44 protein-coding genes and 4 pseudogenes (1 of these 48 running past the window's edge) are annotated in these 44,250 nt (G+C 69.4%); 17 read left to right on the top strand and 31 right to left on the bottom strand.

Annotated elements, in window-relative coordinates:
• From J2Z30_RS23720 to J2Z30_RS51755, 5 genes and pseudogenes are all read right to left on the bottom strand, one after another.
• Positions 1-212 (bottom strand): biotin carboxylase N-terminal domain-containing protein (locus J2Z30_RS23720; protein ID WP_281062737.1); only part of this gene is annotated, 212 nt, incomplete at its 3' end.
• Positions 213-238: 26 nt separating this feature from the next.
• Positions 239-514 (bottom strand): annotated as a pseudogene (locus J2Z30_RS23715) (cobalamin-dependent protein); the annotation flags it as partial.
• A 111-nt stretch (positions 515-625) separates the two neighbouring features.
• A complete protein-coding gene (locus tag J2Z30_RS23710) occupies positions 626-835 on the bottom strand; it encodes an acyl-CoA carboxylase subunit epsilon (protein WP_078957186.1) in 210 nt (69 codons plus the stop codon).
• Positions 836-871: 36 nt separating this feature from the next.
• Positions 872-2,467 (bottom strand): acyl-CoA carboxylase subunit beta, encoded by a 1,596-nt coding sequence (locus J2Z30_RS23705; RefSeq protein ID WP_209468808.1) that lies wholly within the window; start codon positions 2,465-2,467, stop codon positions 872-874.
• Between the two features lie 393 nt (positions 2,468-2,860).
• On the bottom strand, positions 2,861-3,205 hold the full coding sequence (locus J2Z30_RS51755) for a Zn-ribbon domain-containing OB-fold protein (RefSeq protein WP_209468807.1): 345 nt from the start codon (positions 3,203-3,205) through the stop codon (positions 2,861-2,863).
• 383 nt (positions 3,206-3,588) lie between these two features.
• On the opposite strand from J2Z30_RS51755, the gene J2Z30_RS23695 reads away from it, so the two are divergent.
• The 4 genes and pseudogenes from J2Z30_RS23695 to J2Z30_RS23685 form a co-directional block, all read left to right on the top strand.
• Positions 3,589-4,272, top strand: a complete 684-nt coding sequence (locus J2Z30_RS23695; RefSeq protein ID WP_044580312.1) for a TetR/AcrR family transcriptional regulator — start codon at positions 3,589-3,591, stop codon at positions 4,270-4,272.
• Positions 4,273-4,580: 308 nt separating this feature from the next.
• A complete protein-coding gene (locus J2Z30_RS23690) occupies positions 4,581-5,507 on the top strand; it encodes a cytochrome P450 (protein WP_308280029.1) in 927 nt (308 codons plus the stop codon).
• Between the two features lie 22 nt (positions 5,508-5,529).
• Positions 5,530-5,664: pseudogene (locus J2Z30_RS51750) on the top strand (electron transfer flavoprotein subunit beta); the annotation flags it as partial.
• A gap of 53 nt (positions 5,665-5,717) precedes the next feature.
• Positions 5,718-5,855 (top strand): annotated as a pseudogene (locus J2Z30_RS23685) (transposase); the annotation flags it as partial.
• A gap of 177 nt (positions 5,856-6,032) precedes the next feature.
• Here the strand turns inward: J2Z30_RS23685 and J2Z30_RS23680 are convergent.
• Positions 6,033-6,648: pseudogene (locus J2Z30_RS23680) on the bottom strand (phosphotransferase family protein).
• Between the two features lie 161 nt (positions 6,649-6,809).
• Here J2Z30_RS23680 and J2Z30_RS23675 point away from each other — a divergent pair.
• Positions 6,810-7,301 carry a hypothetical protein gene (locus J2Z30_RS23675; RefSeq protein WP_044580314.1) on the top strand — a complete coding sequence of 164 codons (492 nt, stop codon included), beginning with the start codon at positions 6,810-6,812 and terminating at the stop codon, positions 7,299-7,301.
• A 193-nt stretch (positions 7,302-7,494) separates the two neighbouring features.
• On the opposite strand, the gene J2Z30_RS23670 is transcribed toward J2Z30_RS23675, so the two are convergent.
• Positions 7,495-9,480, bottom strand: a complete 1,986-nt coding sequence (locus J2Z30_RS23670) for a helix-turn-helix domain-containing protein (protein ID WP_044580317.1) — start codon at positions 9,478-9,480, stop codon at positions 7,495-7,497.
• Between the two features lie 126 nt (positions 9,481-9,606).
• Between J2Z30_RS23670 and J2Z30_RS23665 the strand changes: the two genes are divergently transcribed.
• A complete protein-coding gene (locus J2Z30_RS23665; RefSeq protein WP_044582519.1) occupies positions 9,607-9,810 on the top strand; it encodes a hypothetical protein in 204 nt (67 codons plus the stop codon).
• Here J2Z30_RS23665 and J2Z30_RS49815 read toward each other — a convergent pair.
• Positions 9,796-10,221, bottom strand: a complete 426-nt coding sequence (locus J2Z30_RS49815; RefSeq protein ID WP_044580319.1) for a hypothetical protein — start codon at positions 10,219-10,221, stop codon at positions 9,796-9,798. The genes J2Z30_RS23665 and J2Z30_RS49815 overlap by 15 nt on opposite strands.
• Before the next feature lie 310 nt (positions 10,222-10,531).
• Between J2Z30_RS49815 and J2Z30_RS23655 the strand changes: the two genes are divergently transcribed.
• Together J2Z30_RS23655 and J2Z30_RS23650 are read left to right on the top strand one after the other, a co-directional pair.
• Positions 10,532-10,987, top strand: coding sequence for a hypothetical protein (locus tag J2Z30_RS23655; RefSeq protein WP_209468806.1), 456 nt, complete (start codon positions 10,532-10,534; stop codon positions 10,985-10,987).
• Complete coding sequence (locus J2Z30_RS23650) at positions 10,984-12,738, top strand: M48 family metalloprotease (protein WP_209468805.1); 1,755 nt, start codon at positions 10,984-10,986, stop codon at positions 12,736-12,738. Before J2Z30_RS23655 ends, J2Z30_RS23650 begins: the two co-directional genes overlap by 4 nt.
• Position 12,739: 1 nt before the next feature.
• On the opposite strand, the gene J2Z30_RS23645 is transcribed toward J2Z30_RS23650, so the two are convergent.
• Complete coding sequence (locus tag J2Z30_RS23645; RefSeq protein WP_209468804.1) at positions 12,740-12,901, bottom strand: hypothetical protein; 162 nt, start codon at positions 12,899-12,901, stop codon at positions 12,740-12,742.
• A 796-nt stretch (positions 12,902-13,697) separates the two neighbouring features.
• Between J2Z30_RS23645 and J2Z30_RS23640 the strand changes: the two genes are divergently transcribed.
• Positions 13,698-14,594 carry an alpha/beta hydrolase gene (locus tag J2Z30_RS23640; protein WP_245388365.1) on the top strand — a complete coding sequence of 299 codons (897 nt, stop codon included), beginning with the start codon at positions 13,698-13,700 and terminating at the stop codon, positions 14,592-14,594.
• Between the two features lie 226 nt (positions 14,595-14,820).
• On the opposite strand, the gene J2Z30_RS49810 is transcribed toward J2Z30_RS23640, so the two are convergent.
• The 4 genes from J2Z30_RS49810 to J2Z30_RS51390 form a co-directional block, all read right to left on the bottom strand.
• Positions 14,821-15,054 (bottom strand): DUF6233 domain-containing protein, encoded by a 234-nt coding sequence (locus J2Z30_RS49810; protein ID WP_245388323.1) that lies wholly within the window; start codon positions 15,052-15,054, stop codon positions 14,821-14,823.
• Between the two features lie 138 nt (positions 15,055-15,192).
• On the bottom strand, positions 15,193-15,879 hold the full coding sequence (locus J2Z30_RS23635; protein ID WP_308280028.1) for a PDZ domain-containing protein: 687 nt from the start codon (positions 15,877-15,879) through the stop codon (positions 15,193-15,195).
• A 477-nt stretch (positions 15,880-16,356) separates the two neighbouring features.
• Entirely contained in the window at positions 16,357-16,530 is a 174-nt protein-coding gene (locus tag J2Z30_RS51395) for an ATP-binding protein (RefSeq protein WP_308280027.1), read from the bottom strand.
• Positions 16,527-16,775, bottom strand: a complete 249-nt coding sequence (locus J2Z30_RS51390) for a hypothetical protein (protein WP_308280026.1) — start codon at positions 16,773-16,775, stop codon at positions 16,527-16,529. Before J2Z30_RS51390 ends, J2Z30_RS51395 begins: the two co-directional genes overlap by 4 nt.
• A gap of 617 nt (positions 16,776-17,392) precedes the next feature.
• Here J2Z30_RS51390 and J2Z30_RS23625 point away from each other — a divergent pair.
• Positions 17,393-17,719: a MerR family transcriptional regulator gene (locus tag J2Z30_RS23625; RefSeq protein WP_044580325.1), complete on the top strand. Its 327-nt coding sequence runs from the start codon at positions 17,393-17,395 to the stop codon at positions 17,717-17,719.
• Positions 17,720-18,270: 551 nt separating this feature from the next.
• On the opposite strand, the gene J2Z30_RS23620 is transcribed toward J2Z30_RS23625, so the two are convergent.
• The 7 genes from J2Z30_RS23620 to J2Z30_RS23590 form a co-directional block, all read right to left on the bottom strand.
• On the bottom strand, positions 18,271-19,269 hold the full coding sequence (locus J2Z30_RS23620) for a nuclear transport factor 2 family protein (RefSeq protein ID WP_044580327.1): 999 nt from the start codon (positions 19,267-19,269) through the stop codon (positions 18,271-18,273).
• Positions 19,270-19,372: 103 nt separating this feature from the next.
• Positions 19,373-20,719 (bottom strand): MFS transporter, encoded by a 1,347-nt coding sequence (locus J2Z30_RS23615; RefSeq protein WP_052701895.1) that lies wholly within the window; start codon positions 20,717-20,719, stop codon positions 19,373-19,375.
• 326 nt (positions 20,720-21,045) lie between these two features.
• A complete protein-coding gene (locus tag J2Z30_RS23610) occupies positions 21,046-21,831 on the bottom strand; it encodes an HpcH/HpaI aldolase family protein (protein ID WP_044580329.1) in 786 nt (261 codons plus the stop codon).
• Positions 21,828-22,601: an SDR family NAD(P)-dependent oxidoreductase gene (locus tag J2Z30_RS23605; RefSeq protein WP_044580330.1), complete on the bottom strand. Its 774-nt coding sequence runs from the start codon at positions 22,599-22,601 to the stop codon at positions 21,828-21,830. Before J2Z30_RS23605 ends, J2Z30_RS23610 begins: the two co-directional genes overlap by 4 nt.
• Positions 22,598-22,870 (bottom strand): hypothetical protein, encoded by a 273-nt coding sequence (locus J2Z30_RS23600; RefSeq protein ID WP_044580331.1) that lies wholly within the window; start codon positions 22,868-22,870, stop codon positions 22,598-22,600. Before J2Z30_RS23600 ends, J2Z30_RS23605 begins: the two co-directional genes overlap by 4 nt.
• A gap of 58 nt (positions 22,871-22,928) precedes the next feature.
• Positions 22,929-23,666, bottom strand: coding sequence for an alpha/beta fold hydrolase (locus tag J2Z30_RS23595; RefSeq protein ID WP_308280025.1), 738 nt, complete (start codon positions 23,664-23,666; stop codon positions 22,929-22,931).
• A gap of 5 nt (positions 23,667-23,671) precedes the next feature.
• On the bottom strand, positions 23,672-24,811 hold the full coding sequence (locus J2Z30_RS23590) for a cupin domain-containing protein (protein ID WP_044580332.1): 1,140 nt from the start codon (positions 24,809-24,811) through the stop codon (positions 23,672-23,674).
• Positions 24,812-24,867: 56 nt separating this feature from the next.
• On the opposite strand from J2Z30_RS23590, the gene J2Z30_RS23585 reads away from it, so the two are divergent.
• Entirely contained in the window at positions 24,868-25,956 is a 1,089-nt protein-coding gene (locus tag J2Z30_RS23585) for a LacI family DNA-binding transcriptional regulator (RefSeq protein ID WP_078957190.1), read from the top strand.
• A gap of 115 nt (positions 25,957-26,071) precedes the next feature.
• Here J2Z30_RS23585 and hisD read toward each other — a convergent pair whose 3' ends face one another.
• Positions 26,072-27,433: a histidinol dehydrogenase gene (gene hisD / locus J2Z30_RS23580; RefSeq protein ID WP_044580334.1), complete on the bottom strand. Its 1,362-nt coding sequence runs from the start codon at positions 27,431-27,433 to the stop codon at positions 26,072-26,074.
• Positions 27,434-27,548: 115 nt separating this feature from the next.
• Positions 27,549-28,460: a LysR family transcriptional regulator gene (locus J2Z30_RS23575; RefSeq protein WP_044580335.1), complete on the bottom strand. Its 912-nt coding sequence runs from the start codon at positions 28,458-28,460 to the stop codon at positions 27,549-27,551.
• Positions 28,461-28,680: 220 nt separating this feature from the next.
• Between J2Z30_RS23575 and J2Z30_RS23570 the strand changes: the two genes are divergently transcribed.
• Positions 28,681-29,556 (top strand): carbon-nitrogen hydrolase family protein, encoded by an 876-nt coding sequence (locus tag J2Z30_RS23570; protein WP_044580336.1) that lies wholly within the window; start codon positions 28,681-28,683, stop codon positions 29,554-29,556.
• 117 nt (positions 29,557-29,673) lie between these two features.
• Here the strand turns inward: J2Z30_RS23570 and J2Z30_RS23565 are convergent, their stop codons facing one another.
• From J2Z30_RS23565 to J2Z30_RS23550, 4 genes are all read right to left on the bottom strand, one after another.
• Entirely contained in the window at positions 29,674-31,365 is a 1,692-nt protein-coding gene (locus J2Z30_RS23565) for a glycoside hydrolase family 13 protein (RefSeq protein WP_044580337.1), read from the bottom strand.
• Positions 31,366-31,473: 108 nt separating this feature from the next.
• Positions 31,474-32,322, bottom strand: a complete 849-nt coding sequence (locus J2Z30_RS23560) for a carbohydrate ABC transporter permease (protein WP_052701897.1) — start codon at positions 32,320-32,322, stop codon at positions 31,474-31,476.
• On the bottom strand, positions 32,319-33,317 hold the full coding sequence (locus J2Z30_RS23555) for a carbohydrate ABC transporter permease (protein WP_308280024.1): 999 nt from the start codon (positions 33,315-33,317) through the stop codon (positions 32,319-32,321). Before J2Z30_RS23555 ends, J2Z30_RS23560 begins: the two co-directional genes overlap by 4 nt.
• Positions 33,314-34,642, bottom strand: a complete 1,329-nt coding sequence (locus J2Z30_RS23550; protein WP_044580338.1) for an extracellular solute-binding protein — start codon at positions 34,640-34,642, stop codon at positions 33,314-33,316. Before J2Z30_RS23550 ends, J2Z30_RS23555 begins: the two co-directional genes overlap by 4 nt.
• Before the next feature lie 165 nt (positions 34,643-34,807).
• Between J2Z30_RS23550 and J2Z30_RS23545 the strand changes: the two genes are divergently transcribed.
• Complete coding sequence (locus tag J2Z30_RS23545; protein ID WP_308280023.1) at positions 34,808-35,887, top strand: LacI family DNA-binding transcriptional regulator; 1,080 nt, start codon at positions 34,808-34,810, stop codon at positions 35,885-35,887.
• Positions 35,888-36,209: 322 nt separating this feature from the next.
• Here the strand turns inward: J2Z30_RS23545 and J2Z30_RS23540 are convergent, their stop codons facing one another.
• Entirely contained in the window at positions 36,210-36,695 is a 486-nt protein-coding gene (locus J2Z30_RS23540) for an MSMEG_6728 family protein (protein ID WP_044582527.1), read from the bottom strand.
• 16 nt (positions 36,696-36,711) lie between these two features.
• A complete protein-coding gene (locus J2Z30_RS23535; RefSeq protein ID WP_052701899.1) occupies positions 36,712-36,993 on the bottom strand; it encodes a hypothetical protein in 282 nt (93 codons plus the stop codon).
• 445 nt (positions 36,994-37,438) lie between these two features.
• Between J2Z30_RS23535 and J2Z30_RS23530 the strand changes: the two genes are divergently transcribed.
• From J2Z30_RS23530 to J2Z30_RS23520, 3 genes are all read left to right on the top strand, one after another.
• Entirely contained in the window at positions 37,439-38,167 is a 729-nt protein-coding gene (locus J2Z30_RS23530; RefSeq protein ID WP_044580339.1) for an SDR family oxidoreductase, read from the top strand.
• Between the two features lie 395 nt (positions 38,168-38,562).
• Entirely contained in the window at positions 38,563-39,207 is a 645-nt protein-coding gene (locus J2Z30_RS23525) for a DUF1707 SHOCT-like domain-containing protein (RefSeq protein ID WP_044580340.1), read from the top strand.
• Positions 39,208-39,544: 337 nt separating this feature from the next.
• Complete coding sequence (locus J2Z30_RS23520) at positions 39,545-40,681, top strand: hypothetical protein (RefSeq protein WP_209468803.1); 1,137 nt, start codon at positions 39,545-39,547, stop codon at positions 40,679-40,681.
• 209 nt (positions 40,682-40,890) lie between these two features.
• Here J2Z30_RS23520 and J2Z30_RS23515 read toward each other — a convergent pair whose 3' ends face one another.
• Positions 40,891-41,847, bottom strand: a complete 957-nt coding sequence (locus tag J2Z30_RS23515; protein WP_209468802.1) for a cyclase family protein — start codon at positions 41,845-41,847, stop codon at positions 40,891-40,893.
• Between the two features lie 193 nt (positions 41,848-42,040).
• Entirely contained in the window at positions 42,041-43,063 is a 1,023-nt protein-coding gene (locus tag J2Z30_RS51385; protein WP_078957191.1) for an AraC family transcriptional regulator, read from the bottom strand.
• Positions 43,064-43,462: 399 nt separating this feature from the next.
• Here J2Z30_RS51385 and J2Z30_RS23505 point away from each other — a divergent pair, with 399 nt between their 5' ends.
• Entirely contained in the window at positions 43,463-44,095 is a 633-nt protein-coding gene (locus J2Z30_RS23505; protein WP_245388322.1) for an NADPH-dependent F420 reductase, read from the top strand.
• A 47-nt stretch (positions 44,096-44,142) separates the two neighbouring features.
• Here J2Z30_RS23505 and J2Z30_RS23500 read toward each other — a convergent pair whose 3' ends face one another.
• A protein-coding gene (locus tag J2Z30_RS23500; RefSeq protein ID WP_044582530.1) for a TetR/AcrR family transcriptional regulator C-terminal domain-containing protein crosses the window boundary here: on the bottom strand, positions 44,143-44,250 show its 3' end. Its footprint extends 450 nt past the window's final position; 108 of the gene's 558 nt are visible here — the last part of the coding sequence; the start codon falls outside the window, past its right edge; its stop codon occupies positions 44,143-44,145.

Genomic DNA, 44,250 nt, shown 5'->3' with positions numbered 1-44,250 from the left:
TCGGCGGCCGCGGCCAGGACCTTGGCCTGGTCGAGATAGCTGGCCGCCGGGGTGTCACCGCCCAGTGCATAGGCTTCATCGGCCGCGCGCACATGACATGCGTCCCGGTCCGGGTCGGCGTAGACGGCTACGCTCGCGATCCCGGCATCCCGGCAGGCACGGGCAACACGGACAGCGATCTCGCCACGGTTGGCGATGAGCACCTTCGTCAGCATGTCGGCTCCAGGGTCCGGTTCGGGGCGGCGTCGAGTTGGTCGATGGTTTCGAGCGTCAGATTGCCGCCGGAAAGTACGGAGAGACCCGGGAGTGCCGCATCCTCGGCGACGACAGTGGCGACGATCTGTTCCGGGGCCTGGTGCGGGCCGGTGTCGATGACCTCGTAGCCGGTGTCGCGCAGGCCCCGGGCGATGACGTTGGCGCCGCGGTCGTGGCCGTCAAGCCTGGGCTCGGCGATACGGGTGCCCGGCACCGGCGCGGCACCGGCGCGAGCTGTCCGCTGTTGCGGAGTCTTCATGGTCTCTCCGTTCGAATGGTCAGCCGGGCGGGAGGACCCCACCGGCCGCCGGGGCCAGGGAGTACGCCGTGCTTGTGCGATGACGTCGCGGATGCGGGCCCCGTGGGTTCCTCAGCGTGGCCAGTAGGAGCTGCGCCACGCCGCCGGGCCCGGCTGGGGAGGGGCGCTGCACGAGATGTTGCGGGTTTTGACAGTCCACTCGTCCAGTCGCTGCGGCGTCGCAGGGACGGCTGAGGCCGCTGCGGTGCGGGCTTGGATCACCGCGAGCGCGGCGGCCAGCTCTTCGTGAGTGGGGTTGCCCCGTACGACCGTGAACACCATTGGCCGCCCTTTCCGAAGTCCATGAGGTCAGTGGGGTCAAAGGGGGATGTTGCCGTGCTTCTTCGGGGGCAGCGCTTCGCGCTTGTTCCGCAGGGTCCGCAGGCCGCGGACGATGTGGCGACGGGTCTCGGAGGGCATGATCACCGCGTCGACGTAGCCTCGCTCGGCCGCGATATACGGATTCAGCAGGGTGTCCTCGTAGTCCGCGATCAGCTCGGTGCGGGTGCTCTCCGGGTCGTCGGAGGAGGCGATGGTGCGCCGGTGGAGGATGTTGACCGCGCCCTGGGCGCCCATGACCGCGATCTGCGCGGTCGGCCACGCCAGGTTGAGGTCCGCGCCCAGGTGCTTGGAGCCCATCACGTCGTACGCGCCGCCGAACGCCTTGCGGGTGATGACCGTGATCAGCGGGACGGTGGCCTCCGCGTAGGCGAAGATCAGCTTGGCGCCGCGCCGGATGATGCCGTTGTACTCCTGGTCGGTGCCGGGCAGGAAGCCGGGCACGTCCACGAAGGTCAGGACGGGCACGTTGAACGCGTCGCAGGTGCGCACGAAGCGTGCGGCCTTCTCGGAGGCGTCGATGTCCAGGCAGCCGGCGAACTGCATCGGCTGGTTGGCCACGATGCCCACCGGGTGGCCCTCGACCCGGCCGAAGCCGGTGATGATGTTGGGCGCGAAGAGCGCCTGCGTCTCCATGAACTCGTTGTCGTCCAGCACGTGCTCGACGGCCTTGCGTACGTCGTACGGCTGGTTCGCCGAGTCCGGGATGAGGGTGTCCATCTCCCGGTCCTCGTCCGAGACCTCCAGATCGGCCTCGTCGGGGAAGGCCGGGGGCTCGGAGAGGTTGTTGGAGGGGAGGTAGGACAGCAGGGCCTTGACGTACTCGATGCCGTCCTTCTCGTCCCCGGCCATGTAGTGCGCGACACCGGAGGTGGTGTTGTGGGTCCGGGCGCCGCCCAGCGCCTCGAAACCGACGTCCTCACCCGTGACCGTCTTGATCACATCCGGACCGGTGATGAACATATGTGAGGTCTGGTCGATCATCACCGTGAAGTCGGTGATCGCCGGGGAGTAGACCGCCCCGCCCGCACACGGGCCCACGACCAGGCTGATCTGCGGGATCACCCCGGAGGCATGGGTGTTGCGGCGGAAGATCTCGCCGTACATGCCGAGGGAGACCACACCCTCCTGGATGCGGGCGCCACCGGAGTCGTTGATGCCGACGACCGGACAGCCGGTCTTCAGCGCGAAGTCCATGACCTTGACGATCTTCTCGCCGAACACCTCCCCGAGCGCCCCGCCGAAGACCGTGAAGTCCTGGGAGAACACGGCCACCGGGCGGCCGTCGACCGTGCCGTAACCGGTCACGACCCCGTCCCCGTAGGGCCGGTTCTGGTCGATGCCGAAGTTGGTCGAGCGGTGCCGGGCGAACTCGTCGAGCTCGGTGAAGGACCCCTCGTCCAGAAGGAGGTCGATGCGTTCGCGCGCGGTCAGCTTGCCCTTGGCGTGCTGCTTCTCCACCGCGCGCGCGGACCCGGCGTGGGTCGCTTCTTCGATGCGGCGCTGCAGGTCCGCGAGCTTCCCCGCGGTCGTGTGAATATCGACGTCGGCCGGCTGCGCGGGCTCGGTGCTCACTGCTCGGCTCCCTTCCGAGCGTTGGCGCCGCTGACTTGCCAGGTGGTGAGCAAGAGCCCGGTTGCCGAGGCAGCTGTGAATGAGTTTCCGAGCGGGAACGGCACTGCCATCCGCACCGGGGAACCCGGAATGAGGGTGTCCGGTTGGTCAAGCGGGGCCGTCAGACCGGCGCCTGGGGGCACCGTTACGTCCTTGCGTCTCAGCGTTCTTGGCAGGAACGAATCGGTCGGCATTGGGGGGCAGCGTGGCAGGTGGCAGCCAGGAGGGATCATTGGAGGCACTCCAGAGGTGATGGGCAATGGCCTGCGGGGCCGAACTCAAGGTCAGAAGGTGTCGTGGGGGACGTACACACCCCAGACGTCGCTGGAGCAAGTGGGCGTGCTGCCTCGACGTTCATCGCCACGGAGCCTGTGGAGGCTCGCAGAGGCGGAAGAGGAGTGCCTGAGGGCCGGACTCGATGCCTTCTGTCAGACACACCGGGGCCCCGACCCGCACAGTGAGCGGCGGCACGCCGATGACCCTGGAGCACAGCCAGAATCCCTCGTTCATGTTGATGGTGGCGAGTGCGCACTGTCTCCCGGGGCTCCGGCCCATGGCCAGGACATGACGGATGACCCCGGTGCCGCAACTGAGCTCCCAGGCGAGATCGGTGGAGGCGCAGACGGGACACAACAGACGGCGGAAGACTGCGGTCCGACACCAGCGGCAGCGCTGGAAGCGCAGCTCTCCACCCCCCACTCCACCGAGCGGCACCTGCGTGGGGCAGTCCGCCTCCGGGAGTGGGCTCGCGCTTGGATCGACCTCCCGTTCGACGGGAGCGCTATCCGTGGTTGCGATCGCTGTATGGAGCACGGTGTTCCTCTCCGTCCCCGTCCCGAAATGACCCGCGACGGGAGGCGAGGGCTCACCGATCACGGCTGTAGGACATCGGCACCGCTGTGGCGGCGTGTTTCACAAGCTATGGTACCCAGTCCCGAAAGTAAAGGACTTAGTCCCAAGGGTGGTCTGTGATGGAAGGCTCGCCGCGTCACTCGGCGCCCGATGCCCGCAATGCGGTGTTCGATCCCATCGAAGCGAGGCAAGTGGCGTCTGCGCGGTGAGACGGGGAAGGATGAGCGGTCATGAGCAAGCCACCTGCACGGATCCGACTGGCAGACGCCGCATTCGCGCTCTTCGACGAGCGCGGATACGAGCAGACGACCGTCGACGACATCGCCGAGCGAGCGGGACTCGGGCGCACGACGTTCTTCCGGAACTACCGATCCAAGGAAGACGTCATCTTCCCGGACCACGACCGGCTCCTGGAGTTGATCAGAGATCGGCTGGCGCCCTCGAGCCACAGCACCGCTCTGGTCGCCGTGTCAGACGCGGTTCGACTCGTACTGCTGCACTACGTGGAGGAGGGCGACCTGGCGAGGCGGCGCTATGCCCTCACCAGCAAGGTGGCTGCCCTGCGTGACCGGGAGATCGCCAGTGTGGGCCGCTATCAGCGACTGTTCCGGGAGTTCATCGCCGACTGGATGGGAGGCCCGACGGAACCGGCGTCGCTGAGGGCCGAACTCATGGCCGCCGCGGTGGTCGCCGCCCACAACCATGTGCTGCGTCGCTGGCTTCGGAGCGAGTCGTCCGACCCGGTCACCGAGGTGGACGAGGCGATGCGTGAGGTGCTCGCACTCTTTCCGGCGCCCGGCTCCTCACCGCAGCCCGGCGGTGGCACCACCGTCGTCGCGTTCAGGACCGGGCAGGACATCGACACCCTGCTCCCCTCGCTGCGACGTCTCGTCGAGGACGGCGCCGAGCGCTGAAGCCGGCTCCGTTTGATCGAGTGATGCCGCGCACAGCGGAGACAGGGGCACGCTTGGGTGTGTTGGCTTCCGGCCGTGGCTTCCCCGGTCCCGCACACCTTCCCATCCCATAGCGGAACCGCCGGGACCAGCGTAGGAGGCTGCCGCCCGGCGGTGCTCGGCGTCCGTGCCCCTTCCGTCCCGACAACGCTCTGCACGCAGTCACCCCCTACCGGTGGCGGCTCTGCGGATTCTCGCCCTGGGCCGGCTTCACCCTCCCACCCGCGCTCGCCAACAACGGCACTCCCAGCCACCCCGGACTGCGCCGCGTGGTGACCCGATTCTTCAACGCCGAGCGCGTCGCCGCGGCCATCCCGGTCATCGAGCGCGTCGCCGAGGACTTGCTCGACGCCGCGCGGTCGGAGATCGAGGCCACCGGTCGCTGCGAGCTGTTCAGCTCGTTCGCGCAGGTGCTGCCCTGCCGGGTACTGATGGAGCTCCTCGGCATCCGGGGAGTCGCTCCGGCCACCTTGATCGGCTGGAGCGATGCCTCACTGGAGCTGTTCTGGGGCAGGCCCACTCCCGAAAGACAACGAGAACTGGCGGAGCTAGTCGGCGAGTTCCACCAGTGGCTGACCGACACAGTGCGCGGCGATGCCGCCCCGCCCACCTCGTTCATCGGTGCGTTGGCTTCCCACCGTTTGCCCGACGGCGAGCCGCTGGACATCGGGACAGCGGTGGCCGCGTGCTTCTTCGTGTTCATCGCGGGACAGTCCACCACCGGGCAGCTCATCGCCACGGTGCTGCGGCGAGCGCTCACCGAGCCGGGTCTGTGGCAGCACGTGCCGCGGCGGACGGGTCTGGCCGAGGCATGGGTGGAGGAGGTGCTATGCCGTGAACCGCCGGTCACTACGTGGCGCCGGGTCACCGTCCGCTCCGCCGAACTGGGCGGGGTGAGCATCCCTGACGGCGCGCAGTTGCTGCTGATGCTGTTGGGCAGCGGATCCGACCCGGAGGTATTCCCCCACCCGGAGCGGATGCGCCCGTATCGGACGAACGTCCGTCACCACCTCGCGTTCGGCGTCGGCCGTCATCGCTGTCCGGGCGCGTCCCTGGCGCGCACGGAAGCGGCCGTGGCCTTGCGCGTAGCGGCCAGTCGCCTGTCCGGAGTGCGGCTGGAGGAAGATGGGACCGAGCCCCCGATGCTGGATCTGCTGTCCTTCCGGGCTCCCCTCGGCGTCACCGTCAGTCCATGAAGCGGCGGCCTGCCCTGAGACCATCGACCGGAATGACGCGGACGGCTTGCTCTCCGAGTTCGACGAGTACGCGGTCGAGTAGGCGCGGCAGATCGCCGAAGGCCAGCGGCAGGAAGTGGACGACGATGTCGAGGTCGCGGTCTTGACCGCCAGCCCCGGGCCCCAGCCGGCCGGGTGTGGAGTATGTCCGTACGGCGGCCGTCCAGCAACGTGCTGGTCAGCGGCTGTGCCTGGCGAGCGTTGCCGCCGTGCTTCGGCGTGTCGAAGACGACCGCGCACCGGCGGTTTCTGATCTGGTCCAGAGCCGGTGTGTGGGGCCGCCTGCACGAAGCGGTCCTGCACCGGCTGGGCACCAGGAGACCTGACACCCCAACGCCACCTCGCAGCTGCCGGCCCCCGACACGGTTACCCCCGCACGCCCCGGCGACATGGGCAGCAGAGTGAGTAAGGGCAAGCGATGCGCCCCAAGGAGCTGGCTTGTTCGATGCGTCGGAACGCACTCGTAGCAGTCGGGCCCGCGCAGCCTCACAGCCGGGAGCTCAACACGTCGACCACAGCCCGGCGCGTACGGGGCGAAGCCCTGTGCTCGACCAGCCAGCGCACTGCCAGCAGGCTTCGCAACGACCACCACACGTGGATCATGTCGAGGTCGACGTCGGTGCCATAGCCGGCGACGACGTCGCCGAGGCCTCCCGAGCGTCAAGGTGGCGAGGTCGAACAGAGCATCACCCCGGCCCGCCTCGGACCAGTCGATGATGCCAGTGATCTCGTCGCCGTCGATGAACACGTGTGTGATCTTCAGGTCGCCGTGCGTGGACGCCGGAGTCCACGGCCGGGGCGCGTCCTCGGCGACTTGGCGGTTGCGGGTGACCAGGTCGGCGGGCAGGACACCGTTCGTCACGAGCCACTCGCACTCGGCCTTGAGATCCGTCGCCAACTCGTCAAGGCCCCGGCCGGGCCACGGTGGCAACGGAGCGTCGTGCAACTTCCGGATGGCGGCACCTGCCGTGGCCCACGCCGCCGGCGACGCGGTCGACGGCTTGCCGAGGCGGCCGAGCGCCGTCCCCGGGACCGCGGCGATCGCGAGTAAGGGCGGCTTGCGCCACAGGACCTTCGGGGTCGGGACCGGCGCCAGGGCCATCGCCACGACCTCGGGGGAACCGACGAAATGCGGAGGGCGGGGTGACGAAACGAGCGACGGGCTCAGCACCGAGAGCTCGGCGGTGCTTCTCGGTCGACGTGAAAGCATCGGTCGGCGATTCGGGTGGGAACCTGCGGCATTCGGGCCGCGTTTTCCTGGGCGTGACCGAATCGCCCAGCCTCTCCAGCCCTGACAACTGCGCGAGCTCTGACAGCGACGAAGAGTCCCTGCGGCCTGGTCCACTATGGCGCCATGCCTTGTGGGCGGCGGGCGTCACCATCCTCGGGGTCGGCCTGGGCTGGGCCGACGCGTCGTTCCGTCTCGGCTCCGATGAGTACGGGATGCCGCTCGCCGCTCCGGGGCAGGTGCGGCCGTACCTGGTGGCCTGGACCGCGACCGGTCTGACGGCGGCAGCCGCGCTGCGGGCTGTCGCCGCCAGGGTTCCGCTCCACGGGCCGGATGTGCTCGCAGTCATACTCACGTTCATGGGCACCCGGCTCTCACTGGGCTTTCGGCCGGAGCCACCGGTGCTGGGTGCCTCGGCCGCAGCCGCACTGACGGCAGCGTTCATATGGTGCGCCCTTGCGCTGCGCCGCGGCTTTCGTGGGTACCGCGGGCGGCGAGCTACTTCGGGCGGGCGAGGGGCCGGGTAAGCATGGGATCCGCCACCCGACCGTCGGCGAAGCTCCAGGTCAGCTGATTTCGTCGGTTGGCCCCTCGACGTCGATTGTTCTGTCGCACTCAAAGTTGAGCGTTCTCACCGAACATTGAGCAGCTGAGCGCGTCGAGCTGGGCAAGGGAAAGATTCGCTCATAGCTTGTCTGTGATATTTGCCGTGATCCGCTGCTACATATCCGCAGGTGGCTGTGTGAAGAGGTCCCAGGGCGCGGATGGCGTGCCATCGGGGTCCAGTCCGTACGGCCACGGGTCTCCGTTCTCCCGCCTCGCGTCGAGATCGATCATGGAGGCGGCGTAGCCGGCGTCGGCGTTTCGGCGGGCGAACTGCTCGGTCTCGGGCCAGGCCCTGGTCTCCTCGCGTATCAGGTCGAGTTGGTTCTGGGCGTCGATGTAGATGGCGAGATCGTTCAGGGCGTCGGCGTAGTCGGCGAGATCGTTCGGGGCGTCGGTGTCGGCGGCTCGCCGGGCAAGCCGTTCGACCTCGTCCTGTCGCCGGACGAACCGTTCGAGCCTGTCTTGGTCCTCGACCAACTGTCGCCAGCGGGCGAGAGAGTTCGGGGCCGAGGCGTCGCCGGCGTCGGCGGCTTGTCGGACGAGCTGTTCGGCCCCGTCCTGGTCCCCAGCCTTCTCCCGTACCAGGGCGAGACTGATCAGGGCGCTGGTGCTGCCGGCATCTGCGGCCTTCTGCCAGAGGTGGTAAGCCCAGCGGTCACGGCGCCGGTTGGCGGCGGCCTCGGCGAGTTCGGCGAGGCTGTCGGGGTGGGTGAGGCGGTCGTGTGCGGCCTGCCAGAAGGAGGCCGGGGGGCACAGCATCTTGCGCTGATTGAGGCCATGCTGTTCGAGGTAGTCGGCCAGCCGGTAGGCCGGTTGGTCCGGCGCGGCTCCTGCTGGAGTGCTGTGGGTGCGGGGGCGGATGCGGCGCAGGGGGGCGAGGTTACCGTGGACGGCATCGGTGCTGCTGGCGAGGGCTTGTTCAAGCCAGTTGTCGGCGAGGGTGTCGTACTCGTCGTCGGTGAAGTAGTCCGCTGCTGCGTGTTCGAGGAAGGCCTGGGGCAGGTGGAGGCCGGCTCCGAGGCGGCGGGCGTCCATGGCCGCGTGCAGCAGGGCCCTGGTCGGCGGCGCGGCGCTCTTGTAGCGGTGCAGCAGTTCCGGAGCCCCTGCCAGGTACTGCGTCAGCCGCCCGTCACGCGCGCGCTTCAGAGCGTGCGCGAGCTGCCGGTCACCTGCCTCCGCCTGGGCTCTGGTGGCGTCCGTGGCGGCGGCATCGAAGCTGTCGGGCAGGGTGATCCGCCGCACGGTCAAAAGCTCCCGCACCTGGGAGTACGGATCTTCCTGGCTGGGTTTGGGGAGTTTGGTGTAGGCGTTGGCGTACTCGGGCCACAGCGTGCCCAGGACCAGGACTGGCGCACGTTTCAGGTCGGTGAGCAGGGAGTGCACAGCGGCGGTGATGCGTTCGCCGAGCCCTTGGCCCGCGCCGAGATAGTGCTGAGCCTCGTTGAGCCAGACCACGGTGCGAGGAGCGACGCGCGCGAGGTCGGCGAGCGCCGCTTCAGCGCGGGTGGGGTCGAAGGGGTGCCACAGCCTCCATCCCAAAGGGGCGAGCGGCTGGACGGCCTCCCAGCAGGCGCGGGTCTTGCCCGTCGAGGACGAGCCCACCAACACCGCCATCCGACTGTGCCCGTTCGCGGCGGCAGCAACGAGGTCAGCCAGTTCTCCATCGTGTGGGCGGGATACATAGCTCGGCAGCACAGAGGCCACATGGCCTCGCCCCTGCGGGCCGCCCGCCCGGCTGCGTTCCTCGTCGGCGGGGGCGTACACGGCCGGGTGGACTTCCAGATCGTGGGGGTCCCAGTCACCGATCGGCCGGCCCACCACGCCGTCAGGACTTTCGACTGGCCCGGAGGCGGTGGCCAGCAGATCCAGTAGAGACCGGACCTCCTTGCCGAGACCGAGGGCACGCGCCAGCCCGGCCACGGTCTGCGCCGACGGCGCGGGCGCGGAGTCACTGAGCGCCTGATTTACGACTGTGCGGCCCAGACCGGCGCGACGAGCCAGCTGCACCTGGGTCCCGCCCCACGCGGCATGACCAGCTTTCAGCCGGGCGCGCAGCTCCGCGAGCGCATCCGCCGGCTCCCGGAAACGGTCCGTATCCACACAGCCCCCTGCCCGTGCCGCTGTTCGTCGTTGTTCATCTTCGACCGCCCGCACCACGGCGAACACCCGCTTCGCGAGATTCGGTATCAGACCGACGCCCGTCTCACCGGAGAGGGAACCGACGCCATGACCGCACGTAACGCCGTGATCCTGCTCGCCTGCGCCCTGACTCTCGTGATTGCCGCCCTCGTCGGGGGCGGGGCCGGCTATCTCGCCCGTCGCGACCATGCCACCTACCCCACCGCCCTTACCCGTGCGGCCACCGCCTTCTCCACGACCCTCACTCTGGCCGCCGCCATCGCCACCGCTCTGGCCTCACTGGTCAACTAGCAACACCTCTGGTTGGCCGTCGACGGGGTGGCCGTTCGGCCCGATCCTCACCTCGCGGCCCCCGCTACCGGTGACGTGAGCGTGCGCTGGCTTGTCGACGTCGTACTCGTGCACGACGATGTGCACGGGCTTGCGTCTGCGCTTGCTGTAGTCCCACTTCCGGGCGGTCAGCCTGCGGTGCCACGCCAGCAGCGTCGCGGGCGTCACCGGGAACACCCGCGCCCACCGGTGCCGGGGGATCAGCGAGGACAGCACTGCGAACCACAGCCGATCCGCACGCTCGTAGCGCACCGGCCTCGTGAGCTGCCTGCGCAGCACCACGTTCTCGTGCCGCAGCACGAGCAATTCCGCCTCCTTGGCCGTGTCCGGGCGCAGCGGCACCACCGGGACCGCGAGCAGCTTCCGAGTCACCCGGTATCCGAGTCACCCGGTATACGAGCGAAACGATCACCCGGACAGGGTTCGAGCAGATTGTGATGGCGCGCCGGACCACCCACGAGCAGGAGCGATGAGTTACCGAACGGCACAGGATCGCCAATCACCCGCAGCACCGTCCCGATTTTCCACGGACCAGATCAGCTGAGACATGGACCAGATCCCTTGAGACGGGACAATCGATCGCCTCGGTCAACGGGACGTGATCCATGCCACCACCCCCGTTCCTGCTGCCGTCACGAAGCCGAGCACGGCTACGCCAAGGCCATCTGTTACAATGCGCGCCATGGCCGCGTCCGTACGGGGGATCGTCACGCCGCTCATTGCCGAACATGTGCCGCATGAACGGGAGTTGCTCGAATATGTGCAGCCACTCGACGACGACGGCATCACTCGGCTGTTCACCCGGCCCGATAGCGACGAGCTGCTCGGCTTCGGCGTGGCGGAGGTCGCCGGCCTGATCACCCCCGTCGTATGGCTGGTGGTGAACGAGTTCGTCACCCGGGGAGCAGGCGTCGCGGCGGACGGCTTCTTCGCCCGCATCCGGGCACGCTTCTCCCGGACTCCCGCCCGCGGCACAGGTGTTGCCGCCGACCCGGTGCCGCTGACCCCCGAGCAGCAGAAGGCGGTCTACCAGCGGGTCTACGGCGAGGCGTGCCTGCGGGGCCTCGAGGAGGCGGCCGCGAAGCAGCTCGGGGAAGCCGTCGTCGCCCGGCTGGCCATGGGGCCGTCCGGGCAATGACTACGGCGCAGTCACGAGCGCTCACCGCGCGTGCGACCACCCGGCGGATGCTGATGCTGGTCACAGTGCTGCTCGCGTCCGGAACCGCGCTCATCGGCGAAGCGGTGCTCACGTATCACTCCGCGACCTCGCTCCCGCACTGTGCCTCCGCAACCGGCATGGATCTCCAAGGGCCGAAGTGGCGCACCGAGTTGGGGTTGCGCTTCCACCAGGAGCTGGTCGCCTGCCGGGCGGACGGCGCTCGGACCGCGCTGTACGCGACCGTACTGTGCACCGCCGGCGTCGTGGTGGCGACCGTGCTGCTGTCCCGGTGGCTGCCGCGGTGGCGGCGGCGCAAGGACCGGCTCCCAGAGCTGTATTCCGCGCAGCGGATCGTGGCAGCCGTCGAGGGCGGCAGCGAGAACGACGAGCGGTTGGCGCATCTGGCCCGGCTGGTGCAGCGCGCCGAGCTGCCCCGGGACCGGTTGCCCGGCTTCGTGTGCAATCCCCGGGCACTGTCCGCCGGCGCGGTGACTTTCGGCAGCGTCGGCCGCTACACCGTCTGCCTGAACGTGGGGCTGCTGCCCATACGGACGACCAAGGACAGGTCGCATTTCGACGCGGTCGTGCTGCATGAGCTCGCCCATGTGCGTAACCGGGACGTCGACCTGGCCTATCTCGCCATCGCGCTGTGGCGGGTCTTTTTGATCGCCGTGCTGCTGCCCTGCCTGGCCCTGAACGCGGCCCTGGTGCTCCATGACCGCTTACAGGGCGCCGAGCGGGCGTACTGGGACGGATACGAGCCCGGAGCGAAGACGGCGCTGCTCGCGATGGTGCTCACCGCGCTGGTCTACGTGGCCAGGGCCGACATCCTGCGCCATCGTGAGCTGGTCGCCGACCGAGATGCCGTATTCGAGTTCGGAAGCGACCGGGAGGTGTGGAGAAAGCAGGCGGAATCGCGGTCAGCCGCGCTCCCCCGGCTTCGGCTCCCCCGCTTTCTGCGCAACCACCCGACCTGGAGTGAGCGCCTGGCCGAAGTCGACAACCCCCGCTCCGAGGACAAGGGCGGCACGAAGCTGCAGCTCGCGGTCTTCCTCGTCGCGTACGTGACCATCATTTACTCGGTGATCTCCTGGCTCAAGCTTGACGCGGTCCCGGCGCAGACGGTGATCTATCTCGCGTATCTTGTGGGGCCGCTCATCATCGCCACCGGCTTCGCGGTATTCCCGCGCCGTAAGGCGCGGAGTGCGGACCAGGCGAGTGCGGCCCGCGCCTGGATGTACGGTGTCATCTGGCTGATCAGCGCCTTCGCGATGAACCCGTTCGCGAATTGGGCGCAGGCGGAGGACGACTGGGTGACACAGGCAAGTGCCCATCTGCGCGAGATCTCCGACGAGATGAACGAATGGCGCGACGGACCCGCGGTGAGCGCCACAGTCAAGGACCGCGCCGTCGGCTGGTACGAGCGGGGAGGCTCTGCGGTGCTCGGCCGGTTCGACAAGTACCTTCCGGATGGGGCCGCGGGATCCGATGCTGCCGGCGCCCGCTGTGCCGCCTTGGGCGCGACGGTGAGCGACGCGCTGGAACTGCCGGTCTTTCCGGACTCTGGCGCGGGCGGAAAGGCATGGAAGCGGCTGCTCACGTCGACGGCCCAGGCCCAGGCCCTACAGTGCCGCGCCGGCTACGACCTGGATGCGCCCAACGAAGACGCCATGGTCAACCTGCGCTACTCGCGGGCCAGATCAGCGCTGAGACAGCTCTTGCCGCACTGATTCACGCGGATGCCGCCGAGGCGATCGTGTCGGCGTATGTCGAGGCCTCCAGGATTGTGTCGAAGGCGGCCGGATAGCCGGTGTCCCGGTCCTGGAGCAGATACTGTGCCGCCGGGTTTGTCTCTTGGAGGTCTATGACCATGTTCCGAGCGAGTTGGGTCACCCATGCCGCGGTCGGGTGGGCGGTTGCGCCGAGGATGCGGGAGCGTCGGCTGGCATGTTCGATAACAGCGAGGACGCGCAGGAGGTTGAGCCTTCCCGCTCTGCGGTGGAACGCGATCAGCTCGGCCGGTATCGCGGCACTGATCGCCCATGACGGTGTGCAGGGGCCCGTCGAGGTGTGCGCATTGACCTCGCTGGCAGGTATCGGGATGTGTTGCGAGGCGGCGGTCAGGATTGCCCAAGCGCATGCGCAGGACACCCGAGCATCGTGACAGGTGCCCGCTTGTGTGCCCACGCGCCAATCGGCGCAGCTCACTGCTGGTGGCCTCGATGGCATCTGGGGTCTGGATGGCACCGATCACTTTGGCGATGGCAGGGTCCCTCTCGATGGCCCAGGCTGCTGCTGTCCGCCAGCGCCGTGGATGTGGAGATGGGTGGCACCGGCGGACGCAAAATTCACGCGGCGCAAGGTGTCTGCCCTTCGAGTGCCCGGGGGGGTGCCTGTGATGTGTGTTGGCTGTGACAGCCGGGGCCGGAGACGTGCGCGGCGCGCCCGGCGCCCCCGGGGTCGCCGCGCGCCAGCTGGTGGACCCCAAAGAAGGACGTCACGGCCAATCAACGACCGAGCCCCCGCGTTCGAAGGTGGTGTCAGGCCCACCCCCCGCGAGGGTGCTGGGCCGCTGGTGCGCTCAGCGGGCCGCTCATAGCGTCGGAACATGATGGATGCCACGAACGAACAACGAACGGGTACTACCAGGCGGACGGCGCTGCGCGATCTGGGGATTGCGGTGGGGGGCATGGCCCTGGCCGGCGGGCTCGGAGCCTCACGAGCGGCGGCGGAGCCACGTCGCGGGCCCACCACCTACGTGCTGGTGCACGGTACCCACAGCGCCGGCGCGTTCTGGATGCCGATCGCGCGGGAGCTGACGCTGCGCGGTCACCGCGTCGTCATGGTGGACCAGCCGGGGCAAGGCGCGGAGGCTTTCGTCCCGGAGTCGTATCAGCGGCAGGACCTCAAAGCGATGGCGGTCGAGCCTTCCCCGCTGGAGGGCCTCGGGCTGGACGACTACGAGGCGCGCGTCACGGGTATCGTGCGGCGCGCGGCGCGGAACGGCCCGGTGGTGCTGGTCGGGCACAGCCTGGGTGGCGTATCGGTCAGTCGTGTCGGCGATGCCGTCCCGCATCTGCTTCACCACATCTGCTACATGGCGGCCTTCTGCCCCAGCCGTGCCCTGCCCACAGCGGACGCCTGCACGGCGGCACCCGAGAATGCCAACGCCGTCAGCCCGGTCGAGCTGATGGTCGGTGACCAGGACCAGCTCGGGGTGCTGCGGCTGAACTTCCGGACAGGTGACGGCCGTGAGCTGGCCCTCCTGAAGGAGATGAGCTGCGCGGACTACCCGAACGCCGACTTCCGCAGGTTCATGGCCGGCATGCAGACCGACGAGCCCATCGCCGCTTATGCGGGCCGAGCGGTCGGCCGAGCTGACAGCTGGGGACGCGTTCCCCGCACCTACTTGCGCTTCGGTAAAGACCGGACGATCGCCACCGCGCTCCAGGACAGGATGGTCGCGGAGGCCGACGCACTCACACCCGGCAACCGCTTCCGCGTACACAACTTTCCCGAGGCGTCGCACGTAGGCCCCCTGGATCTCGCCCCCATCGCAGAAGTCCTGGACACACTCGCGGCGTAGGCGCAGCCTGGTTGGCTTCGCAGCTAGTTCAGAGAAGTCACCAAACCGAAGCTGACAGCTCCACTCCAAACGGGACGCATGAAACACCTCCTACGCCCCCCTGGAATGTCCCAGCCTCAACACGCCGGCGTCAGAGTGCCCAGCTCGGGCCGCTGTCGGCCTGATACAGGCCCTGGGCGAGCAGGGGCGACCGACGGGCGATCGGGTGATGCCGGCCTTGCCGACTTCAGGGCGTCGGGAGATGGCGGGCATCGCAGGCGGTGCATGGTTCGCTGTCCGGCCGGGTGAGCTCGCGCAGCGCCTGGTCGAGCGTGAGGTCTGCGTCGCCGGTCGGTAGCCAGCACGATTCGTGATGGAGGACCCGGCGCCCGGGGCCGCCGAGGGGCGCGGGCAGATGCTGGACGCTCCACCGGCCTGCCGAGGCGGCGGGGGACACAGCTCCGCAAGCTCTTGCGCCCATTGGAGAGTACGGAATCAGGCAAGGTCGGCGTGGTCTGGGTGAGTCTCCCCGCAGACAGGGGAAGGCCCCGCTCACCACTGCGGCGGGGCCTGTTGCGGAGCATTACGCCCCACGTTGCATGATGCAGCTCGATGCTGCTTACGGCTCCGGATCGAGTGGGATCTGAAGGGTCACGAGTGCGCCTGCGCGCTTGACGACGACCCGGTAGGTGGCGCCCGACCTCTTACCGCTGAGGACCGCATCGAGGTCGTTGACGGTGGGGGTGAGGATTCCCGCGACTTCGGTGATGACATCGCCGGGGAGGAGTCCTGCGGCTTCGGTGCTGCTGCCCGGGTCGACGGCGAGAACTCGTACGCCACCGCCCGCAGGGCTGGTGTTTTTGAGGTTGCCCGCGATGATGCCCTGGATGCCGGGGCTGATGTGCACGGTGAGCGGCTGCGTCACACCGTTCAGGGTGAAACTCCCGGTGAAGGTCCCCCCGGCCAGCGGAGCATCGCTGTCGGCGACGACGTGGACAGTGAAGGGCCGGGTGAAGTCCCAATTGCTGCCCGTGATCTGGGCCGTGGCGGACTTGCCGTCCCCGGCGATCTGCACAGGGCACAACATCCCCGTGCATCGCAGGTCCAGTCCGACGATGCGGGTGTACGGCGGGGCCTGGATGGTGATGGATTCTGGCTGGTGGTGTCGCTGCCCGTCCGGCGGATAGTCGACGGTCTTCGCCGGCCCGCCTGCGGCCAGGTCGGGGACGTTCTGCTGAGGGGGCAGGGAACGCACCTGAGAGGAGGCGGAAGCCGCTGCCGACGCGGAGAACGCGGTGGCGGGCACAGCCGCTCCGGCTGCGAACAGGGCGGTGCCCAAGGCGAGAACGCCATACGCTCGACGGAACTTACGGATCATCAGGATCCTTCCTGATCGCAGGGGCCCAAATGTCCCAGCCCGCGCCAGAACGCAGCTTGAATCTCGGGCTCGGTTCACTTGACCTGGGCACCCCCGAACGCATCAGTCGCCGCCACGGCACCTGCGCGACATCGTGCATCGGACGACGCGGCCCCACCATCACCTGGCCAAGACCGCAGCTTCACCCGTGTGCCCGCCAAGTGCAACGCTCGGAGCCCGCCAGCTAAAGCGCTCACTCGCGAACTACGGCGCTCAGTCACATCGGACTGAGCGCTCGGCCTGGTCCGTGAGTGCTTCAGGTGGCCAGGCTGAGTGTGAGAGGTGGCCTGGCCCTCCGCAGGTTGGTCATGCGTCGGGGCGCGCCGAGTTGGTCAGCCATCCGGCGTAAGGCTCTCGTGGGCGGGGTCATCGTGTGAGGCGGGAGTGGATGGTCTTCCCCTGTCCGGGGCCGGGGGTGATGGTGACGGCCCCGGTGAGGCGGCGGATCATGGGCCATCCGAAGCCACCGGTGCCGTCGTTGAGGTCGGGGGTGCGTTCGCGCGGGGGCGCCGGGTTGAGGTCGCTGACGGCGACGTTCACCGCGTCGGCGGTGGCGCTGAGGTGGAGGGGGTGTAGTGGCCGCCGCCGTGGCGCAGGGCGTTGGTCGCGAGTTCGGAGACCACCAGGGCCAGGGTTTCCGCGGTCCCGGGGGCCGGGGCCGGGTCGAGGGCGTCCGCGAAGGCACGGGCGACGTCGCGGGTGCGAGGGATGCCGGCGGGGCTGTCGTCTTCGACGATGACAGGGGGCCTGGGGGCTGTCGTGTTGGCGGTCGTCGTGTCGTTCACGCGCTCACACCCCGCCTGGGCCGGTTGTGCCGCCGGGCCGGGCTTGTGCCCGCTGGACGGTTCTTCAATCCCGGATGGCACTCTTCCGTGCGTGTCCGAGGCAGAAGTCCCATCACTGACTGTGGGGAAAATCTGTCATGGCGAGAGTAGACATGGATGCGTGCGGGGGTTAGTGTTTCCTCGTACCCAAGAAGTCGAGAGGGCACGGCAGAGATGAACTGCCGTGCGAGCAGGTCGAGCAGGATGCGGAACGGCAGGGGAGTGGCGGGGCCGAACAAGGCTGGGTTCCGTCACTGGCTGCCGGGCCGAGCGGCCTCAGGGGCCGCATGCAGTACCCGTGGTATCCAGCAGTACGACCGAGTAACCGAATGAGGTAAGGAGCAGACGCCATCAGGATCGCCCGGGTGAGGCAGCACACCGCCCGGGTACCGCAGGCCCCGGATTGGAAGGTGGTCCCCGGTCACGCATCCGCGATCCCCGCACTTCCGCCCTCCCAGGCGGACCAGCGGAACAAGAAGGCCGGCGCAGTCGGCTGGTAGATGGTGTTGAAAGCTCGGGGCCCGGGTGCCGGTACGGCACTCGGGCCCCTCGACGCGTCCCTATGGAAGAAGAGGTCTATGCCCCCTCGCAGTGCCCGCCCCGCCGACAAGTTCGACGACGATGACTACCCCGCCTACACCATGGGCCGGGCCGCCGACATGCTCGGCACCACCCCCGCCTTCCTCCGCGCCCTGGGCGAGCACCGCCTGATCACCCCACTGCGCTCCGAAGGCGGCCACCGCCGCTACTCCCGCTACCAACTGCGCATCGCCGCCCGCGCCCGCGAACTCGTCGACGCCGGCACCCCCATCGAAGCCGCCTGCCGCATCATCATCCTCGAAGACCAACTCGAAGAAGCCCAGCGCATCAACGAAGAACTGCGCACCCGTGGCGCCACCTCGTAACGGCGTCTCGTCACCGACCTGCCCGCGCTGATCACCGCCGCGGGCACGACCGACCCGCCACGGCAGACGTTGCCCCCGGCGGCCGGGCCTGCACCGTGAACCAGGCCCACCGTCGACGGCCCTGCCGGGACCAGCTCGCACAGGCCGCCTGATCCGCCCCCTGGCCGCCGCCTCACGGCGGCGGAGAAGCACCCGCGGCCCGCATCACCGCTGGCGCACCGACGCCGGGTCACCACACCTCATCGAGCCTGTCGCGCACGTAGCCGTCCACGATGCCCTCCGGGACGCTCCCGCAGGATCGTGTGTCCCGGCGCAGACTCCTTGAAGGGTGTCAATACTCCCTGCCCCCGCGGGGCCATGTGGGGCTTAGGGGGCTTCCAGGCACTGGTGCGCGAAAGCAGGGTCACGGGGAGACGCACAGCAGCGTGAGCCGGACGTTCGCTGCGTGCCTGGGCCGGCCCGGCTCCCCGGTCGGTGCCCGGTCGTGCACGCACCGACGCGGGCGGCCCGCCACCGGTGTTTCGGTGGCGGGCCGCCCACGTCAGGGGAGCTCAGTAGATGTTGGCCTCGACCTGCGAGCCGTCCTCGCGTGTCGCGTTGATCTGTGCACGCAGCGAGATCTCGTCGTAGACGCGGACCTCCTTCACGATGCGGCCCTCCAGGATCAGGAACTGGGAGACGCCGAGCACCGTGACCGGCCGGCCGGTGAGGGGGCCGAAGGCCGGGACGCCGCGGTAGCTGCCGTGCATGGTCCACAGGACGGCCACGCGCAGGCCCCCGTACCGCGGGGAGTGGTTCGTCTGGATGTCGCGGACGGCGAACCGCGCGTCGGGGAAGGGGCCGACCATGGCGAGGAGGTCGCTCTGATAGCGCTCGGGGCGGATGACGGTCCGGTCGCCGATCGTGTGGAGGAACAGATCGCGTTCCATGAAGTCCTTGACCCTGTGCAGCCGGCGCCGCGTCCACACCTCGTCGATGAACTCGAGCACCATCTCGCACTCGGGACGGAACTCGTCCGGACGCGGACCGCTGACCCCGTTCAGCAGCACGTCTTGCGGCGGCTCGTCGAGCATGGAGCCGCTGTACCCCTGGAAGGTCAGCTCGCGAGCGGCCTCGGCCGGGTCCAGGCCGCGCTGTAGGCAGTCGGCCAGTTCGTCGCGCACCACCCACTCCTCGACCATCCGGCCGCGTCGGTACAGGCAGTTGGCCACCGTGCGTTTGCGGATGCGGACGCTGCGGCCGTCCACGAGGTGTTCGTCGGCGGAGAAGACCAGGTGGGAGCTGAGGAAGGTGTCGTCGCCGCGCGCCTCCCACACCACGTCCTCCGCCTGGCCGATGTGGCCCGGCGTGCTGGCCATGCGGATCGTACTGCCTTCGATGACACCGTCACGGCCGACGACGGTTCCGAGGCTGGTGTGCACGATCGAGTCGGGCTCGTAGTTGTCGACGATGTAGGCGATGTCGCGGTCGACCCAGATGCGGTCGGTCACCTCGCGGATGAAGTCGTCCGGGTCCTTGTAGGGGAGGTACGCGACGGGGTCCAGGGGCATGGTGCTTCCGTTCCAGTGGTGTGAATGCGTATGTAGGTGGATGGTCAGGAGGGTAGTCGTGGAGGCTGCCTGCCGGGGCGCCGGAGCCGGGCTTCCCGCTGTGCTAGCGGGCGAACTTGTCCGCGCCCAGTTGGCTCCGGTAGGTCTCCGTCATGAAGGCGCTCACGACGACCAGGGCCAGGAGAGCGGCCACCGCCAGATAGGCCCAGACGGCGTAGATGGTGTCGAAGGTGCTGACCAGCAGCGTCGCGACGAACGGCGTGATGCCCATGAAGATGGAGAACGAGCTGTTGTACGCGATGGCGCTGGCGCTGAACCGGGTGCGGGTGGCAAAGAGTTCGGCCGCGCAGACGGTGACGATGCCGGTGAGGAAGAATTCCGGCACGATGTAGATGAGTTGGCTGGCCACGGCGGTTCCGAAGGTGCCGTGCTCGCCGACCCGGAAGGCGATCGGGACCAGCACGATGCAGGCGATGGCGCCGGTGACGAGCATCGGCTTGCGCCCGATGCGGTCCGACAGCATGCCGGCCAGCGGCAGGGTCGGGATGAGGACGGCGATGGAGATGGCGTTCGAGGCCAGGCCCATCCAGCGCGGCAGGTCGAGCGTGCCGGTCAGGTACTGCGGATAGAAGGTGACCCAGCTGTAGGAGAGGATCGCGAGCATGATCGAGATTCCGCAGAAGACCAGGATCGGCCGCCACTGCGAACGCAACGCCTCACGGACCGGTGCCTTGACGACGTCCGTTCCTTCCTCGGTCGCGCGGATGAACTCCGGGGTCTCCTCGATGTGACGACGCAGCCACATCCCGACCAGGCTGAGCGGGATCGCCAGCAGGAACGGGATGCGCCAACCGTACGAGTCCAGGGCCTGGCCCTCGAACACCCAGCTGGTCAGGGCCGCCGTACCGGCGCCCGCGAGGGTGCCGACGAAGCAGCTGTTGGAGGCGTACGACGTGTAGTAGGCCCGCCGGTTCGGCTCCGCCCACTCCACGATGAACGCGACGGCTCCGACATACTCGCCGCCGGAGACCGCGCCCTGGACGACGCGAAGCAGCAGGAGCAGGATCGGCGCACCGATGCCGATCTGCTGGTACGTGGGCAGGACCCCGATCAGGGCGGTGGCCACGCCCATGGCCACGATGGTCCACAGCAGCGTCTTCTTGCGGCCGACCCGGTCGCCCCAGCGGCCCACGAGGGTGCCGCCGAGCGGGCGGAAAAGGCAGGCGACGGCGATGATCGCGTACGTGCCCAGCACCGCCACGGTCCTGTCGCTGTCGGGGAAGAACGCCGGAGCCATGATCGGCGCCATGTAGCCGTACAGTCCGTAGTCGAACTGTTCGACGAAATTACCGATGCTGCCCGCGCCAATGGCTCGGCGTATCGCGTTCCGCTTATGTAGGTCGACCTGGGGGGAGTCGACGGCTGGGCTGGGTGGCGCTGCGGCGGACATGGCTTCTCCGATCGCGCGGGGACGGGGTGTGCATGCGTATGAATTGGTCGTGAACGCTAAGGATCCGGATGTGGGGCGTCAAGGGTTGGTCGCGGGAGAACGCGACGGTCCCGGAAGGCGGCAGCCGAGAGCTCGGCACCGCGGCACGCAGGGGTACACGACGCCCCCGCCATCGGGCGCGTCGGTCGGCGAAGGCGGCCTGCCCCCGGCCGGTCGGACCGGGGATTTCGGCCATGCTCGTCTCAGGCCGGGATTTCGGCCGTGCTCGTCTCAGGCCGGGGTTTCGGCCGTACTCGTCTCAGGTGGGGATTTCGGCCGCGCTCGTCTCATCCGAGGTCTTCGGCCGCGCTCGTCCTGTCGGACGAGGCCAGGCGGCGCAAGGTGGCCACGAGCACATGAGCCATGTTGTAGAGGATCAGCTGAGCCCCCTGGCGCTCGGCGGTCCGGGCGGCGTCGAGGGTCGGCACGATCGTCATCACCGCGCGCTTGTTGGCGCGCGCCGCGTTGTGCGCCCGCGCGATCAGCCCGTCGACGACGCAGGGCTCCGGGAAGCCACAGTCCGCGGCCAGGTCGGCGGGGCCCACCAGGACCGCGTCCACCCCCTGGGTGCCGGCGATCGCGTCGGCGTCAGCGCAGGCACGCCGCGTCTCGACCATCGCCACGACCAGGGTTTCGCGGGACGCGGCCACATGGTCGGCTGCCGTGACCGTGCCGAACCGGCCCGCTCTGCTGTAGGTGGCGAAACCCCGCTCTCCCCACGGTGGGTAGTGGCTGGCGGCCACCGCCCGTCGGGCGTCCTCGCGGCTGTCCACATGCGGGTGGATCAGCCCGGCGGCGCCCAGGTCGAGGCAGCGCAGCGCGAGCGCCGGCTCAGCCGAGCCCACGCGGACCAGCACGTCGATCCCGTGCGCCGCGGCGGCCGTGAGGTGGTGTTGAAGCAGCGCCGTGTCGGCCGGCCCGTGCTCGCAGTCGATGACGACATAGTCGAAGCCCGCGACCCCCGCCATCTCCACCAGCGTCTCCGAGGGGAGCCGCAGCAGGATGCCCCGCAGCCGCTCGCCGTCCGCCAGGCGCTGTTTGAGGCTGCGGTGCGGTGTGCCGCGCGCCGTCACCGGGCCACCATCCCCGCGGAGAGGTCGATGTCGGCCCCGCACAGTCCGCGCATGCGCAGCATCGCGCTGACGGCCTCGCCCACCTCGTCCTCGGTGACCATCCGCCCCAGGGCGGAGCGCGCGACGAACGCCTGCTCGGCCTGCGCGTAGGTGCTGCCCGTGCGCTCCGCCTCCAGACGGAAGTTGCGCTCCATGCGTGGCCCCGCGACGGGCCCGGGGGAGAGGGAGTTGACCGTGACGCCCAGCGGCCCGACCTCGCCGGCCAGCGTGGTCGTGAGACCGATGACCGCCATCTTCGACGCGCAGTACGGGGTGCGCCGCAGGAGCGGGCGTTTGCCCGAGACCGAGGCGATGTTGATGATGTCGCCCGCGCCCCGCCCGGTCATGGGGGGCAGGAAGGCCCGGCACATCAGGAACACCCCGCGCACGTTCACATCGAAGACCTCGTCCCAGTCCTGCGGGGTGATCTCGGTCAGCGGTGCCACCGGCCCGGCGACCCCGGCGTTGTTGACCAGGATCGATATCTCCTCTCCGGTCAGACTTCGGGCGAGCTCCTCGACGTCGTCGGGGCGGGAGACGTCGCAGACGCGGTGCGAGACCTGGGGGCCGAGCCGCGACACGGTCTCCTTGAGCGTGGTCTCGTCGCGGCCCGTGATCACCACCCGGGCCCCGTCGGCGAGCAGGGACCGTGTGATGGCCCGGCCGAGGCCGCTGCCTCCCCCGGTGACAAGCGCGGTGCGGCCGGTCAGCGGTGCGGTGCGGCCGCTCATGCGCCGCCCTCCTCGTTCCAGGGCACGGTGCCCTTGCCGTACTCGGCGGCACGGGCGTCACCGGTGCGGGCGTGGCCCCGGGCGAGGTCGAGGCGCGGGGCCCGGCCGCACACCTCGCCGAGCAGCGCGGCGGACTCGGAGTACGGGCGGACGGCGTCGTCGCCGGGCCGGCGGATGTCGTCGAGGGGGTCGTGGACGCGCTCGGCGACATCCGGCCGGGCCGCGGTCACGTGCGCGCCGGGTTCGGGGGACGTGAGGTGTCGAGGCATGACGGCTCTCTTCCAGTGGGGACGATTCCAGTGGGGACGAAGGGGGCAGGAGGTGAGTTCACGGGGCGGCAGCCGCAGGTGTCGTATTGGTGGCGGCCGTGACCACTTCGCGCAGCGCGGCCGTCACCGCCTCGGGCCGTTGCCACGGAAGCAGGTGTCCCGCGTCGGGCAGCAGCGTCAGGCCGGCTCCGGGGACCGAGTCCGCGATCGCCCGGTGGAAGGCGGGTGGGCACAGCGTGTCCCGCGCCCCGGCCAGGACCACGGTGGGGCAGCGGGCCGTACGCAGTACGCCGGTCGCGTCCGTGCGGGTCGCCTGCGCGGCGAGCTGGGCGCGGGCGGCGGTGGCGCCCACGGCGTGTGCCATGCCGCGGTAGCGCCGCGCGGCCTCGGGCGTCGGGCACCGGTCGGGGAACATGTCCGGCAGCGTCTCCTCGACGACGTCCGTGAACCGGCCGGTCGCGATCAGCTCGTCCATCGCCCGCCAGGCCGCGTACTGCTCGGGGCGCGGCGCACCCGCGTTGGTCGCCATCACGCACAGGCCCGCGATGCGCTCGGGCGCCCGGCGCAGCGCCTCGAAGCCGACGACGGCCCCCAGGCTGAGGCCGACGAGCACGAATGGGCCCGGAACCGTGGCGAGCACGTCCTCGGCGAGCGCCCCGATGTCCGCTCGCCGCAGCGGGATGTGGTGGACGTCGTGGCCTTCGGGAAAGTCGACGTCGCGCCACAGACTCGCGTCGCAGAGCATTCCGGGCACGACGACGAGCGGCAGCGGACCGGCCCTGTCCTCGTACGGCACGCCGGTCACCAGGTGCGCGCGGAGCGGGGCAGCAGCGCGTACGGGGCGACGTACCCGTTGTGGTCGATGCCCAGGCCCGCGTCCGCCGCGGCCTTGCGCACCTCCTCGTCCCACTCCAGGCGGACGCGTCCGTCACCGGAGTTGACCACGAGGAGGTCGCTCCGCTCCTCGCCGACGTTGCGCACGGAGCGCCAGGCGTCCTGCGGGACGGAGAGCATGTCACGGGGGCCGAGACGCACCGAGACGGGGTCGGTGCGGTTGAGGGTGATCTCCCACAGACCGTCCTTCACGATCAGGGTCTGGGTCTCGTGCTGTCGGTGCGCCGAGACACCCTGCCCGGGGTCGGCGCGGAGCCAGGCGACGTTGTGCCCGTGCGGATTGGACACGCGGGGCTCCTGGTGCGGGTCCTCGGTCATGCCGTAGCCGATGACGCAGCTCAGACGGGCGCCGCCGCCGGGCAGGGTGCTGTCGAGGAAGGGGCGATCGGAGAACACCAGCTCGTCCGCGGCGGCGATCCGGCGCTTCATCTCGTCGGGGGTGTAGTGGCGCAGCCGGTCGAGGTGTTCCTGGGCCAGGGGGGTGACGAGCTCGGACTCCGGCGGGACGGTGTCGCCGGCGACGGTGTCGACGAGCTTGTTGTCGGCGGTGAGGTACAGGCCGTGGTTCCGCGCCTCCCGTAGGACCGACGGGCCCCAGATGATGCCGCCGGTGTCGTCCATGCCCAGCACGGTGAACAGCCAGCCGTCGTCCGGTCCGGTGTTGGTGAATCCGCGGAAGATCCAGGCCGGGACGGAGGCGATGTCACCGGCCCTGAGCGTGAGTTCGCCTTCGGTGCCGTCGACGCCCCAGCGCAGCAGGTATTCGCCCGCGGTGCAGATGAACACCTCGGCCGTGTAGTGCAGGTGCAGGTTGTTGGTGATGCCGTGCGGCATCGCGGCGGCACCGATGTTGTAGCCGTGCGGCAGCCGGAGGTTGACGTGCTGGCCGGCGGCCTGCGAGACGCCCGGCCCGATCATCGCGTAGTTCTCCTTGCGATCCGAACCGGGCGTACGGCAGTCGATGAATGCCTGGTTGCAGGAGACGAAGTCGCTGCGGCGCACCGTACGGCGGGCCAGCTCACTGGGCGATACGACGACATCGGGCATGACCGCTCCTTGGCTAGGAATACGTATGCATTCCATGACAGGCACTGGATCGGAGGATGTCAAGAGGGGTGCGACCGTGTTTTGACATACGTATACTGAATCGGGTGCGCCACCGGGGGGCGCCGGTGGCAGCGAGGAGAGAGCCGATGGGGATCACCAGTCACGACGTGGCCAGGCTGGCCGGTGTCTCGCAGCCCACGGTCTCCCGCGCGTTGCGTGACGACCCGCGCGTGTCCCAGGCCACCCGCGAGAAGGTCAAGCGGGCCGCCCAGGCGCTGAACTACGTGCCGAGCGAGGCCGGACGCACCCTCTCGACGCGTGCCACGCGGCGGATCGGTGTCATCGTCACCGACCTGACCAACCCGTTCTACCCGCATCTCATCGCCCCGCTCCACGACGAACTGAGCGACCTCGGCTACCGGATGATGCTGATCACCGAGCGGTCCGACGAGGCGGTCGCCGAGCAGAAGCTGCTCGACCAGTCGATGGACGGCGTCGTCCTCACCACAGCCACCACCGACTCCCGCCTGCCGGCCCAGCTGGAGGGACGCGGCGTGCCCTACGTCTTCCTCAACCGCGACACGGGCCGGGCCGGCGACTTCGCCTCCGTCGTCGACAACGAGGGCGGCGGACGGCTCGTCGCCCGGGAACTCGTGGCCCTGGGACACCGGCGTATCGCCGGCATCTTCGGCGCGGCCAACACCACGACGGGGCGCGAGCGCGAAATGGGCTTCCGGTGGGCTCTCGCCGAGGCGGGCGTGGGGCTGCCGGAGAACCGGGTGGTGCGCGGAGCCTTCGAGTACGACACCGGCTACCGGGCGCTGCCCGCCCTGCTCGAGGCGGACGAGGCACCCACGGCGGTGTTCTGCGGCAACGACGTCGTCGCCATCGGTGTCCTGAACGCGGCTCTCGCCGCTGGTGTCAAAATCCCCGACGAGCTCACCGTCATCGGCTTCGACGACCTTCCGATGGCCGCCTGGGAGGTGTTCCAGCTCACCACCGTCCGGCACGACCTGCGGGAGCTGTCGCGTCAGGCGGCGCGTCTGCTGGTCCGGCGGATCGCCGAGGACGTCGACCCGGCCGGTGAACGCCTGGTCCTGCCGACCGAGTTCGTCCCCCGCGCCACCCACGCCCGCGCCCAATGAGCCGTCACGGCCGTCAGGCCGGCCGCTCCTGGAGCACCCCGGCGATGTAGGCGACGGTGGCGGCCGCACCGGCGGTCCCGTGCCGCCGCACGCGACGCGGCGGCACGAGAGGGGATCAGAGCTGGTCGCGCAGAGCGGCCGGAACGTCGTTGAACGCGCCGGACGTCCGCCCGATCCGGTCGATGCGGAGCGTCGCGGTGGCGCCGTGGGCGGCCAGCCCCTCGAACGCCGAGATGCGCTCGACGGCGGGAGCCAGGGACGCGGTCCCCTCCTGCGAGGCGCGTTGGTACGTCAGCGGCTTCAGGAACCGGGAGACGGAGAGCCCCGCGTTGTAGCGGGCGGTCTTGCCCGTGGGCAGCACGTGGTTGGTGCCCGCGATGCCCTTGTCGGAGTAGGCGACCGTCGACCACGCCCCGATGAACAGCGAGCCGTAGTTGGAGAGGTTCTCCAGGTAGTAGTCGTCGTCCCCGGTCTGGATCTCCAGGTGTTCGGGAGCGATCATGTCGGCCACGGCGACGGCGTGGGCCCGGTCCTCCACCACGATGACGGAACCGAAGTCGCGCCACGCCGGGCCCGCGATGTCCCGGGTGGCCAGGGACGCCAGCTGGCGCTCCACCTCCGCGATCGCGGCGCGCCCCTGCTGCTCGGACGTGGTGATCAGGGCGGCGGGCGAGTTGGGGCCGTGCTCGGCCTGGCCCAGCAGGTCCGCCGCGACCCACACCGGATCGGCGCTGTCGTCGGCGATGACGGCGACCTCGGAGGGGCCGGCCAGCAGGTCGATGCCGACCCGGCCGAACAGCTGCCGCTTCGCCTCGGTGACGAACGCGTTGCCCGCGCCGACCAGCATGTCGACCGGGGCCTCGCCGAGCAGACCGAAGGCCATCGCTCCGAGCGCCTGGACACCACCGAGCGCGAAGACCCGGTCGGCACGCGACAAATAGGCGCCGTACAGCACGGCGGGATGCGCGCCGTGCTCACCCGACGGGGGAGTGCACGCCAGCACGGTGGGCACCCCGGCGGTCTTCGCCACGTTCACCGTCATGAAGGCGCTGGCCAGCAGCGGGAAACGACCGGCCGGCAGGTAGGCGCCGACGCGGGAGACGGGAACGTAGCGCTGGCCACCGACGACACCGGGAGCGACCTCGGCCTCGAAGTCCGTCAGGTGCTCGCGCTGCGCGGCGGCGAACCGGTGGGTGCGCTCGTAGCCCATCTCCAGAGCGGTGCGCACGTCCGGGGGCAGGGCGTCCCCCGCCTTCTTCAGCTCGGCGGCCCCGACCTCCGGGCCGCCGGACCAGCCGTCCAGCTCCTGGGCGTAGGCGCGCACCGCGTCCATGCCCTTGTGCTCGATCTCCTTCAGCATCTGCGAGACCCGCTCGACCACCTTGGGGTCGCGCTGGGCGGGGGGACCGTCCACGGACGGCTTCTTGAGCCACTGGAACGGGGGAAGGGCCTGGGCTTCGTCGTGCGTGATCTGCATGGCAGGGACGCTAGACGTCGCGGCACCACAGGACCAGAGGGTCCATTCCTGTCCGAACCACAGGGTTTCCCTGACCTTCGGGGCGTGCCCACCCACGCCCCGTGCGCCCGGCCGATCAGAGGCCGAGGTCGGTACGGAGTTCGCGCAAGGTGTCCTCGGCGAGCCGGGCCAGCTCCCGCGTGGCCCGCGACAGCGGATGCCCGCGCCGTTTGACCAGGGCGATCGTGTCGTAGAGAGGGTCGGCGAACGGCGCGGTGCGCAGCCCCGCGGGAAACGCCGGTCCGGCGATCACCGCCCGGCTGGCGATCGTGTCGCCCACCCCGGCGGCCACCAAGCCCAGCGCGGCCTCGACATGTTCCAGCTCGATCAGCGGATCGATGCTGACCCCGGCGAGCTGCGCCCGCTCCGCGAGCTGCCGCCGGGTGGGGTCCTGCCACCCGTAGTGGGCGTCGTAGAGGACCAGGGGTGTCCGGGCGAAGGTCTCCATCGTCATCGGTGTGCGGGTGCGTTCCTCGCTCGCGCTGACGAAGAACACCTCGTCGCGAAGGAGCGGTGTCACCATCAGCCCCTCGTCGTCGATCGGCAGGACGACCAGGCCCGCCTCGATCCGTCCCGCGGCCACGGCCGCCGCGGTCTCGGCCGAGTTCTGCCCCACGAGGCGGACCCGGACGGACGGATACCGGGCGTGGAACATCTGCACGAGGTTGGACAGCAGGTAGTAGTCCGCGTTGCGGAGCACACCGAAGGTGGCGGTCCCGCCGCCCAGCGAGCTCAGGGAGCGCACCGCCCGGGTCCCGCTCTCGGCGGCCTCCAGCGCCTGCTGGGCGTACGGCAGCAGTTCCTGGCCGGCCGAGGTCAGGGTCAGGGTGCGGCTGCCGCGCGCGAACAGTTCGGCGTCCAGTTCCGCCTCCAGCCGGCGCACCAGTTCGGAGGCCGACGCCTGGGCGATGTCCATGGCCCGCGCCGCTGCGGTGAACGACCCGAGCCGCTCCGCCTCGACGAAGGCCCTCAGCTGGTTGAGGGTCATACGTCGCCTGTGTCCTGTCGAGTCGGTGATCCGCGTCACGGACGCGATGATTGTCGTTCTACCACGGAACTCCGGCGCGGCCGCCGGATGGGTGCCGCTCCGGACCCACTGGGTCTCCCTGTGGATGCCGCTGGAAGAAGGGGCCTTGTCCCGTGGAAGGTGCCGATGATTGGCTCGTCCGCGCCCCCGGATACCCCCTGCGCGGAAGGTTTTCCCTGCGATGACGATCCCCTTGCCGATAGGCCTCGTCCAGACGGCCGCGCGGCATCACGCCGCCGACGATCCGGACGCGTTCGCCGCGGACGTACGCCGCGTCACCGAGGCGCATCCCGGTGTCCGGCTGCTCGCGTATCCGGAACTGCACCTGTGCGGCCACAAGCCCGGCGAGGACGCCGAGACGGTCATGACCGCGGCGGCCCGGCCGCTGGACGGCCCCCGCGGCACCCGGCTGGCGTCCCTCGCCCGCGAACTGGGCATCTGGCTCGTGCCCGGCAGCGTCTACGAGCAGGGCGCGGACGGCCGGATCTACAACACGGCCCCCGTCTACTCGCCCGCGGGCGAACGGGTCGCGGAGTACCGCAAGATCTTCCCGTGGCGGCCCTACGAGACCACGGCGTCCGGCAGCAGTTTCGTGGTCTTCGACATGCCGGACCACGGACGCGTGGGCCTGACGATCTGCTACGACGCCTGGTTCCCCGAGATCACCCGCCACCTGGCGTGGCAGGGCGCCGACCTCGTATTGAACCTGGTGCGCACGCCCACCGTCGACCGCGCCCAGGAAGTCGTGCTCGCGCGGGCCAACGCGATCGTGAACCAGGTGTTCATGGCCAGCCTCAACGCGGCGGCGCCGGACGGCGTCGGGCGCAGCGTCGTCGTGGACCCCGAGGGGCACCTGCGGGCCGAGGCCGGGCCCGGCCCGGAAGAGGTTCTGACGGACGTGCTCGACCTCGCCGAGGCCCGCCGGGTGCGCACGCGGGGAACCGCGGGCCTCACCCGGGTGTGGGACCCGTTCGAGGACGGCCGGCCGCCGCTCGAACTCTCCCTGTACGCGGGCCGGATCGACCCCGAGCGCTGGCGTCGCGGGGCCCGCCCGTGAGCCGGCGGCCCGCGCGGTGACCGCCTGGGCGACCGCTGCCGCCCGGCCGTACGTCCCCCGGCGCACGGTCGAACGGCACCACCGGCCGGCCTCACGGAGCGAGCCCGGCACCGCTCCTCAGCGGTCGGAAGCGGCCCCGGTCCGCAGCCAGGCGGTCGTCCACGGCGGGAGCTCGCCACCGGTCAGCGGGCCGGAGGCGAGAAGAACCTCACCCCGCGGCAGCGGGACGGGCTCCCCGGAGAGGTTGCCGACGGTGTGCCAGCCGCCGGCGCGGGCGAAGTGCAGCAGCCCCTGACGCGTCCGCTCCCGCGAGCCGACCCACTCCAGCCGCTCGTCCGCGACCAGCGTGCGGCGCAGCCGCAGGGCCTCGCGGTACAGCTCCAGGAAGGACTGCTTGTCACCGCGCTGCGCGTCCGCCGCGTACCGGCCCCAGCCGGCGGGCTGCGGCAGCCACGAGCCACCGGGGCCGAATCCGAAGCTCGTGCCCCCGCGGGTCCACGGCAGCGGCACCCGGCAGCCGTCGCGGCCCTTGACGCGTCCGCCGCTGCGTACCCACATCGGGTCCCGCAGGTCCGCGCGGTCCAGGTCGGCGACCTCGGGCAGACCCAGCTCCTCGCCCTGGTAGAGGTACGCGGACCCGGGCAGCGCCAGCATCAACAGCGCCGCGGCACGCGCCTTGCGCACACCCGTCGGCAGGTCCGGGGCCGGTTCCCGACCGTCGGTGAGCAGCCACGCCTCGATATCGCGCTTGGTGCAGTCGCCGGGCAGGGCGTAGCGCGAGACATGACGCACCACGTCGTGGTTGGAGAGCACCCAGGTGCTGGTCGCCCCCGCGGCGCGGGCGTCGGCGAGGGCGGAGTCGATGATGGTGTGCAGCTCGGCGGCGTCGAGCCGGGCGCCGAGGAAATCGAAGTTGAACGCCTGGCCCAGCCCGTCCGCGGAGGCGTAGGCCGTACGCCGTGAGGCACGCACCCAGGCTTCGGCGACGGCGAAGCGCGGCGGGTCGTACGCGTCGAAGACCTGCCGCCAGCCGCGGTAGATCTCGTGCACCGCGTCGCGGTCCCACAGCGGATGACTGCCGTCGTCCGGCAGTTCGTCGGGCTGGTAATTCCGCTGCTCGCCGAGGTCGCGCAGCGGTGCGCGCAGGTCCTTGGCGAGGCCGTGGGCGACGTCGACGCGGAAACCGGCGACGCCCCGGTCGGACCAGAACCGCAGGGTGTCGTGGAAGTCCTCGCGGACCTCGGGGTTGTCCCAGTTGAAGTCGGGCTGCTGGGGGGCGTAGAGGTGCAGGTACCACTGGCCGTCCGGCGCCCGGGTCCAGGCGGGGCCGCCGAAGCTGGACGGCCAGTCGGTGGGCGGCAGTTCACCGTCCTCCCCCCGGCCGTCGCGGAAGACGTAGCGCTCGCGGGCGGCCGAGCCGGGCGCGGCCGCGAGCGCCTTCTGGAACCAGACGTGCTGGTCGGAGGAGTGGTTGGGGACGATGTCGACCATGATCTTCAGGCCGAGCCGGCGGGCCGCGCCGACCATCTCGTCGAAGTCGTCGAGGGTGCCGAGCCGGGGGTCGACGTCGCGGTAGTCGGCGACGTCGTAGCCGCCGTCGGCGAGCTGCGAGGGGTAGAACGGGCTCAGCCAGACGGCGTCCACGCCGAGGTCGGCGAGGTAGGGCAGCCGGGAGGTGACGCCGGGGATGTCACCGATGCCGTCACCGTCAAAGTCGGCGAAACTGCGAGGGTAGATCTGGTAGACGACGGCCTGCCGCCACCAGTCCGCATCGTGCGGGGAAGGGGCGGGGGAGTCGCGGTGGGGCATCTGTGAACCTCTCGGGCGCGTGCCCAGGGTCGGGTGCGGGTGTGCGGACAGGTGGAGGGAACCGCCGGGGGCGGCCGTCACGCGGGACGCGGCTTCGTGCGGGGCCGCTCAGCCCTTCACGGCGCCGGTGGTCATGCCGGAGACGACCGACCGGCGGAAGATCAGCACCAGGAGCGCGATCGGCACGGTGGCCACCATGGCGCCGGCGAAGATCACGCCGTACGGAACCTGGTACTGGCTGGTGAACAGCGCGATGCCGACGGAGACGGTGCGGCGGTCATCGGAGCCGTTGAAGGTGAGCGCGAGCAGGAACTCCGACCAGGTCGCGGTGAAGGAGAACACCCCAGCCGTGAACAGCCCCGGCCGGGCCAGCGGCAGGATCACCGTCAGGGCGGTGCGCAGCGGGCCGGCGCCGTCGACGACGGCGGCCTCCTCCAGCTCGCCCGGAATGCCGCTGAGGTAGTTGCGCATGATCCAGACCGCGAACGGCAGATTCAGCGCCACGTACGGGATGACCAGGCCCGGATAGCTGTTGAGCAGCCCGGCCTGGCGCTCCATCAGGAACAGGGGGACGAGCAGGGCGATCGGCGGGAAGACCGACAGCATCAGCAGCGCTGTCATGACGGCCCCGCGCCCGCGCAGCGGCAGCCGGGCGAGGGCGTATCCGGCGAAGAACGCCAGGGACAGGATCAGCACGGTGGAGACACCGGCCACGACGACGCTGTTGAGGAAGTAGTGGCCGATCCCGTTGCGGGCGAACGCGGTCTCGTAGTTGCTGAGGGTGGGGTGCCTCGGCAGCGGAGAGGGCGGCGTCGCGCTGATCTCGCGGGGCCCCTTCAGGGAGGCGGACGCCATCCAGACCAGGGGCAGCGTGGCGCATACGGCGATCAGCAGCCCGCCGAGGTTGACGACATTGACGTAACGGCGCACGCCCGTGCGCGGGACGTGGCGGCTCATGCCCGGCCTCCCTCGTCGACGTGGGCGCGGAAGACGCGCAGGAACAACAGGCAGCAGCCCAGGACGATGACAGCGGTGGTGACCGCGACGGCGGCGCCGCCTCCGAAGTCGAGATTCTGGAAGAGGATGCGGTACCCGAGGATCGCCACCGACTGGGTGGCCGTGCCCGGACCGCCCTGGGTCAGCACGAACGGCAGGTCGAAGATGCCGAACGCCTGGAGGATGCGGAAGAGGACCGCGATGGCGACGATGGGCCGCAGCTGCGGCAGCGTGACCCTCCAGAAGGTGGTCCACGCGTTGGCGCCGTCGATCTCGGCGGCTTCGTAGACGTCCCCCGGGATGAGCATCAGACCGGCGAGAACGACGATGGCGACGAACGGTGTCGTCTTCCACACGTCGACGGCGACCATCGCCGCCATCGCGGGCACCGGCCGCCCGAGAATGTCGGGCTGGGCGCCGAACAGCTCCTCACACAGCCAACTCACCGCGCCATAGCCCCCGTTGAACAGGTACGACCACAGCTGTGCGGCGATCACATTGATCAGCGCCCAGGGCAGCAGAAGCAGGGCGAGGATCCAGCCACGGGCGGCGCCGAGCCGTTCCAGGACGAGCGCCGTGAGCGTCCCGAGAACCAGCTCGATGAAGACCGAGACGATCGTGAAGCCCAGTGTGAACGCGAGGGCCCGGTACCACTCGGAGTGCGTCAGGAGTGCCTCGTAGTGAGCGAGGGTGGGCGAGCCGAGCCGCAGGCCGCCGTACTCGAGCCGGACCTCGCAGAACGACAGCACCAGCGAGAAGGCGACGGGGAAGACCGTCACCGCGGCGATGATCAGGAGCGCGGGGGAGGCGAACAGCCACCCGGTGCGAGCGCGACGGCGGGCGGCGGAGCCCGGGGGTGTGCTCATCGGGGACTGCCGCGAGGCCCCGGCACGTGCGCCGCCACCCTCGCCCTTCGACGGCGTTCCCGCCGTCTTCGTCTGCAGTACGGAACTCACAGCGCTTTTCCTTCCAGGGCCGTACGCAGCCCCTCGCGTGCGGCGCGGACGCCGGCCGCGGGGGAGAGGCTGCCACGCACGACGGCGTTCGCCGGGGTGTACAGCGCCTTGCTGACCTGCGGGTAGTACGGGGTCTGCACGGGCCGGGCGACCAGCCGCAGGTCGGCGGCGCGCAAGACCGTCGGGTCACCGGCGGCGCGCGCCTCCCGGCCGTCGAGCACGGAGGTCATCGCGGGGATGACACCGGCTTCCCGGGCCAGGAGGCGTTGCACCTCGCCTCCGGCGCAGAACCGGGCGAACTCCATGGCGGCGCCCAGCTCCTGGGAACTGGGGTTGACGAAATTGCTCCAGCCGCCGGCACAGGAGACGCCGGAGCGGCCGGTGCCCTCGAAGCCCGGACGCGGCGCGGCCCCGACCTTCCCGGCGACGCGGGAGACCCCGGGGGTGCTCGCGTTGACCCAGGCGTACGACCAGTTGCGCAGGAACAGCCCGCGCCCGTTGACGAAGGCGTCCTGCGCGTCCGATTCCTGATACGTGGCCACAGTGGGGGGCGTGACCCCGCGAGCGGTGAACTCGGCCATCAGCGAGAATGCCCGCTCCGCCGCCGCTCCGCCCAGTACGGCCCTGCCCCGCCCGTCCAGGACGGCGGCGCCCGCGTCGGCGAGGAACTCGGTGACGTTTGCCGTCAGCGACTCGGTCACCGCCGCCTGCCACATGAACCCGGCCTCCGCGTCACCGGCCCGTTGCACCGTGCGGGAGGTGTGCAGCAGCTCCTCCCAGCTGCGGGGAACGCGCAGCCCGTGCTTGGCGAGAAGGTCCTTGCGGTAGAAGAGGTAGGTGCTGTCGGTGAAGAACGGCACCGCGTAGACCTTGCCCCGGTACGTGGAACTGCTGCGCAGGGCCGCCGGATAAGCGTCCCAGAAGTCGTCCGGAAGCAGCGTCTCCACCGGCAGCGCGAGCGCGGAGTGACCGAATTGCGCGGGCCACGTCGTGTCGCCCAGGTACACGTCGGGCTGGGGGGAGCCGCCGGCGAGCTGGGTGGCGATGGCGCTGCGGTTGCCGTCCGAGGTGGACAGCGCGTTGATCTTCGAGACGCGGATACGAGGATGCCGCCGCTCGAAGGCACGGATGATCAGATCCGCGACGACAGCGCCTCGCCGTGCGGGGATCTCGGAGACCCACCAGGTCAGCCGGGCCGGTTTCCGGGGAACGGTCGCGGCCTGCGCGAGCAGGTCGTCGAGGTCCTTTCCTCCGCATCCGGACAGCAGGCCCGCCGCGGCGGCGCTCACGGCGCCCGCCAGCAGCGCTCTGCGGTGCAGGGACATGGCGTGCTCCTCCCCTCTCGGACTGTCTGATGACAGCGCTAGCACCGTAGGGAGCGCCACGGTGCAGTGTCAACGGTCACAGTCGCTGAATCGCTGCGAGGTTTCACATGACTGCGCTGTCACCCGCTCGTCCTGGTGCGGCAACCGTTGTGTTAGCGTCCGGGCATGGCCGGTGAAGTCGTAGAAAAGGGCGCCACCTTGGCGGACGTCGCCCAGAGGGCCGGAGTCTCGCCCTCGACCGTCTCCCGCACCCTGCGCGGTCTGTCGACGGTGTCCCCCGAGACCCGGGCGCGAGTGGAAGAGGCGGCGCGCGAGCTGTCGTTCGCGATTTCGCGCAGCGCGTCCAGTCTGGTCACGGGGCGCACGGGCCGGGTCGCCGTGCTCGTACCCAACCTCGACTCCTGGTTCCTGGGCGCGGCGCTCGCCGGCATGGCACCCGCGCTCAACGCGGCCGGCCTGGACATGCTGATCTACAGCGTCACCACCGCCGAGCAGCGCGCACAGTTCTTCGACCGCCTGCCGGCCCGCCGCAACGCCGACGCCCTGCTTGTCGTCAGCTTCGCGCTCTCCCCCGAGGAACGAGCGCGCCTGGACGACCTGGGCATGCCCCTGGTCTTCGTCAGCCAGCATGAACAGGGCAGGGCCGGTGTCTACGTGGACGACGTGGAGGCCGCCCAGCGCGGCACCCGCTACCTGCTCAACCTCGGCCACCGGCGCATCGCCTATCTGGAGCCCGCGGACGCCTCGGGTTTCGCCTGGAGCAGCAGAGCCCGTCTCGACGGGTACCGCACGGCCCTGGCGGAGGCGGGCATCGACCAGGACGACGACCTCGTCCGCCAGGTCGCCCACTGGCAGGGGCCGAGCCTGGAAGCGGCGGTGGGACGGCTGCTGAGCCTTGCGGAGCCGCCCACGGCGATCTTCGCCGAGACGGACGACATCGCCTTCAGGCTTCTCACGGTGCTGCGCGGCGTCAACGTCCCGGTGCCGCAACGGATGTCGATCCTCGGCTTCGACGGACACGCGATGGCCGAGCCGTGGGACCTGTCCACCATGGCCCAGCCGGCCCGCCGACTGGGCGAGGCGGCAGCGGAGCTGGCCCACCGCGTGATCCACGACCCCGAGGCGCATCGGGAGCGACACGTGGTCCTGCCGGTGGAACTCGTCCCGCGGGGCAGCACTGGCCCGGCGCCGATCCCGCGTCCGCGGCCCGGTGACGGGGAGGGCGTTCGGGAACGCCGGGCCTGACGCGGGCCGGAGCACGGTGGAGGAGGCCCGGGGACGTCGGGGGGCGCCCGCCCCCGGGGCCGGGAAAGTCCATACGGCCGGTACGCCCATCGGCCCTCTGCCCACTGAAATCACCGGGCAAGCCGACGAAGTGCGCGGTTCCAGGGAGATAGCGCCTGGTTCAGTTCTCCTTGCCCGCGAAGGGACTGAGCAGCCGTCGTCCTGGCGGACGTTGCCGCTGCTGGACGTGGCACGAGCCAGGCAAAAAGCAGGCCAAGCAACAGGCTCCCTGTGCTTCGGCAGGCCCGTAGCCGATCGCCGGCCCATCCCGGGTGCGGGTGGCTCAGGGGCCGGGCGCGTCCGGGGCCTCCCGGTCCGAGGCCGGCCAGACGTAGGGCAGGTCGTCCGGCACGCCGGGGAAGCGAGGGGCGTACACCCCGGGGTCCTTACGTACGAGAGCCGATTGGTGACTCCGGTGGAAGGCGGCGTTTCCGAGCCACGGCGGCAGTTCTCCGGCTCCTGCCAGTTCGGTCTGGTCGCGGACCGGGAGGCCGGGGCGGCGAGCGGCGAGGTCGGCGATCAGGGAGGCGGCGCAACTGTCCTGATGCCCCAGTTCCCGCCACACCCGGCACATCTCCAGCCCGTACCGGACGAGGGCCTCTTCGTATCCGGTCCACATCCGCACGGCGGGGTGCCGCCGCCAGCCGTACCCGGGCACCGTCAGGCCGCGTAGGACCTGGAGGGCCTCGACGCGCTGCTTGCCCAGCCGCCGCCGGTCGAGCTCACGCGCCGACCGCCGGAAGTCGGAATGGGGCAGGAACGTCTGCATCTCGACTGTCCGCATCTCATCTCTTGCGCGGCGCGGCTCGGATCTTTTCCCTTGACCGGTGCGGGCTCAGCTCCAGGATGGCGCCCTCCTCGCAGCGGCGGACGACCGTCTCGTGGGGCAGCCGCAGAGGGCCGAGGCGGACCTGATGGCGGAGCTCCGGGCCGGGGCACGGGCGCTGCCCGTACAGCGGCTCGACCGCGGAGGGCCTACCATCCCACCGCAGGTACTTGCTGCCGTCGGCCAGGGCGGTCCGCACGTCGCTGGGGTTGGCTTTGAGCAGGCGATGACGAACGGCCACGTACGCCTCCGTACTCGCGGGAGGTTGCCGGACTGGCCTCGCCGAGTGCCCCCGCATCGTCGGTCGAACCGGCCTACGGCGCACCCTGTCCTCACGCCTCCGCACCAGAATCGGCTGGAGCTAGATCATGTGGAGCGCGGTAGCCGGAGAGACCTCATGTGGAGAGACTGCTGGGCACGTCGTTTCCCTGCTTCGTACGGCTGTGTACGATCTTCGGCTGGACGTTACGGTGCGGTAGCGGCTGTTGCGGAGAGTTGCCGCGCTGGGGGTCAAGGGGACGCAGGTTCAGATCGTGTCGTCCCGACGGTGTGATGTCGCACGACATCGGAATGGCCCCGAACCCACGATCGGGTTCGGGGCCATCGTCGTTGTGGGCCGGGAGGGCGGCCGGTTGGCTCCGCCGCACCGCACCGCAACATCCGATCCACGAACCGGGAGTACCGACATGAGATTCGACAACCACCGCGTGGTCATTACCTCTGCCGGCCGCGATTTCGGCCGCACGCTGGCCATTCGTCTCGCGGACCTCGGCGCCGAGGTCTTCCTCTCCGCGCGCGCTCTCGCCGCCGCTGAGCGTGTCCGCGACGAGATTCGCGACCGAGGGCACCAGCGAGTCCACGCCTTCGCCTGCGACCTGACGGACCCCGCCTCGATCCGCGACTTCGCTGCCGGTGTCGCCCGACACGCTGACCACATCGACGTGCTGATCAACAACGGCTCCCGCTACCTCGAAGGCCCGGACCTCGAATCCGCCTCCGATGCCGACGTCGTCGACACCATCGCATCCGGCGCCACCGGCACCGTCCTGGCCGTGAAGAACTTCCTTCCCCTCCTGCTCAACTCGGACAAGCCGGACGTGGTGACCATGGTCTCCGCCTGCGGAACAGCTGGTCATCACCGTTCAGACGCGCACGACGCCTTCTACGCGGCCAAGAGCGCACAGGCAGGGTTCGCCGAGATCCTCTCCAAGCGTCTGCGGCCCCAGGGGGTGCGGGTGATCTCCCTCTACCCGCCCGACTTCGACAACCCTGACCCGCTCTCCGAGGAGTGGGAGACCACACCGCGCGGGGCCAAGGACGCCCTCACCTCTCAGTCGCTCGTGGAGTGCATCCTCTTCGCCGTCGCCCAGCCCCGCGACTGCTTCATCAAGGCGTTCCACTTCGAACAGGTCTGACCGCTTCCGGGCACATCAACGCACGGCGACTGACACCGGGTTCCGGTACGGCGGAGCGGCACATGGGGTCCCGGACCGCAGGCATTCGGACGGTTCCCATGCCCGACTCCACCATTGGTCGTCGGCCTGGACGACCTGGCCGACAAGCTCGCGGCCCACTATCACGGGGAGCCGTCACCGGGTGCGCCGCACCGGGTGACGCCTGATGTGACGCTCCCTCATGTACGTCGAGACCGGGCCTCGGCATGATGGATGCCGCATGCCGTGAATCGACGCTGACCATCGTCTCCCCGTGATGGCCCAGCTGGGATCCGTATCGCGATATAGCGTTAGTCTTCTTCTCGCGTCGCTGCCTGCGTCGCGCGGAGACGTTCGACAGGACCAGGACGGAAGTAATGTCGGGAGAGATTTCGCCCACAGGGAAGCGCTCCGGCCCCGGCTCGTCGCCCGAGCTGAGGGCCTCTCATGCGGACCGGGACCGGGTAGCGGACGTGCTGCGCATTGCCGCGGGGGATGGTCTGCTGACCGCGGACGAGTTGGACGAGCGACTGGAAGCCGCCCTGTCGGCGCGTACCGTCAGCGAGCTGACCGCGCTGACCGTTGACCTGCCGGCCGTGTCCGCTTCGACCGGGACGGCCGTAGCGGAGGTCAAGGACGTGCTCCGGATCGAGGGGATTCACAGTGGTCCGGTCAAACGCGTGGGGAGCTGGGTGGTGCCGCGGAGGCTGGAGCTGGCCACCGCGTGGTGTGCGGTGACGCTCGACTTCACTCAGGCAGTGATCACGCAGGATACCTTGCGGATCGACATGAACACGGCAGGCAAGAAGCTGACGCTGATCACCAAGCCGAGCATCGTGGTCGACGCCGGTGCCCTGAGCCTCGTACACAGCAAGATCAAGGTTCGTCAGGCTCCAGACTACGGGACGCCGAGAACGCTGCGCGTGGAACTGGTCGGCACGGCGACCCACAGCCGCGTGGTGGTGCGGCCCGCACGGCGGACGTTCGGACAGTGGCTGCTGCGCAAGCCTGCGGGCGAATGACTCCAACGTTGTGAACTGTTGGCCGTGGCTCAGGGTTTGAGCGGGCTCCGCGGGTGATGAGGTCGGCTTCCAAGCCGTCGAGCCGACTGATCATCTTCGGGCTGACCTGGAGCATAGGGCGGTGCCGTTGACGCTGGGGTGGCCCGTCGTCCCTCCATCAACTCATCGCGTACATCCATTACTTACTCCTTGATCGCGGCCTCTGACGCCGTGACCAACGAGGTGATGATGGTGCAGTTCGAAGGAGCAGGATGATACTGCGCGGGGCGCGCGGATCGGCGTACCCGCCCCTGCTCGCGCCTTGTACTGAAAGCCGGATGCGGCCACACTTGGGCGAGTGCTGAGCTATGGACAGGCAGTTGGCGACGCAGACGTCGCACGTCGAATGCGTAAGGTTTTCCGCCTACTTCCTTCGGGTGTCCGTAGAGACCCGGTAAGGGTAGCCGAGATTTACGGGAATAAGCTTTTCGATGTACAGCTGCGGAGGGTCCGAGATGAAGCGAGCTTCGTCCGGTCCAGCTTCAGTGTTGGATTGACGATTGACAGCGGAAAATTCGAGGATCTCACCAAGCGTACTATTCTCATCTCGGACACCTTGCTTCTGTCCCATGGATGGACCGCTCCCTACTGTGAGGTGGGGGAGTACAACCCCACGGAATGGGGAGTGCTGCTGGCGGCAGCGAACGAGGCGCGGACGCGTCAATATACATTACCGCGGGAAGATAATGGGAATTGGCGTCATAGGCAGGTGAACTACACCGCTCTTTCCTATGGCATGCACTGCCCCGACCTGGCGGCCCTCGGAACCTGGCTGCTTCAAGCCGAGTCGCTACTCAAAGCTGGACTCGCCTGGTATCTCCCAAGCTATTCCACTCGTGGGCAACAAATGGTCCAGGGGGTCAGACAGCCCCCACAGGCGGTCGAGCAGGTAGCCGCAGTGGACTACATCATCAGGCACGGGAGGCTGATCGACCCCTCGGAGTCGAACCCGGTCAAGGATCGGCTCATCCGCCCTGTCCTGGAAATCGACCTGCCGTTCATTGAGGGTGTCACCCTCAAAGACTTCAGTAAGATCACCACGGGGGAGTTTGACTCATACAGAGGGTTTCGTAATTTTCTGCGTAGCAGTTTCCTTTCTATGGATCAGGCGCTCAACGGGGAGCAGACCCAGATTGAGCTGACCAAACTGCGTCTGGAGATCGAAGACCAAGTACAGGCGATGCGGGCCGAATTCCTTGCGGCAAGGAGGAAGAGGGTTTGGGCGGTGACTGGAGCTGTGGCCGCATCGACGGCGGCCTTGCTCATTGCTGTGAACGGCTCGGTCCTCGAACGTGTACTCACGACTCTCGGATTCACCACTGCGGGGACCTTTTGGGGGGCCATTACAGCCAGGGTTGAAAATAGCCCTCACGTGATTAAGAGCGGAAAGTGGTACTACGTATGGATCCTTTCCAAGAAGAGTAGTGCGCTATGACGGTGTGGCCTGCTGCGATGTTCGTGATGCCGCCTTTCGCAGGGCTCCGCGAGCGGCGCTGGTGCCGCCGACGAGACAGGCGTAGTACCTGCCGGAGAAGCATCCCCGCCGCGCGTTGGCGGACGCGAATCCTTTATGTGGTGCGCACCGGATGCGCGTGGCGGCAACTGGCGGCCGACTTCCCGCCCTGGCAGACGCGAGTCCCGCGGTCAGAATGTGGCGATCGGGTTGACCGGGCTGCCGGACGTACCGGCGAAGCGGACCGGCGCGACTGCGAGGTGGAAGTCCCACTGGCCGAGCTCGGCAGCCGTCGTCGCGCACACCTCCAGGTCGCAGTTGTCGAGCAGCCACAGACCCATCGCAACGAGGCTCACGGCGTGAACCGGCATCAACACGTCGTCGTACCCCGACGGCTGAACGTCCTGGGGAGTGTCAGCGCCGATCAGCGCGACCTCCCGTTCACGCAGCCACGGCAGGCAGGACGCGTGCCAGCCGGCCTGCGTGAAACCGCCGGCCTCACCGGCCTCGTGCCGGACGCGGCCATAGCCGGTCCGCAGGAGTACCGCATCGCCGGATCGCACCCGCACACCCTGGCGACGCTCGGCCTCCTCGAGATCGTCGGGAAACACACCCTGCCCCGGTTCCAACCACGGAACATCGCGGACCCTCGCAATGTCCAGCAGGACACCACGCGTGATGATCCCGTTCGCCGCCGCCGTGACGGCCGCCCACGCCGATCCCATTGCGGCGTCGACCAACGAGTGCGACCGCCCGTTGTACATCGTGCCGTCCCAGAAGATGTGGCACGGCGAGTCGATGTGGGTGAGGGTGTTGCCGTGGAACGTGATGCCGAGCCGCTCGGACGAAAAGCCCCAGCGCCGGTCGTCCCGGAATGCGGGCACCGGCATGTCCTCGGCACCCGGCATGTCGGCGGCGCACGGGCACGTCGTCGTCGACCGCTCCATGTCTTCCGGTACGGCAACCTCCCAGGCACACGACACGCTCCTGCCGTGGCGCACGGCCCGCGCCGCCGCCAGCCGGACGTCGTCGGTGATGTGGTTCAGAGTGCCGAGCTCGTCGTCGTCGCCCCACCGTCCCCAGTTCGACAGCGTGCTGAAGTACCCGAGCACGTCGTCCTGTGTGGGCATCGGTCGCTCTGCCGTCATCCCAGCATCGACTCCTCCGGTCTCGCGGTTCGAGGCACCAAGCCCCGCTGAGCTGGCATGACACTGGCTCAGTGGGCCGGCGGTCGGCCGGTCAGGAGGTAGGCTACGGCACCCTTGTGGTGCTGTGGCACCGGTAGCCGTTGATATTGCGTGCGAGGTAGTGCTGATGCAGTTACCGAGCGGCAAGTGTCGGTCACGATGAACCGCTTGCGGCCGTTGATCTTCTTGCCGGTGTCGGAGCCGCGGGACTCGCGTCCGACAGCGATCCGCAGCTGCCGCACCCGCTGTTCGCAGCGCGATGTGCTGCATCGCGGAATTGTTTGGGTGAGGAGCCGACCACTCGGCGGAATGCGGTGCTGAACGCGCTCTCGGATTGATAGCCGGTCGCGAAGGCGAGCTCGGAGATCGATCGGGTGCCGCGGCGCAGGGCATCGCGGGCAAGGCTCATTCGCCACTCGATCAAGTACTCCAGTGGTGCGGTTCCGACCTGATTCTTGAAGGATGCGGCGAACGCCGAGCGTGACATGCGGCTGATACCGGCGAGCTCTTCGAGTGTCCAGCGGTGCGCCACGTCCGCGTGCATGGCGCGCAGTGCGGCACCGATGCCGTCGTCGTTGAGCGCTCCCAGCCAGCCGGTGGGCCGATCTGCTTGGTCGGCGTGGGCGCGCAGCATATGGACGAACAGGATCTGTGCGAGATGGTCCAGGACCAAAGAGCCGCCGACGGCGGTGGTCTCGACCTCTGTGACCAGCAGTTCGCTCAGGTGCGCAAGCAGCTTGCCTCGAGGATCTGCGGCATGGACGTGCACGAGCGGCGGCAGAACATCGAGCAGGATCGAGGCGTTCGTGTCGTCGAAGGTGAAGTGCCCACCGCACAGGTATGTGTCTTCGTCGGCCTCGGCTCCGATCCGCACAGCGCCGTTCGCGGCGCTGTCCCACAGCGGCTTCGCGGGGCGCGGCTCCGCGGTGAGCGTGCCGGCCAGCACGTAGGGCGGAGGGTTGCCCAGTAGGTAGAAGTCGCCCTCCCTCAAGAGCACGGGTTCGTGTCCTTCGAGGGCCAGTTGGCATTCGCCACGCACGACGACGCCGAGTTTCACATGCGGGAACGGATCGAAGCGCACCGCCCATGGCCCCGCAGCATGGAGGCGGGGTTCGACCACGGTGCGGGGCCGCAGAAGACCGATGGCGTCAGCGATCGGATCACTGGAGCCGAGCACGGACCCCTCTCATGGATGATGCGTAAAGAAATGGAGACTTCACGTGATGGATCGTACCGCCCTGGTCCTGCAGGATCGACTTCATGAACGGCACGAAGCAAACGCCGTCTGGCTGGGATGCCGCCACCAGGGGCGCGGCGAAGCCGCGGCTACAACGCCACCGACCTGAACAAACAACCTCGGAACGCAGCATCCCTCGCGGGGCGCGAAGACCGTCGTGCGCGCCGCCACGCTCCCGGCGGACGGCCCCAGCGGCAGCTTCTTCGACCTGAACGGCCCGGTGGGCTGGTAGGCGCGATGCGCATTCCGGCAACGGACAACCGAAGTACAGCGCTGAGGAGAGATATGTCGACCATCGGGTTGATCGGTACGGGCAAGATCGGTTCCAACCTCGCGAGGATGGCGGTCGCCGCAGGACACCATGTGGTTCTGAGTAACTCGCGAGGCCCGGAGTCCCTGGCCGATTTGGTCGCCGAACTGGGTGAGCGGGCGAGCGCGGCGCCGCCGGTGGAAGCCGCTCTCGCGGGTGACCTGGTCGTGGTGAGCTTGCCGCTGTATGCCCTCCGGGATGTCCCCGCCGCAGAACTGGTGGGCAAGGTAATCATCGACACGAGCAACTACTTCGCCGAGCGGGACGGCACGGTCCCCGAGCTGGAAAGCGGTGCGGTGACCGTCAGCGAACTCCTTCAGAAGCACTTGGAGAAGTCGAAGGTCGTTAAGTGCTTCAACAACCTGTACTACCGCCATATGTCGCTCCTGGCACGCCCATCGGGCGCCCCGGACCGCACCCACCTCACGATGGCGGGGGACGACGCGGAGGCCAAGACGGCGGCGGCCGAGTTCATCGGCAGCATTGGCTACAGCGTCGTCGACGCCGGTCCCCTCGCGGAGGGATGGCGGTTCGAGCTCGGCCGTCTTGCCTACGCCGTATACACCGACGACACGACCGAGCGGGACGAGAACGGGATCCACGGCCCTGCGATCAGGACGGCCGACGAAGTGAGGGAAGCACTGGCGAAGGCCACGCGCTGACGTCGCTGGACGGCGTTTCGCCCGCCGCTGGGGCGTGTTGCGTACGGCTACGGCGTGCCGCCGACGCGGTGCATCAGGCCGTTCAGCATGAGGGCGAGCCCGGCCTCGAACGCCGACTCGTGATCGATCGGCGGGAGGCCGGCCGCCGGGTCCGC

The organism is Streptomyces iranensis, assembly GCF_017874715.1.
In the GTDB taxonomy this organism is placed as follows: domain Bacteria; phylum Actinomycetota; class Actinomycetes; order Streptomycetales; family Streptomycetaceae; genus Streptomyces; species Streptomyces iranensis.
Note: the sequence above shows the minus strand (reverse complement) of the source record. Positions and strands in the feature narration are given on the sequence as shown.

Bases quoted from the DNA above. Each gene is read 5' to 3' on its own strand.
- J2Z30_RS23710 (WP_078957186.1), bottom strand. From the start codon at position 835: ATGGTGTTCACGGTCGTACGGGGCAACCCCACTCACGAAGAGCTGGCC.
- J2Z30_RS23695 (WP_044580312.1), top strand. From the start codon at position 3,589: ATGAGCAAGCCACCTGCACGGATCCGACTGGCAGACGCCGCATTCGCG.
- J2Z30_RS23665 (WP_044582519.1), top strand. From the start codon at position 9,607: ATGACCGCACGTAACGCCGTGATCCTGCTCGCCTGCGCCCTGACTCTC.
- J2Z30_RS23655 (WP_209468806.1), top strand. From the start codon at position 10,532: ATGGCCGCGTCCGTACGGGGGATCGTCACGCCGCTCATTGCCGAACAT.
- J2Z30_RS23650 (WP_209468805.1), top strand. From the start codon at position 10,984: ATGACTACGGCGCAGTCACGAGCGCTCACCGCGCGTGCGACCACCCGG.
- J2Z30_RS23640 (WP_245388365.1), top strand. From the start codon at position 13,698: ATGGCCCTGGCCGGCGGGCTCGGAGCCTCACGAGCGGCGGCGGAGCCA.
- J2Z30_RS49810 (WP_245388323.1), bottom strand. From the start codon at position 15,054: ATGGGCGCAAGAGCTTGCGGAGCTGTGTCCCCCGCCGCCTCGGCAGGC.
- J2Z30_RS23625 (WP_044580325.1), top strand. From the start codon at position 17,393: ATGCCCCCTCGCAGTGCCCGCCCCGCCGACAAGTTCGACGACGATGAC.
- J2Z30_RS23620 (WP_044580327.1), bottom strand. From the start codon at position 19,269: ATGCCCCTGGACCCCGTCGCGTACCTCCCCTACAAGGACCCGGACGAC.
- J2Z30_RS23615 (WP_052701895.1), bottom strand. From the start codon at position 20,719: ATGTCCGCCGCAGCGCCACCCAGCCCAGCCGTCGACTCCCCCCAGGTC.
- J2Z30_RS23605 (WP_044580330.1), bottom strand. From the start codon at position 22,601: ATGAGCGGCCGCACCGCACCGCTGACCGGCCGCACCGCGCTTGTCACC.
- J2Z30_RS23600 (WP_044580331.1), bottom strand. From the start codon at position 22,870: ATGCCTCGACACCTCACGTCCCCCGAACCCGGCGCGCACGTGACCGCG.
- J2Z30_RS23590 (WP_044580332.1), bottom strand. From the start codon at position 24,811: ATGCCCGATGTCGTCGTATCGCCCAGTGAGCTGGCCCGCCGTACGGTG.
- J2Z30_RS23585 (WP_078957190.1), top strand. From the start codon at position 24,868: ATGTCAAGAGGGGTGCGACCGTGTTTTGACATACGTATACTGAATCGG.
- hisD (WP_044580334.1), bottom strand. From the start codon at position 27,433: ATGCAGATCACGCACGACGAAGCCCAGGCCCTTCCCCCGTTCCAGTGG.
- J2Z30_RS23575 (WP_044580335.1), bottom strand. From the start codon at position 28,460: ATGACCCTCAACCAGCTGAGGGCCTTCGTCGAGGCGGAGCGGCTCGGG.
- J2Z30_RS23570 (WP_044580336.1), top strand. From the start codon at position 28,681: ATGACGATCCCCTTGCCGATAGGCCTCGTCCAGACGGCCGCGCGGCAT.
- J2Z30_RS23565 (WP_044580337.1), bottom strand. From the start codon at position 31,365: ATGCCCCACCGCGACTCCCCCGCCCCTTCCCCGCACGATGCGGACTGG.
- J2Z30_RS23560 (WP_052701897.1), bottom strand. From the start codon at position 32,322: ATGAGCCGCCACGTCCCGCGCACGGGCGTGCGCCGTTACGTCAATGTC.
- J2Z30_RS23550 (WP_044580338.1), bottom strand. From the start codon at position 34,642: ATGTCCCTGCACCGCAGAGCGCTGCTGGCGGGCGCCGTGAGCGCCGCC.
- J2Z30_RS23545 (WP_308280023.1), top strand. From the start codon at position 34,808: ATGGCCGGTGAAGTCGTAGAAAAGGGCGCCACCTTGGCGGACGTCGCC.
- J2Z30_RS23540 (WP_044582527.1), bottom strand. From the start codon at position 36,695: ATGCAGACGTTCCTGCCCCATTCCGACTTCCGGCGGTCGGCGCGTGAG.
- J2Z30_RS23530 (WP_044580339.1), top strand. From the start codon at position 37,439: ATGAGATTCGACAACCACCGCGTGGTCATTACCTCTGCCGGCCGCGAT.
- J2Z30_RS23525 (WP_044580340.1), top strand. From the start codon at position 38,563: ATGTCGGGAGAGATTTCGCCCACAGGGAAGCGCTCCGGCCCCGGCTCG.
- J2Z30_RS23515 (WP_209468802.1), bottom strand. From the start codon at position 41,847: ATGACGGCAGAGCGACCGATGCCCACACAGGACGACGTGCTCGGGTAC.
- J2Z30_RS23505 (WP_245388322.1), top strand. From the start codon at position 43,463: ATGGCGGTCGCCGCAGGACACCATGTGGTTCTGAGTAACTCGCGAGGC.